The following is a 57,671-nucleotide window of genomic DNA, read 5'->3' as shown; positions in this document are numbered from 1 at the left end:
GGCGCGTCTACCGCAATACTAAATTCCGCAGCCTGCGTTATATTGGCTCTCACCTCAGAGAGTTTCAGCACTTTACAACTATGCTGGTGAGAGCGTGAGATAATTTCATCCGCAATACTGTGAATTTCAAACAAAGCGGACTGCCCTTTCGGCTCAGAAACAAACGAACCTACCCCTTGCAGGCGGAATAGAAAACCTTCTACTGTAAGCTCCCGCAACGCCCTATTAGCAGTCATGCGGCTACAGTGAAATTGCTTGACTAATTCAGCTTCAGAAGGAACCCGATCATGCGGTTTCCATTCCCTTGTATAAATTTTCTCAATAATTGCTTGTTTGACTTTCGCATATAAAGGTATTGGCTTGACAAATTCACCTGATAAATTGGCTGCCACAATTACTTACCTCTCACTTTTATCCATACCACTTTCTATTCCACTTTTATCTATTCCACCAGTGCACCAATTGCCATGCGAGACGCGCCGCCACCTTACCTCCCATTCCTTGAATATCATACAAAGGGTTGAGTTCGACCAAATCCACAGCTTGTAATTTTTTACTCTGGCAGATGAGTTGAACCAATGGCAATAAACGTTCTAGCGGAACGCCCAGTGCCGCTGGTGCAGAAACTGCTGGCATTTGCCAAATTGGCAGCACATCCAAATCGATAGTCATATAAATAATATCAACTTGATTAATTATATCTTGCAATTGCTGTTGTACCTTATCCAGCATCGACTCGACACAATGAGTATCCCAAATAATTGTGACATCAAGATGATTCGCCTCATCCAGTAATGCTTGAGTATTCGATGCCAAACTGGCTCCGACACAAGTGTAATTGAATGGATGCTGGTGCTGCTGACAATAGTGAGCAAGCTGCCTAAATGGCGTGCCTGATGTGGGTTGTAACGAATTTCGTAGATCCAGATGCGCATCAAAATTGATAATACCAACACGCTGAGTCGGAAACGCGCGGTATATCCCCATTCCATGAGCAAATGCCGTTTCATGCCCGCCACCAAAAATCAGCGTTTTCATGTTATAACGCTGACACTCATATACCGCATCACCAAGCGCCTCTTGTGCTTCACTCAATTTTTCAGGATCAGCCCGGATATTTCCCAGATCCACCAGCCGATCATGACCATCATAGCTGGCCAGATTTGCCAATGATTGACGCAAATATTCAGGCCCTGATTTCGCTCCCGGACGTCCTTGATTCAGTTTAACCCCTTCATCACACTCAAATCCCAATAATGCAATATGGTGAGGAAACTCTTCTGGGGAAAAACTGGCTGGCTGTTTTATTGTCTGGAAGACACGCAAAGCATTCTCCGCTTCCGCAAGATCATCACGCCCTTGCCAAATATTCTCCGATGTTGGATGCCATAAGTTCATATTCTATTCCTCGCCACTGTTAATGATTGCAATCGTTATCTAAGTGAGAATGGTTTGTGATTTCACCGCGATAAACGCGGTAAACCAATGGATTGCGTCCCAATTCATATAAGATATCAACCGGATTTTCGGCATCCCAAACCACAAAATCTGCCCTATAACCTGCCGCTAATTGTCCGTGACTAGCCGCTCGCCCTAATGCACGAGCAGCATGGATGGTCACACCCTGCCATGCTTCTTCTGGCGTAAAACCAAACTGCACGCAAGCCATGTTCATAATCAGACGCAAAGAAGCAAATGGGCTGGTACCAGGATTGAAATCTGTCGAAATAGCCATTGGAATACCATATTGGCGCAATAATGCGATGGGGGGACGTTTCGTCTCTCTCAGGAAATAAAATGCTCCCGGCAGTAACACTGCGGCTGTTCCACTGCGGCTGATGGCTTCAATTCCCTTTTCATCTAGGTGTTCAATGTGATCAACTGACCAGCCTTGATATTCAGCCACTAATTCACTGCCGCCTAAATTAGAAAGTTGCTCAACATGACCTTTTATTGGGATATTTAACCGTTTTGCGGTATCAAACACGCGCTTGGTCTGGTCAATATTAAAACCGACTGTTTCACAAAATACATCTACAGCTTCAAATAACTTTTTCTGCCGGAGGGCAGGAAGAATGGTTTCGCAAACTAAATCGATATAAGCATCAGGATTGTGTTTGTATTCGGGTGGAACAGCATGGGCCGAAAGTAATGTTGGGCTAATTTCGATGGGATTTTTCTGTGTCAACGCTCGCACGACATTCAACTGTTTTTCTTCATTATCCAGATCTAATCCATAACCTGATTTTATCTCGACTGTTGTCACACCTTCAGCAATCAAAGCATCAAGCCGCTTTTGAGCAGAGTCTTCCAATTGATGGGCAGGGCTGTTTCTCGTTGCATTGACCGTTGAATTAATCCCCCCACCTTTGGCACTAATCTCTTCATAAGAAACTCCATTCAAGCGCAGTTCCCATTCGGATGCCCGATTACCGCCAAAAACTAAATGGGTGTGGCAATCGATTAAACCGGGAGTAATTAACCGCTGTTCTGCATCAATAATTTTACAATTTTTGCCTGGCACACTGTCTGTCGGTAAGATTGCGAGGATCTTTTCATCCCGGATAATCAGATCATGCTGCTCTAACATTCCATAATTATTTTTGCCATCAACGTTCTTAATTGCAGGGTTCATTGTGGCAAGCCTGGCATTACGCCAAATAACATCGGTATCTTTTAGTTCAATCGACATTACTCTCTTCCTGTTATTTTTTCTTATTAATATCAATTTTCATGTTGTATATACATTTATTTTATAACCAAACATGATTGTCAAATCATTTTGTGTATAACTTGTTCTTTAAAACGATAGCTTCTATACACAATGGATTTCAAGTTGCATCGCGACGGCAAGAGAGCAAATCCCCGGGAGCATAGATAACTATGTGGCCGGGGTGAGCGAGCGCAGCCAACAAAGAGGCAGTTTGAAAGACGAAGTGTATAAGAAAAAACACAAAAATCAGGTACAATTATCAAAAATTGTTAGCTAATTGACGAGTAATGAAGAAGAAGAACCTACTAAACAAAGAAGATGTTGAACTATTCAGAAAATCTGTAACAGGAACCCGCCGAATTGTCCACGATACGGTTTTGCATCCTCCGAAAAGAAAAAAAGTCAGTCATGTTGCCCCTGAACGCCTTATACAAGAACAGGTCGATGCCAGTTACTATTTTTCTGATGAGTTCCAGCCTAATATCGATACAGAAGGAGCAACCCGCTATGTTAAAGAAGGTGCTAATCATTATGAATTGAAAAAATTGCGCCGTGGGGATTATCCCCCTGAACTGCTCCTTGATTTACATGGGTTAACTCAATTACAGGCTAAGCAGGAAATAGGCGCTTTGATCGCAGTCTGTCGTCGTGAGCATGTCTATTGTGCCTGTGTGATGCATGGTCATGGCAAACATATTCTCAAGCAACAAACGCCATTATGGCTTGCCCAACATCCGGATATCATTGCTTTCCACCAGGCCCCCAAAGAATGGGGAGGAAACGCTGCATTACTCATTTTGGTAGAACTGGATGAGCTTACACAGCGTTAGTTTTTCTTCTGTATAACGTTAGGTTTTTTTGGCTAACTGTGCCGGAGAAATTTGCCATAATAAGCGACCTTTCTCCGTTTGCTGCTCCCATTCCACACAAGCGATGCTGGATGTAGCAAACATCGGGGGTGTTTGCCCGGGGCAAAGTTCAGCAACCAAATAACCGACTAACGGTAAATGAGAAACAATTAATACCGCTTTACGCCCTTGCGTTGCCAGAACCTGCAAATAACTGGCTACCAGTGCCACATCGCCCGATGGTATTAATTCAGCCAGCACTTCTTGGTTGTCTGGCAGAACCAATTTTTCGCGAACTACCTTTAGCGTCTGCTCTGCACGGATATAGGGACTGACCAAAACAGAATCAATGCCAGATATTTGTTGTGAAAGCCAGCATGCTACTTCCCGGGATTCTTGATAACCACGTGGAGTTAATTCTCTCGCTATATCACTGATTGCATCTAAAGTAGCATCACCGTGACGCATAATAAAAACATACATAATTCACCGTCTAGTTAATTGCAAGCTGTCTCAAGGCAAAGCACGATTAATTTTCTTGGGACAAGTTATTAGCTATACCCTTCATCTTTCAACTATACCCGTCGTCTTTCAAGTTGCAGCTTTTTAAAAAATATATATTTATGTGTGAAACTTCTTTTTCTGTTCAGCCATCTGGATTAGTCTCTCGCACGGAGTAAATTTTTCTCCATATTTTGATTCCAAACGACGTAAAACTCCCACAACCTTATCACTACCAAGCTGATCGATATAACGGAATGGCCCTCCAAGGAACGGCGGGAATCCAATGCCAAATACAGCACCAATATCGCCATCACGAGGGCTTCGGATAATTCCCTCATCCAGACAGTGAACTGCTTCGTTCAGCATAAGCATCACACAACGCTCAGCAATATCAACAGGTGACATTTTTGCTGCGGGTCTGATTTTTAATAAGGAATAAATAGATGTGTCTACTTCTTTGGACGTTTTACCAAAAGACTTAAAGAAGCCTTTTTTATCCACATATGAATAAAAACCTCGTCCATTCTTCTTACCTTTCCTATTGTTTTTTAAGATCACTTCCAAAATCTCTGGAGCAGCAAATCTATTGCCCAATTGCCCGACTAATATCGGGATAATTTTGGTACCCACATCTATACCAACTTCGTCCAGCAAATTAATTGGGCCAATAGGAAACCCGAAATTAACCAGAGCCTTGTCGATATGATCAACTGGTTCTCCTTCTACCAAACAATAACCTGCTTCATTAATGTAAGGTGTTAAAATTCGGTTTACGTAGAATCCGGCTTTATCACCGACAACAATCGCCGTTTTCCCCTGTTTTTTCGCCAGTGAAACAGCGGTGGCAATTGTTTTTTCACTTGTCCCTGCATGTGGAATAACTTCTACCAAAGGCATTTTGTCAACAGGACTAAAATAGTGAAGGCCGATGACCTGCTCAGGCCGCGTTGAGACTTCAGCAATTTTATGGATTGGTAACGAGGAAGTGTTAGAAGCAAAAATAGTGTCAGGTTTTGTGTTGTCTTCAACTTCAGAAACCATTTTGCGTTTCAGTATCAAATCTTCAAATACAGCTTCAACCACAATATCTGCTTGCTTAAATCCGCTGTAATCTGTGGTTCCAGTCAATAAAGACATTTGTCGGGAGCGCTCACTGGGTTTCAAACGATGCTGTTTTACTCGCTTAGAAAGCAGATCCCACGTATATTCCAGTGCCTGATTGATGCCTTTTTCATTAATGTCTTTAATGCGGGCAGATAGATTGCCCCGGGTTATGGTAACGTTGGCAATCCCGCCACCCATCAGGCCTCCACCCAAAATCCCCACCTGTTTAATTTCCGCAGGCTGCTCTGACGAGCCAGTTTCATTTTTTAACGTCGTCGAAGCGAAAAACAAGCTCCGCAGTGCCGCTGATTCCGGTGACATAGCCAACTCGCCGAATACCCTGGCTTCAGCCTTAAAACCGTGTATCGCTCCTTTTTCCAGCCCTGTGCGGATCACATTGATGATTTTTTCTGGTGCCGGATAATGACCGTGAGTTTTGGCTTGTGTTTTTTGATGCACCATATGAAATAGTAGTGGCCTACCCAGTGCACTCGCCATTATACGTTGTGACCATGCTAATGGTTTGCGTTTGATAATGCCTTTTTTAGCATATTGCACAGCCACATCCAGCAAGATATCCAAAGGAACAGCGTCATCCACAACACCCAACCGTTTCGCCTGCCTAGCCTTAAGCTGACGACCAGTCAATATCATGTCCAAAGCGGCGCTGACACCAACCAGACGAGGCAACCGCTGAGTTCCTCCGGAACCCGGTAATAAGCCAAGCTGAACTTCCGGCAAACCAAGTCGTGTCTTATCATCCAAAGAACAGATACGCGCGTGGCAAGCCAATGCCAGTTCCAGCCCTCCTCCTAAACATGCTCCATGAATCGCAGCCACTATCGGTAAAGGATAATTGGCAATTGTTGCAAATAATTTTTGTCCTTTTTCAGCTAATTCTGTCGCTTCTTCCTGTGTTTGACAGCCAGCAATCATACTGATGTCTGCGCCGGCAATAAACGTATCCGGCTTTCCGGATATAATCACCAGCCCTTTTAAGCCGGAAACTTGTTGTGCTTTTTCAAACGTTGTCTGGAACTGTTCAACAAATTCGGCTTTCAGGGTATTCACTTTCTCACCCGGTACATCAATAGTGATGACACCCACATTGTCGTCCCTGACAGAAAAATTGAATACTGATTGATTTGATTGCGTTGTTGAGATGACGGTTTCTTTTTCAGCCAGAGCCATTATTCGACCTCCAATACCATTGCTGCACCCAATCCACCTGCGGCACAGGCAGTTGTTAGCCCCAAACCACCGCCCCGGCTGCGCAATTCATTCAATGTTTGGGTAACCATTCGAGCACCTGTCGCAGCAAATGGATGACCATAAGCAATTGACCCACCCAGTACATTGAATTTAGCCATATCCACTTCACCCATTGCCTGATCACGTCCTAGCTTTTCACGGGCAAATTTTTCACTGGCAAACATGTTTAAATTCGCCAGCGTTTGAGCCGCAAACGCTTCATGCATATCAATAAGGGTGAGTTCATTCAACGTGATGCCTGCACGATCTAATGCCAACGGTGTCGCATAAGAGGGTCCCAGTAACATATCCTGCCAAACATCAATCGCAGAAAATGCGTAGCTACGTAAATATCCCAATGGGATCATGCCCAGCTCTTTAGCTACCGATTCACGCATTAATATAACTGCTGCCGCACCATCAGTCAGCGGCGTACTATTTGCCGCTGTAACCGTACCATATTTACGGTCAAAAGCTGGACGCAACTTAGCGTAAGAAGACAATACTGAATTTTTCCGAATATTATTATCTTCCAACAAAGTTTCACGGTATGGCGGAAAATGTGCTGGCACAACTTCATCATTCAAAAGCCCCTGTTCCCAGGCTTGAGCTGCCAGTACATGGGAACGGTGTGCCAGAGCATCCTGTTCTTCACGACTGATATGATAGGTTTTTGCCATCTGCTCTGCCGTATCTCCCATTCTCAAGCCAGTTGAATATTCAGCGACTGCCGGAGATACTGGCAATAAATCTCGTAATTTCAACCGACTGAGTAATTTTAGTCGTTGAGACAGGCTCTTGGCTTTGTTCATATCAACCAAAGTGCGGGCCAGTGATTTAGTTACCCCAATGGGTAAAACAGATGAAGAATCGGCACCGCCTGCAATCCCGATGTTCACTGAACCCGCCATAATGCTTTCAGCCACATTTGCAATTGCCTGAAAACTTGTTGCACAAGCACGAGAAACACTATAGGCATCAGTATTCACACTTAAGCCTGTACCTAAAACAATCTCTCGCGCAATATTTGGTGCTTCCGGCATTTGAACAACCTGTCCAAAAACCAATTGGTCGATCTTCTCAGGCGATAAACCACTCCTAATGATCAGTTCACTGACGACGGCTTTTCCTAAATCGACAGCCGGAACACCGTGGTAGAAAGTTGCCTGTTTCGCAAAAGGAATGCGCAACCCGCTGACAATAGCAACACGGTCTTTTTGCTGTGTTACTTTTGTTGAAGAACAACCCATAGCAACTCCTGCAATAATTATTAATTAAATCAATTGATTGATTAAAAAAATTCACTCACCTCATAAGAGGTCAGACCTGATAAGGCATTGTTAACGCAATGTTGGTAAATAGCAAACAGGAATAAATGAAAAATGCGAGCAAGCGCAACTTTAAGGTATTTATAATTTATACAACTTGGATGGAGAATGTGCGACTCATATATAAAAAAGACCATTATTTACCATCGTTGACAACCAATTTTCCCACTGCTCAATATAACAAAACAATGGGAAAATCGTTGTTCAGGAGAGACTAACGCAACCCTGACTGAAATATCAGGGCTTCTGCCTGACAGCCAAAAATAAAATCTACCGATAATTGTATTCCACCCTCACCCCTTCTATATTATGGTGTATAAGATATGGTAACGGTTAATTGCATCAGGCATTTTTATTTCTCCAACAATCAAAACTTACTGATGATTGTACGTTGCCTTAATTGCTAATAACTAGTGTTTAAGCGATTTGAAACCCTCTATCTCACTATTTATTGATTTCAATACAGCAAACAATAACCGCTTACATTTGATTAACATTGATTGTCTGTTTTTTGTTAAGCAAGTCCCATTTTGGTAATCATTTTAGTTATATTTTAAAAACATTCTTGCAACACATTCTATTATCAGGCCTATACTTCGTGTACTGGTCTGATTTGTCATTATGGCAAACCGACCCTACAATCCCGCGCTCTCAGCTACTTGAGTAGCATGTTAAATAATAATTAAACAATGAGGTTTTGGTTATGAGCCAGAAAACCCTATTTACACGTTCAGCACTAGCAGTGGCGGTTGCAATTCTTTCATCCAATGCCAGTGCTGCCGGTTTTCAATTGAATGAATATTCAACAACAGGACTAGGTCGTGCATTTTCTGGTGAAGGTGCCATCGCAGACAACGCGACTGTGGGCAGTCGTAACCCTGCTGCCATGACCTTATTTGATCGTCCTTCGTTTTCCAGCGGCGTAATTTATGTCAACCCGAATGTTGATATTACAGGTGAATCTCCAGTAACTCGCAAGAGCACTAATGCTAAAAATATTGCCCCAAATGCATGGATCCCAAACCTGCATTTTATTGCACCAATTAATGACCAGTGGTTTGTGGGTGCATCCGCAACTTCCAACTTTGGCTTAGCGACTAATTTCAGCAATAACTATAATGCTGGCCTGCTTGGCGGTAAAACTGATCTTAAAACCGTGAACCTAAACCTAAGCGGTGCTTACAAACTTGACGATCATTTCAGCTTTGGCTTAGGTGTCAACGCCGTTTATGCTGATGCCACGATTGTTCGCCATATGGGTGAAATAGGCACAATCATCACTGATAAAGCTCAAAAAGCAGGTTCTTCAATCACTATTCCAGCATCGGCTGAAGCTGCCAGACTAGAAGGTAAATATTGGGGCTATGGCTGGAACGCAGGTTTGTTATATCAATATGACGAAAATAACCGTTATAGCCTGACTTACCGTTCAAAAGTCAAAGTGAAATTCAAGAGCGGTGATTACAGCAATGATTTGCCATATATACCTGGACCAAGACCAATAAGTTTTGAGCAAGGAACTAACGGCGAAATGGTCAAAGGTAAATTAGATCTGAATCTTCCGGATATGTGGGAATTATCCGGTTATAACCGTGTAGCCCCACAATGGGCAATTCATTATAGCTTCTTGTACACAGGCTGGAGTGAATTCAAGGAATTGAAAGCAACAAGAAGCGATACAGGTAAAGTTGCATTTAATAAACACGAAGGTTTCCGTGATGCTTACCGCATCTCGCTGGGTACAACTTACTACTATGACGATAACTGGACATTCCGTACTGGTATCGCTTTTGATGAAAGCCCAGTACCGGCCAAAAACCGCTCTATCTCCATACCTGACCAAGATCGTTTCTGGTTGAGTGTGGGAACCACTTACGCATTCAATAAAGATGCCTCTGTTGATGTCAGTGTTTCCTATATGCGCGGCAAAAAAGTACATGTAAGTGAAACACTGCCAGAAGAGATTCAGGCAAAAGGTTTCAAAGCACCTTATGAATTCGATTCAAAAGGAGCGGCATGGCTGTACGGTATGAACTTTAACTACTCGTTCTAATATTCAATTTAACCGAATGCCATAATCTAAAAAGGATAGCACTTGCTATCCTTTTTAGATTATGAGTTCCAAACTAATCGATGGAATCCAATTCATCCTGAATACTTGCGGCATTAGGATTTTTTTCTGCTTCCAGTTTACCACCACTAGCCATAAAGTCATGACGCTGGAAGTAAGCATCACGCATCATTAAATAGGGATCTGAAGAGTTCTTCAGCAAACCGTCAGAATACAGCAGACGAGCACGCGTTTCTATCCCTTCAACTATCCATTTACCTACCGACATCCAACCAGTGAGATAACTCAGCAGAGGATAAGTCATATCCGCAAAGTCACCCCCTTCATCACGCAATGTGAAACTCCCATAACCAGGCAAAACAATATACGGGCCATAACCCACATTATAATATCCTAATGTGCTACCAAAACGCATTGAGTCTTCTTTTGCCAGTTTAGGATTTGCCATTGAAGCTACATCAATAAACCCGCCCATCCCCAACAGAGTATTCAAAAAGAAACGGCTAAAATGTTTTGCACCTTCATGAACATCACCACGCAAGAAACTGTTTACCATACTGGCTGGCTCTTCAAGATTGCTCGTAAAATTGCCGAGACCATTTCGGGCAGGCACGGGGACATAATTTCGCCAGGCCACAGCAACGGGCCTTAAAACATAAGGGTCGAGAACATCATAATTAAAGTTGAACATAGCACGGTTAAAGCCTTCCAGTGGGTCTGAACGCCCCTGTTGCACCGTATTTGATGAACCGGCACATCCCACTAGTAAGACTGCTGTAAGAGCAACCCCGCCCAGACGATACTTCATATAGTTCTCCACATAATTACTTTTAGACATTGACTCTCACACCGCATACCGATCAATGTACCCAATATGTTAAATATACTGCCAATTTTTCATTAATGGTAATCAAAAAGAGTGGTTATTATATGGCCAAACAGTTTGCCATGCCTTATCTCCAGCAAAAAAAACAGGTATACTAGCTTCCGTTGTCCCCTTAGTTAAATGGATATAACGAGCCCCTCCTAAGGGCTAATTGCAGGTTCGATTCCTGCAGGGGACGCCATTCGATAGTTCACTGCATTCTTACCTGTTCGCAAAATCCTTTCTTGATGAATACATCGAATACTAAACGGTTCAAGGTAAAACGGAAGGGCCTGAGTCCAGTGGAATACCGAAATCAGGCCAAGTTAGTGATTTAATAAAAGTGTCCAACTTTATGGAGCCATTTCACGGAGCACAGCCTTGAATATTATAATTGAATTTAGATTATCTTAATCCAATAAACTCTAATTGCTATTATCAAGACGAATGCCGGGATCCATCATTACATAGCCCAATAGTTTCCCGTCTTTATATATTCCGAAAACAAGGGAATAAGATAGTGTCACACTCGTTCCAAGGAAAGGCATTTTTTGAACTGTAGATTCCCAGTAATAACTTTTTACTTGTTGAGGTATTACTTCTAATGGTTTTGCTGTCTCTACATCCATAATATAATCATAAAAATGCTTCACAGTCATGGGTGATAAATGCTCGTGTATTAAATCCTCATTATGTATATTACGAGGAGGAAATGCCTCAAATTTTACTAATGCTGTCGAATATATGGAGTTCTTAGTTAAAGTAGTATCTCTCCAACGAAGAACATCACCTTTATTTGCACTAACAATTAAATCACCTGACCCTTGATGTAAATAAACATTATTTTTCTCAGTAAACAGATGGAAATATTCATTATAATCATTAATCGGGGTAGGAGAATCCGGATGAATGCTAAGTCTATTACCATATCTTTTAACAAGGTCGTCGGCTTGAATAGTAATCAATATATCTATTATTTTTTGGCTAGAACCTGACATAATAGCACCTTAATTAGTTAATTAAATTGATAATTATCATGCGATAATTTTAATAACAACCAACATAAACTCATAAGCCACTTACAGGATTTAATGTAATAAAAAAATACCAAATACTAAATATTAAAAAAAAACAGTCATGCAAGAATAAGTAAGTTACAATATAAATATTCTGATGTATAAATTGCCTCTATGGTTTTTTGTTTATCTCCATTATTGTTGTGAAGCAAGCCTTGCTATATATACCCGTCGTCTTTCAAGTTGCAGCTTTGTTGGCTGCGCTCACTCACCCCAGTCACATAGTTAGCTATGCTCCTGGGGGTTCATTCCCTTGCCGTCGTGCTGCATCTTGAAATCCATTGGGTATAGCGACTTATTGATGTTGCCGATTTCAAATTGATAGAAAATCAAAACCAGCGTGCTATTTATGAGAAAAGCGCGCTGAAATTAGCGCGAGAGTTGATTGTAAGTAGGGAAAGATACCCTAATTTCTCTCTCATTCGACGCTACATAGCACAGTCTTAAAAGGAAAATATAAAATGAATAAATAACTTCAAGCAAGTGACATTTTCATCTGTCTTATTACCAGGCTCATTTTGAACCCAATGCTGTTATTCATAATTTCCAATGGAATAGAAAAGACAACTGATCAGTTAAATACTTTACTGAAAAAGTTATGCAAAACAGGATGTAGTAACGGAAATAGAATTTCAGACTGGAAGTGTTTAGATGAGGTGGTGGGCGATACCCGATTCGAACTGGTGGGTCGTGCAGGATTCGAACCTGCGACCAATTGATTAAAAGTCAACTGCTCTACCGACTGAGCTAACGACCCATTCTAAATATCAAGTGTGATACTGCGGAACAATCTAATGAAGTGGTGGGCGATACCAGATTCGAACTGATGACCCCCTCCTTGTAAGGGAGATGCTCTACCAACTGAGCTAATCGCCCACTTCAGATGACTATAACGACATCGATACCACTGATTCATGATTGGTGGGCGATACCAGATTCGAACTGATGACCCCCTCCTTGTAAGGGAGATGCTCTACCAACTGAGCTAATCGCCCAATCATAAAATCTTTTTTATCACTACGTTCATAACTAACGTTGCTTATCACTACGAGAGAGATGGTGGGCGATACCAGATTCGAACTGATGACCCCCTCCTTGTAAGGGAGATGCTCTACCAGCTGAGCTAATCGCCCCGTCGTGATGGAGTCGCATTATAGGGATAGTTCGAGGTGAGTCAACGGTTTTTATTATTAAAATAATCGTTCGTCGTAAAATTAAACAGAATGAAACAATTATAATCACGCTGGGGTATCATCTGGTCAATACATTTTGTCTTTTCTCAACAACCTACTGTTAACAGCATTGAGGAATTGAAGTGCGGTGATAAAATGATTCCTACTATTGTTACACCAATCATCCAAAACGTTCTCTAAACAAGAGAAACGTAATTAAGGCAATTCCTGATGAGTAAAATTAAAACCCGTTTTGCGCCAAGTCCAACTGGCTACCTTCACGTTGGTGGTGCGCGTACTGCCCTTTATTCCTGGTTATACAGCCGCCACAATAAAGGTGAATTTGTTCTTCGTATTGAAGACACCGATCTGGAACGTTCCACTCAAGAAGCCATTGATGCAATTATGGACGGGATGAACTGGTTAAGCCTAAATTGGGATAAAGGCCCTTATTATCAGACCAAACGTTTTGACCGTTATAACCAAGTTATTGATGAAATGCTGGAACAGAGTACAGCTTACCGCTGTTATTGTTCCAAAGAACGTTTGGAGCAACTGCGTGAAACACAAATGGCAAATGGTGAAAAACCACGCTATGACGGGCAGTGCCGTGACAGCGAGTGCCAACATAGCCATAATGAACCCCATGTTGTACGTTTCCGCAATCCGCAAGAAGGATCAGTCATTTTTAATGATAGCATCCGTGGCCCGATTGAATTCAGTAATCAGGAACTGGATGATTTGATTATTCGCCGTACCGATGGCTCACCAACTTATAACTTCTGTGTTGTCATTGATGACTGGGATATGGAAATCACCCATGTTATTCGTGGAGAAGACCATATCAACAATACTCCGCGCCAAATCAATATCCTCAAATCCCTCGGTGCTCCGATTCCAGAATATGCCCACGTTTCCATGATCCTTGGAGATGATGGTAAAAAACTATCCAAACGTCATGGTGCAGTCAGTGTGATGCAGTACCGCGATGACGGTTATCTGCCAGAGGCTCTGTTGAACTATCTGGTTCGCCTGGGTTGGTCACATGGCGATCAGGAAATTTTCGATGTTGACGAAATGACTGCATTATTCAGTCTGGATGCTATCAGCAAATCCGCCAGCGCATTTAACACTGAAAAACTGCAATGGTTGAATCATCATTACATTAATACCCTGCCAGCAGAAAAAGTTGCTGTACATTTAGCGTGGCATATTGAACAGCAAGCTATCGATACACACACTGGCCCAGAATTAGTTGATTTGGTCAAGCTGTTGGGCGAACGCTGCAAGACTTTAAAAGAAATGGCAGGTTCTTGCCGCTATTTCTATGAAGAATTTATTGAATTCGATGTGGATGCTGCGAAGAAACATTTACGCCCTGTTGCTCGCCAGCCATTAGAAGTTGTCCGTGCAAAATTGGCAGCTATCACTGAATGGACACCAGAAAACATCCATCATGCAATTCAGGCAACGGCTGATGAACTGGAAGTTGGTATGGGTAAAGTGGGTATGCCACTGCGTGTTGCTGTGACGGGTGCGGGCCAGTCTCCAAGTGTTGATGTCACGATTCATGCCATCAACCAACCCCGCTCTTTGTCTCGTATTGATAAGGCCTTATCTTATATTGCTCAGCGTGAAGCACAATAAATCGCCATTTAATAATTTGATGTAAAAGTAAAAGATGAAGTAGATAAAGGCACTCAATCTATTGCTGTGTCTTTATTTTTACTGTCTGCATTACCTATTGATGGCTTTTTCAACGCTTATACAGAGAATATTAATGAATCCATTGACAGAATTCTCTGGGTTTCATATGATTCGCCCCGTTCCACAGGATTTTGGTTTGGGGCTATAGCTCAGCTGGGAGAGCGCTTGCATGGCATGCAAGAGGTCAGCGGTTCGATCCCGCTTAGCTCCACCAAATACTTATAATTTCCAGTCAGTATTTGGCACTTAAAACCTGAACAACATTTCGTGGGGCTATAGCTCAGCTGGGAGAGCGCTTGCATGGCATGCAAGAGGTCAGCGGTTCGATCCCGCTTAGCTCCACCAAAATTCTACAATCCCCTGAAAACTTTCGTTTTCAGGGGATTTTCTTTTAGACAAATATAATGAAATTAGTCTGTCATTTTCCTACGATCAAAAAATAGTAACACTGTACACATGGCCTAATTCATAGTTATATTTATACATAAAGCGATTTAAAAATATCAAATTATTGTAATACTTTTTATTTTTAAATTAAAAGTTCCATCCGAATAACTTGAGTCTACATCAACTTTATTATAAAGACTGTCATCACAATTTTTTCCATTACCTCCATTACCTCCATTACTGATATTATTTTCAGAATCATCAACAAAGATAACTTCTAATAAACCTCAAGCCCCCGAAACTTTTCGACTCTTCCCCTTGATGGAAAGAACATTCAGCTTATCGGCGAGATAGATGAGTCATAGTATGCTTGGGAACCCCGCCTGAAACTAATATCTATTAACTAAACGCTACAAATTTCTGTTTAGCCAATCCAATCACATTTTCCTACATTTCACTTTTAAGTAAAAAATTATTAACCTAATAAGCGGATCATTTCTTCTTCACCAATAACAGGAATGCCTAATTCATTGGCTTTAGCCAACTTGGAACCCGCTACTTCCCCGGCAATAACCAAATCCGTTTTCCTGGAAACACTCCCCGTCACTTTTGCACCTAAAGCTACCAGTTTATCTTTGGCCTCGTCTCTGGATAAAGAGCTTAATGAACCCGTCAATACGACAATTTTACCGGCAAATGGGCTATCAATTTCATCCAAACTCGGGCTTTCAACAGATTCCCAAAGGATTCCAACATTATTGACCAAATCATCAATCACAGCCTGATTATGTGGTTCGCTAAAGAAATTCACGATATGGCTGGCAACAATGCCTCCCACATCCTGCACTGCAACTAATGCATCCATATCCGCTACACGCAATTTTTCCAATGTACCAAAGTGTGCAACCAGATTAGCGGCAGTCGCTTCCCCAACCTCACGAATTCCCAATGAATAAATAAAACGAGCAAAAGTGGTTTTCTTGGATTTATCCAAAGCATTAATGACATTTTGTGCCGATTTAGGCCCCATTCGATCAAGACCCGTTAATTTTCCAGCGGTCAGACGGAAAAGATCAGCCGGTGTTTTGACATATTCTTTATCAACAAGCTGCTCAATAATTTTTTCGCCCATGCCGTCAACATCCATCGCCCGGCGGGAAACAAAATGTTTCAGCGCCTCTTTGCGTTGCGCTCCACAGAACAACCCCCCCGTACAGCGGGCTACTGCTTCTCCTTCAACACGTTCGATATCTGAACCACAAACCGGACAATGTTCTGGGAAAACTATTTCCTGACTTTCTGTTGGTCTATTCTCATGAATAACACCAACGACTTGCGGGATAACATCTCCAGCACGACGAATAACTACAGTATCACCAATACGCAGTCCCAAACGTTCAATTTCATCGGCATTGTGCAATGTGGCATTACTGACAGTCACACCCGCGACCAATACAGGTTCCAAACGCGCCACTGGCGTAATCGCTCCGGTACGCCCGACTTGAAATTCAACATCACGCACAGTCGTTATCTGTTCTTGAGCAGGAAATTTGAAAGCCGTTGCCCAACGCGGTGCCCTGGCAACAAAACCCAGCGTTTCCTGTAATTCAAGGGAATCGACTTTAACAACAACACCATCAATATCAAAACCTAATGTCGGACGCTGTTGCTCAATGTTATGGTAAAATTCCATTACTTGTTGAGTACCCTGACACAGTTTCACTTTGTCACTGACTGGCAATCCCCACTTTTTGAATTGCATCAAACGTTGATAATGACTAGCAAGCAGTTCTCCGCCCTCCAGAATGCCAACACCATAGCAATAAAAGGTCAATGGACGTTTAGCGGTAATACGTGGATCAAGCTGGCGCAACGATCCGGCTGCTGCATTACGGGGATTGGCGAAGACTTTATTACCTGTGCGGCGGGCTTCTTCGTTGAGTTTTTCAAACCCCGCCTGTTTCATAAACACTTCACCACGGATCTCAACACGGGCCGGAATATTCCCCCCTTTCAAACGCAAGGGAATAGCGTGGATAGTACGAATGTTAGTGGTAATGTTTTCCCCTGTTGTTCCATCTCCGCGCGTTGCTGCCTGCACCAATTCTCCATTTTCATATAACAGGCTGACAGCCAGACCATCGAGTTTCAGTTCACAACAAAATACTAAATCCCGGCTATCTTTCAGACGGTCACGAACACGCTTATCAAATGCCAGATAACTCCCTTCATCAAATACGTTATCTAAAGACAGCATAGGGATCTCATGGCGCACCTGTTCGAAAACTGTCAATGGGGCTGCACCAACACGTTGTGTGGGAGAGTCAGCCGTGATCAGCGTTGGGTGTTGTTCTTCCAGCGCTCTTAATTCCCGCATTAAACGATCATATTCTGCATCAGGGATCTCTGGCGCATCCATAACATGATACAAATATTCATGATGACGCAATGTTGTTCTTAATCCGTTAATTTTTAAGATAATAGTTTTCATGACTTCTCACCAGAGATGAAAAAAACCCCGACTTAGCGGGGCTTAATACTAAAAAAGAGTTATTCATTGACGTTGAGCGTATTGCGGATACGCGCTTTATAAACTTCGATCATCTGCGGAGTAAGCATCTTACGCTCACCATCCAGAACTACGCCACCTACATCAGCTGCAATGCGCTGTGCCGCTTGTAGCATCAGCTTGAAATTCTGATTGGAATCACCGTATGAAGGCACCAGCATAAACATGGATATCCCGGGAGTGGTGAAATCTACCATTAGGTCTGGATCAAATGAACCCGGCTTTACCATATTAGCTAAACTGAACAACACAGCACCACTACCCGATGGATTCAAGTGGCGATGGAAAATATTCATATCACCAAACCGGAAACCAGCCTGCAAAATGCTTTGAAGTAAGACATCACTATTCAGTTCCTGACCATGATGAGCGGCAACATGTAACACCAGTATAGTTTCTTTTTGAGTTTGCTCGGGCTCGGCCTGCGCTTCATTTTCCGCCGCTTTTAGTTGCCCTTCAGCAATATCAGTATCAGTGTTTTCTGCCCTTTTCGGTTCAGCTTGCTCAATGGAATCAAATAACCCGAGCTGAGGCTCTTCCTGAGATTCAGTGACAACTTTCGCTTCTGTAGCTGATATGTCAGTCTGATCTCTTTCAAGTAAAAGGTCCGAACCATTATCAGGCTCGGACACTGATGATTCAGATGTTTGACGTTCAATAACTGGCTCTGCACGATGTTCAGTACGCCGTTTTACCGACTCCTGTACAGGTGCTTTTGACGAATTATCAAACAGTCCATCATTATTATTCTCTAACTCTTCCTGATGCCCCTGTTTATGACGTTTAACTGGGCGATCACGAAAGAGTGATGAACGCTCTTTACGGCTGGTCCACAACCCATGTAATAGCAAAGCTATTATGGCTATCGCACCAACAACGATTAATATCAGACGCAAATCCTGCATCATTGCTATCTCTGTTGTTTAAATTAATTGCCACCACGGCGGAATCTTCTCTAGATAAGAGTATTTGTCAAATAAGACAAGTGCAAGTCTCTACATACTTTTCTTACCATAAAGAGAGATATTCTCTATTTTTTCGGATGTTTTTTACACACAAAATTACTGGTCAGTAGAAAATCCTGCCTATATCATACCGTCTCAATCATCTAAGAGAGAATAAGAAAATATGACGAATTCGACAAAGTTGCCAAAACATTTAGGCGGATTTCATTATATTGTGCGAGGTTGGCAGCTGATCACCCGCCCTGGCATTAAAAGATTCGTTTTATTGCCTTTACTGGCTAATATTTTGTTGCTAGGTGGTTCATTTTGGTGGCTATACCAGAAATTGGATGGCTGGATACAATGGACACTCAATAAAATACCGGATTGGATGGAATGGTTAAGCTACCTGATATGGCCAATTGCGTTCATTTCCATCTTACTAATTTTCACCTATTTCTTCAGCGTATTTGCCAATTTCATTGCCTCACCATTCAATGGGTTATTGGCAGAAAAACTGGAGGCTGACCTGACGGGTATTCCTGCACCAAATACAGGTATTATCGACTTATTCAAAGATACGCCGCGCATTTTAAAACGTGAAATAGTGAAAATTCTTTACTACATTCCCCGTGCTATCGCTCTTTTGTTGCTTTATTTTATTCCCGGGATTGGCCAAACCGTTGCCCCTGTCCTTTGGTTTATTTTCAGTGCCTGGATGCTGGCTATCCAATATTGTGATTATCCATTTGATAACCACAAAGTCAGTTTTGCCACCATGCGCAATACATTGAGACAAAACAAAATTGACAACCTTCAATTTGGTGCAATGGTGAGCGTATTAACCATGATCCCCGTAATAAACCTATTCATTATGCCAGTTGCGGTTTGTGGCGCTACCGCAATGTGGGTTGATCGCTATCGTACTCAACATGCGCTAAATCACACAGCATCAAACTGATTTGATTTTTTAAACCTACAACATAGCTCCCTGACAAGCTATATACCCGTCGTCTTTCAAGATGCAGCTTTGTTGGCTGCGCTCACTCACCCCAGTCACATAGTTAGCTATGTGACTGGGGATTAATGAAAGGCTCCTGCCTTTCACCGGAGGTCAGCCTTTGGCTGGGCAAATTCGTTCCCGACGAATTTGTCATTCCCTTGCCGCCGCGCTGTATCTTGAAATCCATTGGGTAGTAAGTGTATCAGGGGGTTTGTTTGATGATTTGTATCACATTAATCAGAAAATCGACAAGATGACCGAAAATAATACAAATAGTTACTCCAATCATAAATAGCCTAAACAATATAAAATAACCATCTAATATTCTTTTATATAATAACAATAGATTGAAACCTTATTTCCATAAATAAGATGTTAGCGTATGTTTAATCAATTATGTTTAATCAATATTTAACGGTATCTCAAGGACAATCGAACAATGAGCAAAATTTATGAAGACAATTCGTTGACTATTGGTCACACTCCGTTAGTACGCTTAAAAAACTTCGCCAATGGTCGTATCTTAGCGAAGATTGAGTCACGCAATCCCAGCTTCAGTGTAAAATGCCGCATTGGCGCTAATATGATTTGGGATGCAGAAAAACGTGGCATCCTCACTAAAGATAAAGAACTTATTGAACCAACCAGTGGTAATACAGGAATTGCTCTTGCTTATGTTGCTGCTGCCCGTGGTTATAAACTGACATTGACCATGCCTGAAACCATGAGCCTTGAGCGCCGCAAGCTCCTGAAAGCACTGGGAGCTGATTTGGTATTAACTGAAGGCGCAAAAGGCATGAAAGGCGCTATTGAAAAAGCCAACGAAATTCATGATAGCAACCCTGACCGTTATGTACTTCTACAACAATTCAGTAACCCAGCCAACCCAGAAATTCACGAAAAAACAACTGGCCCTGAAATCTGGGAAGATACTGACGGTAATGTCGATGTTTTCGTGGCGGGTGTAGGCACTGGCGGAACTATCACTGGTGTTGCCCGTTACCTGAAAAATACCTGCGGCAAGCAAGTCACTATCGTTGCGGTAGAGCCAGAAGATTCACCTGTTATCAGTCAAAAATTAGCAGGCGAAGAGCTTAAGCCAGGCCCACATAAAATCCAGGGAATTGGGGCGGGTTTCATCCCTGAAAATTTAGATTTAACATTAGTTGACCGTGTATTTAAGATCAGCAACGATGAAGCCATTCGAACAGCACGTGAAGCCACTGAAAAAGAAGGAATTCTTTCTGGTATTTCTTCAGGTGCAGCAATTGCGGCAGCAGTTAAATTATCGCAGGAAGATGGATATAAAGATAAGAATATCGTGGTGATTTTACCTTCTTCTGCTGAGCGCTATCTGAGTACCGCCCTGTTTGCTGATTTGCAGAGTGATTAAAAATTATCCCGCACTATTTTTTACTACATTAACAAAAGAGCACCTTAAGGGCGCTTTTTTGTGCATTAGGTCAAACTTTAAAACTTTCCTAGATGATTTATTCAAGTAGCTTTAGTATTTAACCAGTAATTATTTTGATGCATGAAATTAATCTTCAAGCAGGCATCTTTGAGGGTTAATTCATTCCGCCATTACTCGGATAGTGTGTATTAACACGGATAGTGTGTATTAACACTAAATCAACAATTGAATGCATCAAGTATGTTAATTTTTTGATAATGACTATTATGGCCAATGGATTTTGAGTTGCAGCAGCAACACAGCCTGAAATATGAAGTGTCTACACTTTACTTTCATTATCAATTTAACGGTTGTACAAGTCCGAGTGAATTCAACTACACTAGCTTTAGAATTCTCTTGACTTATTCAACGAATATTTAAGTTATTGAGGAAATACTATGTTCCAGCAAGAAGTTACCATTACTGCACCAAACGGCCTCCATACTCGCCCTGCGGCACAATTCGTCAAAGAAGCAAAAGGCTTCTCTTCTGACATTACCCTGACTTCTGGAGGCAAGTCTGCCAGTGCAAAAAGCCTGTTTAAGCTGCAAACGCTGGGTTTGACTCAAGGTACAGTCGTAACAATTGCTGCTGAAGGCGAAGATGAGCAACAAGCTGTTGAGCATCTAGTTAAGCTGATGGGTGAATTGGAATAACCCCCACCCCGCTAATTAAACCAATCTATTTCATTCGATTATCCCCGGAACCATAAAATTCGGGGATATTTAAAGCCTCCCCTTCTGAAGGCACAATGAAAGGTAATCACCCGCAGTAAGGTCATATAGTATGATTTCAGGCATCTTAGTATCACCAGGTATTGCTTTCGGTAAAGCCCTATTGCTGAAAGAAGACCCCATAATAATTAATCAGAAAAAAATTATCCCTGAACAGGTCGAACAAGAAATCTCCCGCTTTCAGCAAGGCCGCGATAAATCCTCCGCACAGTTAGAAATAATCAGAAAAACAGCCGAAAAAAATCTGGGTGCAGAAAAGGCCGAAATCTTTGAAGGCCATATCATGTTGCTGGAAGATGAAGAACTAGAGCAGGAGATTATTAGCCTGATTAAGAAAAATCTGGCAACAGCAGATTCTGCCGTTTATTCCGTCATTGAAGATCAGGCCAAAGCTCTGGAAGAACTGGATGATGAATATTTGAAAGAACGTGCTGCCGATGTACGGGATATCGGTAAACGTTTACTGAGAAATATTCTGGGTATGCCAATTATTGATTTAGGCTCAATTGACGAAGAAGTTATCCTGGTTGCCAGCGATCTGACTCCATCAGAAACCGCACAACTCAATCTGGATAAAGTACTGGGATTTATTACTGATTTGGGCGGTCGTACTTCCCACACTTCCATTATGGCTCGCTCTCTGGAACTGCCTGCGATTGTTGGTACAACCAATGCAACCAGGCAAATCAAGAACGGCAACTACCTGATTTTGGATGCGGTTAACAATCAGATTTACGTGAATCCATCAGATGCTGAAATCGAGCAATTGAAAGCTACAAAAAGCGAGTATCTGACAGAAAAAACTGAACTGGCGAAATTGAAAGATTTGCCCGCTATTACTCTGGATGGGCACCAAGTTGAAGTTTGTGCCAATATCGGTACGGTTCGTGATGTCATAGGGGCTGAGCGCAATGGAGCGGAAGGAGTCGGTTTATACCGTACAGAGTTCCTGTTTATGGATCGCGATGCCCTGCCAACTGAAGATGAACAGTTCGAAGCCTATAAAGCGGTTGCAGAAGCAGTTGGAAATCAAGCGATTATTATTCGGACGATGGACATCGGCGGTGATAAAAACCTGCCTTATATGAATTTACCAAAAGAAGAGAACCCATTCCTTGGCTGGCGTGCGATTCGTATTTGTCTTGATCGTAAAGAGATCTTACATTCTCAATTGCGTGCTATCCTGAGGGCTTCCGCATTTGGTAAACTTCGTGTCATGTTCCCGATGATCATTTCAGTTGAAGAAATACGGGAATTAAAAACCGAAGTCGCATTGCTCAAAGCGCAGTTACGCAATGAAAACAAGGCATTTGATGAATTAATAGAAGTCGGCATTATGGTGGAAACGCCTGCTGCTGCAACCATTGCTCATCATCTTGCAAAAGAAGTTGACTTTTTTAGTATTGGGACGAACGATCTAACCCAGTATACTCTTGCGGTAGACCGTGGTAATGAGCTGATTTCTCATCTTTACAACCCAATGTCACCCGCCGTGTTGAGTCTAATCAAGCAAGTGATTGACGCCTCACACACAGAAGGTAAATGGACAGGTATGTGTGGAGAACTTGCTGGTGATGAACGTGCTACACTGCTGCTTTTAGGCATGGGATTGGATGAATTCAGTATGAGTGCGATATCAATTCCACGTATTAAGAAAATCATTCGTAATACTAATTACAATGATGCAAAAGCCCTGGCAGAACAAGCTTTAACTCAGCCAACAGCACAGGAATTGATGGATTTGGTTGACACTTTTACCAGAGAAAAAACACTCTGCTAAACACATTAGCCAGAACACGGTCCCATTAAACAATTAGGAGAAGATTCATGGGTCTGCTTGATAAATTAAAATCTCTGGTTTCAGACGATAAAAAAAATAGCGGCAGTATTGAAATTATCGCCCCATTATCAGGTGAGATAGTCAGCATTGAAGATGTACCCGATGTTGTTTTTGCTGAAAAGATTGTGGGGGATGGTATTGCGATTAAACCAACAGGAAACAAAATTGTTGCTCCTGTTAATGGCACCATTGGTAAAATCTTCGACACTAACCATGCTTTCTCTATCGAGTCCGATAGTGGCATAGAGCTATTCGTTCATTTTGGTATTGATACTGTTGAGCTTAAAGGTGAAGGCTTCAAGCGCATCGCCGAAGAAGGTCAACGGGTACAGAGGGGCGATTTGGTTTTAGAGTTTGATTTGGCATTTCTGGAAGAAAGAGCTAAATCAACCCTGACTCCTGTTGTTATTTCTAACATGGATGAAATCAAAGAGTTATCTAAACTAACCGGGTCTGTCATCGTGGGTGAATCAGTCATCATGCGCATTAAAAAATAACAGGACTTTGAATTTGATGGTCTTATCTCCACATAAGAGGGAGATAAGACCATCGATTTCTTCGCAAGACAAATACTTATACACAATGGATTTCAAGATGCAGCGCGACGGCAAGGGAATGACAAATTCGTCGGATAAGGACAATATTATTAATCTGGAAATCATTAAATTTAAATATATTATCAATCCGGGATATCAGAGCAATTAAACAGGAAGAGACCGAACCCAATATATTAAAAGCCGAAACTCTATGATTGATAACCCAAGTTTCGGCTCATACACATTATGATAAAAAGGGATTACTTAAATACCCCTGTCGATAAATACCTGTCACCACGGTCACAAATAATCGCCACAATAACCGCCCCCGGGTTTTCTGCTGCAATGCGCAATGCCCCCGAAACCGCGCCACCAGAGCTGACACCACAGAAAATACCTTCTTTCTGTGCCAATAAACGCATGGTAGTTTCCGCTTCAGTTTGTGTGATATCCAGAACTTGATCCACCAGTTCTTTCTGATAAATGCCGGGCATATAAGCCGGAGACCAGCGGCGAATACCGGGAATGTGGCTATTTTCTGCGGGTTGCAATCCTGTGATGTGTACCTTGTCTGACTGGGATTTCAGATAACGACTCACACCGGTAATCGTCCCTGTTGTTCCCATGCTGGAAACAAAATGCGTAATTCTTCCCTGTGATTGCTGCCAGATTTCCGGGCCGGTGGAATTAAAATGAGCAAGAGAGTTATCTTCATTATTAAACTGGTCAAGAACTTTCCCTTCTCCATTTTTTTCCATTTCTTGTGCCAAATCCCGCGCACCTTCCATTCCCAATTCTTTACTAACCAGAATTAATTCAGCACCATAAGCCCGCATTGATGCCTGTCTCTCGAGGCTCATATTTTCAGGCATAACTAACTTTAAACGATAACCTTTTACTGCCGCAATCATAGCCAGTGCAATGCCGGTATTACCACTCGTTGCTTCTACCAGAATATCACCCGGTGTAATATCTCCACGCAACTCCGCTTGCTGGATCATTGAAAATGCAGCTCTGTCTTTTACGGAGCCAGCAGGATTATTCCCTTCCAGTTTTACCCAAATTTCCGCATTAACACTTTCTGTTAATCGTTGTAATTTTACCAGCGGTGTATTACCTATAAATGTTTCCAAGCTTGCCACAGCATTACCTAATTCATATGAGAATGGATAACCAAATAATCATATTCAGAAAACTGTAGCAAGATTTTAAGAAAAAAATCCTTGCCCACGCTCTCTTTGAAACAGGGGTTTTAATAAAAAATGCAATTAAATCAGGCAGATTCAGCTAATCGCATGACTTTTAATGGTATATTATCAGAATACAAGCGAGCGCCCGCACCACCAATAAAATAGTTATCGCCCCTAACGGGAATTAATGAAGCATCCAGCCAGACAACTGACAAATTACCCTCTCCCCAACCTATAGGCTGAACATAAACCAGAGAAAAATGCCCACGAGGACTAACCTCTACAATTTGAACAGGTAAAGGGCAAAGGGTGGTTTGCTGTAAACTGAGTCTCATATCCCACGGACGGAAAAAAACATCAACATGTCCTTCATGCAAAGGCTTTCCATTTAACGGAAAGATTTTCCCGCCAATCCAGAGATGGGAACCTTTAATCTCACCATTCAACTTATTAATATCCCCCATGAATTCCAGTACAAAGCGGCTCTCCGGCTCACTCCATAGCTGTTGTGGTGTCGCAATCTGTTCAATGCTCCCCTGATTCATGAGCACCACTCTATCAGCAATTTCCATTGCCTCTTCCTGATCATGGGTAACGAATACACTGGTAAATTTCAGCTCTTCATGCAACTGACGCAGCCAGCGACGCAATTCCGTCCGTACCTGTGCATCCAGTGCGCCAAAAGGTTCATCCAATAAGAGGATCTGAGGCTCAACAGCCAATGCCCTTGCCAGCGCCACACGCTGTTTTTGTCCGCCTGAAAGTTGTGATGGGTAGCGCTCAGACAAATGAGACAGTTGCACCATATCAAGCAGTGTCATGACTTTACGGCGCAATACTTCACCATTAGGCCGCTGACGGCGAGGAAGGACAGTCAAGCCAAAAGCTACATTATCAAACACCGTCATATGGCGAAACAAAGCATAGTGCTGAAATACAAACCCGACACGCCGATCTTTGGCATGTACCCGGCTGACATTTTGACCATGAAATTTCAATTCACCTGCACTTTGCTGTTCAAGGCCAGCAATTATTCTTAGCAATGTCGTCTTACCAGAACCCGATGGGCCAAGCAGAGCGATCATTTCACCAGATTCAATATCCAGTGAGATATCATTCAGTATCTGAGTCCGGCCAAAAGATTTACTGATTTTACTGATTTCAATGCTCATATTCTGCTCCTGACCTCTCCTTGCAGGCGACTTAAACGCCATTGCAACGCACTTTTGACAATCAGAGTAATAACCGCCATCACTGCTAACAAAGCTGCCGCTGTAAATGCACCAACCGTGTTGTAATCCTGGTACAGCAACTCAACCTGCAAAGGCAGTGTATAGGTTTCTCCCCTAATCGCCCCCGATACCACAGAGACAGCACCAAATTCGCCAATCGCCCGCGCATTGGTCAAGACAACGCCATATAGTAATGCCCAGCGAATATTCGGCAGTGTCACACGCCAAAACATCTTCCAACCGGAAGCCCCCAATAATATGGCAGCTTCATCTTCTTGGTTGCCTTGGCTCAACATCACAGGTACCAATTCACGTATGACAAATGGGCACGTTACAAAAACTGTCACCAGTACCATCCCCGGCCATGAAAACATCAATTGAATGTCATAAGCGTTCAACCAGCCACCTAACCAACCATTGGCACCGTAAAATAAGAGATAAAGCAGACCCGCAACAACTGGCGAAACCGCAAACGGAATATCAATTAATGTCAGTAATAATTGCCTGCCGGGGAATTGGAAACGTGTCACCAACCATGCTGTCATCACACCAAAAACCAGATTGATGGGTACAGTGATAAGCGCAATCATCACCGTCAACCAAATGGCATGCAGCATATCCGGGTCGAAAAGATTCTGAGCAACAATGTCCAGCCCTTTAGAAAAGGCTGTCAAGAAAATCCATGCTATTGGTAACACCAGCAATAAAACTGAAAAAAATATGCCTGTGCCGATCAGTAACCATTTTCCCCAGTTTATGGGCAAGCTCTGTGCTGCGGTGTATCCGGAAAATTCAGTCATCAGTGCCCCCCTATTCGTTTACCAAAGCGACTTTGTAATATATTGACGCTAAACAGCAGTAATAACGATGTAGCGAGGATAACCGAAGCAATCGCACTGGCTGCCGGATAATCAAACTCTTGCAGGCGGATGAAAATCATTAAAGAAACAACCTCAGTTTGCCACGCAATATTGCCCGCAATAAAAATTACCGCCCCAAATTCCCCTAAACTACGGGTAAAAGAGAGTACCGTTCCCGCCATCAATGCTGGTGATACTTCTGGCAAAATAACCCGCTGGAATGTTTGCCAACGCCCCGCTCCCAATGTCTGGGCCGCTTCCTCATACTCAGAGCCCAATTCTTCAAGAACAGGCTGCACGGTACGGACAACAAAAGGCAGACTGGTAAAAGCCATTGCAACCGCAATACCCAGCCAAGTATTGGTGACTTTGATATCAAAATTGCCAAGCCAGGCACCATACCATCCGGTTGTAGAAAACAGGGTCGCCAGCGTTAAGCCCGCAACGGCCGTTGGCAAAGCGAATGGCAAATCCATCAAACCATCAAGTAAGCGGCGTCCCCAAAATTGATAGCGTGTTAATATCCATGCCATCAACATGCCAAAAACCATATTGAACAAGCTGGCAACGGCTGCTGCCAGTAATGTCACCTTATAAGCAGCAACAACCTGCGGGTTGGCGATCACCTGCCAATATTGCTCCCATGTCATGCTGGAAAGCTGCATCACCAAAGCACTTAATGGCAATAGCAGAATAAGGCAGGTATAAAACAGGCTACTCCCTAAATTAAGCCCGAATCCGGGCAAGACACGTTTGCTAGATCCCCACATTATTTACGCCCTTCCGCCAATATCTGATCAAATATACCGCCTGTGTTGAAATGGGTTTTCATCACTTGAGACCAGTTACCAAATTGTTCTTCGAGCCGAAACAGTCTGGTTGCAGGAAAACGGCCCTGCTGGGATTCCATGACATCTTTATCAAATACACGGTAATTGAAGCTGGCGATCATTTGCTGGGCAGCCGGGCTATACAGGTAATCTAAATATGCTTTAGCCGCAGATTCGGTGCCATTTTTCTGGATATTTTTATCCACCCAGGTCACAGGAAATTCAGCCAGAATATTCATGGGCGGCACAATGACTTGGTAATTATCTTCACCGTACTGTTTGCGAATGTTATTGACCTCAGACTCAAAACTAATCAAAACGTCCCCCAGCCCACGCTCAATAAAAGAAGTCGTTGCTCCACGCCCTCCTGTGTCAAACACCACAACATTCTGCAAAAGACGCAGCATCTGTTGGCCGACTTTCTCTGGCACTTGAGGATATTGCTGCTCAAAAGCCCCCCAAGCCGCCAGATAGGTATAACGCCCATTACCTGAAGTTTTTGGATTCGGAAAAACTAATTTCACGTCATGGCGTGATAAATCATCCCAATTATGAATATGCTTAGGATTATTTTTGCGTACTAAAAAAGCCATAGTGGAATAGTACGGAGAGCTATTATTCGGTAAACGCTGCTGCCAGTTGGCAGGAATAAGGTTGCCACGATCATGCAGGATCTGAACATCGGAAACTTGGTTATAAGTAACAATATCAGCCCGCAAACCCTGCAAAATAGACAGCGCTTGTTTAGATGAACCACCATGAGATTGTTTGACAGTCAATGTGTTCTGTGGATGCTGTGTATTCCACTGTTTCTCAAACTCAAGGTTCAGGTTCGAAAATAATTCGCGCCCGATATCATAAGAGCTATTCAGCAATTCGACAGCCACGGCGTTGGCACTATAAGCATTGATGCCAACCAAAAGTGATAGGGTAGCCAATCCGCCCAATAAGTTATTTTTTATTGCCATTATATTCACCCAACACCTTACCTATCACGCAATTTGACAACAATTTCTTCTACTGTATCCAGAATATTTATAACAGGGTAGTTTACTCTCCCCTGTTTTATATACCGAATTTTCATTAGAAATGATGAAACGCGATAAGATGAAAGAAATCTGATCCGACTAATTTAAATGAAAAATCACAGAAAAATACTAAGATACTGGATGTGGATGTCAGGTACACAGAACACACTTCCTTAGCTACCCTCTTTCACGCTGGTAACTGTACAGGTTTATTTCTACTATACACTTCGTCTTTCAAACTGCCTCTTTGTTGGCTGCGCTCGCTCACCCCGGTCACATAGTTATCTATGCTCCCGGGGATTTGCTCTCTTGCCGTCGCGATGCAACTTGAAATCCATTGTGTATAGAACTCCATAAAATGGATAAAAACTATGGTAATTATTGTAATAACATTACCAACTATTTTTCCAGTTATTATTTTGCGTATTGCTATTGATTTTTTCTTGTTAATTATCATCCCCCGTATATCAGTAGAAAAACATTCCATAAACAAAAACCAAAAAAATATATTAACGACACAACATTGCAAAATTGTTTAAAAAAATACAGTTACAGTTAAGTCATATTTGTCATATTTGTCATATTTGTCATATTTATATTACATTGAAATTTATATTACATTATGTTCAATTCATTGATTGTAATTATATTTATTATCATGCTCTCCCCTCATGGGACAGTAAAAACACCTGACCAAAGAGTGATTGAAAGGGTCATTAAGTCAGTTAATTTTCATGGTCCGCTAATTCGTACTCTACGTAAGAAAAATAAGAGAAAAATAACCCATACCTGCCATGAATATTACACTAAAAGTCAATTACCTTATGATTGGATAGATTGGATAGATTGGATAGTATTAAAGGGAAAATCCGACTTTTCTGCCATTGAACACCATTATATATTTAAAAACATTAATGGAGACATTAAAACAAAAATTGATCATAATAATGAAAATAACCAACACCCCTTGATGCCAAAAGATCTTCTTGTAATAAAAAATAACTATCTAATTAAACTCACTTATTTTATAAAGCATTCAATATACACAATGGATTTCAAGTTGCATCGCGACGGCAAGAGAGCAAATCCCCGGGAGCATAGATAACTATGTGACCGGGGTGAGCGAGCGCAGCCAACAAAGAGGCAGTTTGAAAGACGAAGTGTATAAAAGCATATAGAAAATAGCTGACTGAATAGTAAAAAATCACTCACCCATTTCCTATTATTTATATTCATTCAGTAATCATCATGCTATTCAAATTCCCTTCACAAAACGTCAACACGCCCTAATTTTTTATTCTGTTTTACTGAATATTTTCTGACTAATTATGCATGTGCGCGCGTTTGATGAATGTTAAGTCCTATCAGGTTGTCCTACTTTAAAATCTCTTTTGGTTATAATTTTCTGATAAAATTTAAAATAATTTGTTAAAATTTGCAGGATTTTATGATTTGCCTAAAGGTCTTTATAGACAGCTAGTGAATACTTTGTTACTTTAAGACCTTGTACTCTAAATTGGTATTACCAATTGACTACAGACTACAGCCCCGTTAGTGAGGTTTATTTGGCCGAAATTTGGTCAATAAGATTCAGGTAACTAGGGCATGGTCCAAAGCAACATTTACTCATTGAATGGCTTACAGCAGATATGGCCTATAGCAAGATTCGCCAACCAAAGTTATCAGATGTGATTGAGCAACGTCTTGAGCAGCTCATTCTCGAAGGCTCGCTACGCCCGGGAGAGAAGCTGCTGCCTGAACGTGAGCTCGCGAAGCAGTTTGAAGTATCACGCCCTTCATTACGCGAAGCCATTCAAAAACTGGAAGCCAAAGGCTTTCTGTTCCGTCGTCAGGGGGGAGGAACTTTCGTGCAGAACAACCTGTGGCAAAGTTTCAGTGACCCTCTTGCTCAACTTATTGCAGAAAATCACGAATCCCAATTCGATCTCCTTGAAACGCGACATGCGTTGGAAGGGATTGCGGCCTATTACGCAGCCCTTAGGGGAACCAGTGAAGATTTTAAACGTATTGAAAAAAGCCATCTTGCTATTCAGGAAGCCCAGCAAAGTGGTGATGTAAATGCGGAATCTGATGCTGTCTTGCAATATCAGCTTGTTGTTACGGAAGCTGCTCATAACGTGGTATTGCTGCATTTATTACGCTGTATGATCCCGATTTTAAAACAAAATATCAGACGTAATTTTGAGTTCATTTATACCCGTAAAGAGATGTTGACAGCCGTTAGTGGCCATAGGGCTGAAATTTTTCGCTCTATTATGGCGAGAGAACCGGAAAAAGCCCGCGAGGCTTCCCATCGCCATTTGGCCTTTATCGAAGAAGTTTTATTGGATCTGACTCGTGAGCATACTCGTCGTGAGCGTTCATTGAGGCGGCTCCAGCAAAATCAGGAATAAGAGCCTATCCCTTGGGGCATCGTTGATAAATCAAATTCCCGAACGGATAGGTTCTAAACTTGACTGTACAGATCCTGACTGCTGCGTTTGTACAGTTCGTCAACTCTTTATCCAAGAGTTTTAGCGGCAATATATAGCAGGGCCTATCTTCCGGTCATAACATGCAGTTCGTCAAAGGGTATGACCGGAAGATAGGCTCCAACAACCATTAGAAATAGATAACAGATAAGGAATACACCATGTCAGATATGTTGAAAAATGACGTGGATCCGATCGAAACTCGCGATTGGTTACAGGCGATCGAATCGGTCATCCGTGAAGAAGGTGTTGAGCGTGCTCAGTTCCTGATTGATCAGGTTTTAAATGAAGCTCGTAAAGGTGGCATTAACGTTGCCGCAGGTGCTGCAAGCCGTGATTACATCAACACTATTCCTGTTGAGGATGAGCCTGCTTACCCTGGCAACCTGGATTTGGAACGCCGTATCCGTTCCGCTATTCGCTGGAACGCAGTGATGACTGTTCTGCGTGCATCCAAAAAAGATCTGGAACTGGGTGGTCACATGGCTTCATTTCAGTCTTCCGCGACTGTTTATGAAGTTTGTTTTAACCACTTCTTCCGCGCTCGTAACGAAAATGATGGCGGTGACTTGGTTTACTTCCAGGGTCACATTTCTCCGGGTGTTTACGCTCGCGCATTCCTTGAAGGTCGTCTGACTGAAGAGCAGATGAACAACTTCCGTCAGGAAATTGGTGGTAATGGCCTGTCTTCTTACCCGCATCCAAAACTGATGCCTGACTTCTGGCAGTTCCCAACTGTTTCTATGGGTCTGGGGCCAATCTCTGCTATTTATCAGGCTAAATTTCTGAAATATCTTGAAAATCGTGGCCTGAAAGATACTTCTAAACAAACCGTTTATGCTTTCTTGGGCGACGGTGAAATGGATGAGCCAGAATCCAAGGGTGCGATCACTATCGCAACTCGTGAAAAACTGGATAATTTGGTATTCATCATCAACTGTAACTTACAGCGTCTGGATGGCCCGGTAACTGGTAACGGCAAAATCGTTAACGAACTGGAAGGTATCTTCGACGGTGCTGGCTGGCAGGTACTGAAAGTTCTGTGGGGTGAGCGTTGGGATGCGTTGCTGCGTAAAGATACCAGCGGTAAACTGGTTCAGTTGATGAACGAAACGCTGGACGGCGACTATCAGACATTCAAGTCTAAAGATGGCGCTTATGTTCGTAAGCATTTCTTCGGTCGCTACCCTGAAACTGCGGCATTGGTCAAAGACATGACTGATGAGGAAATCTGGGCGCTTAACCGTGGTGGTCACGATCCTAAGAAAGTATTTGCTGCACTGCAAAAAGCACAGAATACCACGGGTAAACCAACTGTGATCTTGGCTCAGACCATTAAAGGTTATGGTATGGGTGACACCGCTGAAGGTAAAAACATTGCCCATCAGGTTAAGAAAATGAACATGGAAGGCGTTCGCCAGTTCCGTGATCGTTTCAATGTGCCTGTAGCTGATGAGCAGATCGAAAAACTGCCATATGTTACTTTCGACAAAGATTCTGAAGAGTCTAAATATCTGCATGAGCGTCGTAATGCTCTGAATGGTTACCTGCCAAGCCGTCGTGTTAACTTCGACGAAAAACTGGAAATCCCTGCACTGGAAGATTTCAGTTCTCTGCTGGAAGAGCAATCCAAAGAAATTTCTACTACTATCGCTTTTGTTCGTGCATTGAACATTATGCTGAAGAACAAGTCGATCAAAGATCGTCTGGTTCCAATCATTGCTGACGAAGCACGTACTTTCGGTATGGAAGGTCTGTTCCGTCAAATCGGTATCTACAGCCCGAATGGTCAACAGTATACTCCGCAAGACCGTGAGCAGGTTGCATACTATAAAGAAGACGCCAAAGGTCAGATCCTGCAAGAAGGTATCAATGAACTGGGTGCTGCTTCATCTTGGCTGGCGGCTGCAACTTCTTACAGCACGAACAACCTGCCAATGATTCCGTTTTACATCTACTACTCTATGTTCGGATTCCAGCGTATCGGTGATCTGTGCTGGGCGGCAGGTGACCAGCAAGCCCGTGGCTTCCTGGTAGGTGGTACTTCTGGTCGTACGACTCTGAACGGTGAAGGTTTGCAGCATGAAGATGGTCACAGCCACATTCAGTCTCTGACAATTCCTAACTGTGTCTCTTATGACCCAGCGTTCGCTTATGAAGTTGCTGTCATCATGCATGATGGTTTGGAGCGTATGTATGGTGAGAAACAAGAGAACATCTACTACTACATTACTACCCTGAACGAAAACTATCATATGCCGTCAATGCCTGCGGGTGCTGAAGAAGGTATCCGTAAAGGTATCTACAAGCTGGAAAGCCTGGAAGGCACGAAAGGTAAAATTCAATTGCTGGGCTCCGGTTCTATCCTGCGTCATGTTCGTGAAGCAGCGAAGATCCTGTCTGACGAATACGGTATCGGTTCTGACGTATACAGCGTAACTTCCTTCACTGAACTGGCTCGTGATGGTCAGGATTGTGAGCGTTGGAACATGCTGCATCCATCAGAAAAACCTCGCGTTCCTTACATTGCTCAGATCATGAACGAAGCACCAGCGGTTGCTTCTACTGATTACATGAAACTGTTCGCAGAACAAGTACGTAACTTTGTACCTGCAAGCGATTATCGTGTACTGGGTACTGACGGTTTCGGTCGTTCTGACAGCCGTGAGAATCTGCGTCACCACTTCGAAGTTGATGCTTCTTATGTGGTTGTTGCCGCTCTGGGTGAATTGGCTAAACGTGGCGAAGTTGATGTGAAATTGGTTGAAGAAGCCATTAAGAAATACAACATCAACCCAGAAAAAGCTAACCCACGTCTGGCATAAGAGGTAAAGAGTAATGTCTATTGAAATTAACGTACCTGATATTGGTGCAGATGAAGTTGAAGTTACCGAAATCATGGTAAAAGTGGGTGACACTGTAGAAGCAGAACAGTCACTGATCACGGTTGAAGGTGATAAAGCTTCTATGGAAGTTCCATCTCCACAGGCGGGAGTGGTTAAAGAGATCAAAATTGCGGTTGGCGATAAAGTTGAAACCGGCAAACTGATCATGGTCTTTGAATCCGCAGACGGTGCAGCAGAAGTTGCACCCGCTCAGCAGGCAGCAGCTCCGGTAGCAGCACCAGCACCAGCTGAAAGCAAAGAAGTTAATGTACCGGATATCGGTGGTGACGAAGTTGAAGTTACCGAAATCATGGTAAAAGTGGGTGACACTATCGCTGAAGAACAGTCTCTGATCACCGTTGAAGGTGACAAGGCGTCTATGGAAGTCCCTGCACCGTTCGCGGGTACTGTGAAAGAGATCAAAATTGCTGCTGGCGACAAAGTTAAAACTGGTTCTCTGATCATGGTATTCGAAGTTGCAGGTGCAGCACCGGCGGCAGCGCCAGCAGCGGCTCCGGCTCCTGTGGCTGAACCTGCTAAAACAGCATCTGCTCCGGCAGAAAACAAGCCAGCAGAAAGCAAAAATGAATTCGCAGAAAATGATGCTTATATTCATGCAACTCCGGTGATCCGTCGTCTGGCGCGTGAATTTGGCGTAAATCTGGCTAAAGTGAAAGGCACTGGTCGTAAAGGTCGCATCCTGCGTGAAGATGTTCAGGCTTACGTGAAAGATGCGGTTAAACGTGCAGAAGCAGCACCTGCTGCGGGCGGCGGCTTGCCGGGTATGCTGCCTTGGCCGAAAATTGATTTCAGCAAGTTCGGTGAAATCGAAGAAGTTGAAATGAGCCGTATCCAGAAAATCTCCGGTGCTAACCTGAGCCGCAACTGGGTCATGATCCCTCACGTTAACCTGTTCGATGAAGCGGATATCACTGAAGTTGAAGAGTTCCGCAAACAACAGAACAAAGAAGCTGAGAAGCAACAGCTGGGCGTGAAGATCACTCCGCTGGTATTCGTGATGAAAGCGGCTGCGAAAGCACTGGAAGCAATGCCTCGCTTCAACAGCTCCATTTCTGAAGATGGCCAGAAGCTGATCCTGAAAAAATATGTCAACATCGGCATTGCAGTTGATACACCTAATGGTCTGGTTGTTCCTGTATTCAAGGATGTCAACAAGAAAGGCATCATGGAACTGTCCAGAGAACTGGCTGAAGTTTCCAGGAAAGCGCGTGCTGGTAAGCTGACTGCTTCTGACATGCAGGGTGGTTGTTTCACCATTTCCAGCCTGGGTGGTATTGGTACTACCGGTTTTGCACCAATTGTGAATGCGCCAGAAGTGGCAATCATGGGTCTGTCTCGTTCTTCTATGAAGCCCGTCTGGAATGGCAAGGAATTCGTTCCTCGTCTGATTCTGCCTATGTCTCTGTCCTTTGACCACCGAGTTATTGATGGGGCAGATGGTGCGCGCTTCATCACTTATATTAATCAATTGATGAGCGACATCCGCCGTTTGGTGATGTAATGTAAAGGCCGATAAATATACCGGTCTAATGATTACTGCCGTGACAGATATTTTCTCCTTGCATCTGGCAGGTTGGGATTTCTGTCACGTTAACGCGCTTTTCAGGTTATTTACAATTCTGTAAACTGCTCGCGGTGTGTACGTCCCGGTGGAATATGTTTTTTTCGTCTGACCCGCCGGACAAACAATTAAGAGGTCATGATGAGTACTGAAATTAAAGCCCAGGTAGTGGTGCTTGGAGCAGGCCCTGCTGGGTATTCTGCTGCTTTCCGTTGTGCAGACTTAGGTTTGGATACCGTTTTGGTTGAGCGTTACTCTACTTTGGGTGGTGTTTGCCTTAACGTTGGTTGTATTCCATCCAAGGCGCTGCTTCATGTTGCAAAAGTCATTGAAGAAGCAAAAGCACTGGCACAACACGGTATCGTATTTGGTGAACCGCAAACTGATATCGACAAAATCCGTCTCTGGAAAGAAAAAGTCATTTCCCAGCTGACTGGTGGTTTGGGCGGCATGGCTAAGGGCCGTAAAGTTAACGTTGTTAACGGTATCGGTAAATTTACAGGTGCTAACACTCTGGTAGTAGAAGGCGAAAACGGCGCAACAACGATTAATTTTGATAATGCCATTATCGCAGCGGGTTCACGCCCTATTCAGCTACCATTCATTCCACATGAAGATCCTCGCGTATGGGATTCTACCGATGCACTGGAATTGAAAACGGTTCCGGGACGCCTGCTGGTAATGGGCGGCGGTATCATTGGTCTGGAAATGGGTACGGTTTACCACGCTCTGGGTTCTCAGATTGACGTGGTTGAAATGTTCGATCAGGTTATTCCTGCTGCGGACAAAGACATTGTTAAAGTGTTCACTAAGCGCGTCAGCAAGAAATTCAACCTGATGCTGGAAACTAAAGTGACAGCGGTAGAAGCTAAAGAAGATGGCATCTACGTAACAATGGAAGGTAAGAAAGCCCCAGCGGAACCACAGCGTTATGACGCAGTTCTGGTTGCTATCGGTCGTGTACCAAACGGTAAATCGCTGGATGCGGGTAAAGCGGGTGTTGAAGTTGATGAGCGTGGCTTTATCCATGTTGATAAGCAAATGCGTACTAATGTGCCTCACATCTTTGCTATCGGCGATATCGTTGGTCAGCCAATGCTGGCACACAAAGGTGTTCACGAAGGCCATGTTGCTGCTGAAGTTATCTCTGGCAAGAAACATTATTTCGATCCAAAAGTGATCCCATCCATTGCTTACACTGAACCAGAAGTAGCATGGGTTGGCCTGACTGAGAAAGAAGCGAAAGAGAAAGGCATCAGCTACGAGACTGCGACTTTCCCGTGGGCGGCATCTGGTCGTGCAATTGCGTCCGACTGTTCAGATGGTATGACTAAGCTGATTTTCGATAAAGAAACTAACCGAGTTATCGGTGGTGCTGTTGTTGGTACTAACGCCGGCGAACTGCTGGGTGAGATCGGCCTGGCTATCGAAATGGGCTGTGATGCAGAAGATATTGCTCTGACTATCCACGCTCACCCAACTCTGTATGAATCAATCGGTATGGCTGCGGAAATTTACGAAGGCAGCATTACTGACTTGCCAAACCCTAAGGCAAAGAAAAAGAAATAATTCTTTAGATTTTGCAATAGTGATGAAAAGCGGCTTTTATTATATACACAATGGATTTCAAGTTGCATCGCGACGGCAAGAGAGCAAATCCCCGGGAGCATAGATAACTATGTGACCGGGGTGAGCGAGCGCAGCCAACAAAGAGGCAGTTTGAAAGACGAAGTATATAGAGGCCGCTTTTACATCCAGCCCCTTATTCTAAACATATCATTTTTTACACAGCTAAAGTTATGGCATATATTTTCTCAGTCGATAAGTATTGCCAACAACTACCCACTCATTACTCTCAGATGGATATAATTTCATTTGGGTAGTTTCAAAGTGACCGAAACCATAAGGTTCGAACTCTAATCTTTCATAGAAAAGAATTGAGTAAGGTTTTGCTTCTGCCATTAATTCTCCACCACTAATCACATGTTTTTGGAGAAAACAAACTTATTTATCCCGAATTTTATCGCGGTTCAATGTTGATTTTATGTGAATGAATTAACATAGTATTCAAATTTTGGTATGCTAAGTACCCGAAGCTGAGCATAATTCTGATGTTATGTGAGCAAAATCCTCTGACCTGGCACCCTTGATGATTGTTTTAGAAGATTGTTTTTCGATAATCGTTACCGGGTGCAGACAGCCGGGTATATAAAATGACAATGAGAGTGAGGAGAAAGTCGTGCTAGAAGAATACCGCAAGCACGTAGCCGAGCGTGCAGCTCAAGGCATCGTTCCTAAGCCGTTAGACGCAGCTCAAGTAGCAGCGCTGGTAGAATTACTGAAGAACCCACCTAAAGGTGAAGAAGATTTCTTATTAGATCTACTGACCAATCGTATTCCTCCTGGTGTAGATGAAGCCGCTTATGTTAAAGCGGGTTTTCTTGCTGCCATAACCAAAGGAGAAGCAGCTTCTCCTTTGGTCACACAGGAAAAAGCCATTGAATTATTGGGAACTATGCAGGGTGGGTATAATATCCACGCTTTAATTGATGCTCTTGATGATGAAAAACTGGCTCCGATTGCGGCTAAAGCGCTTTCTCATACTTTGCTGATGTTTGATAGTTTCTATGATGTAGAAGGAAAAGCAAAGGCAGGCAATGCTCATGCCAAACAGATCATTCAGTCATGGGCCGATGGGCAATGGTTCCTTGAACGCCCTGAATTAGCCGAAAAAATTACTGTTACCGTTTTTAAGGTCACAGGTGAAACCAACACCGATGATCTCTCTCCTGCACCTGATGCGTGGTCACGTCCTGATATTCCTTTACATGCTCTGGCAATGCTCAAAAATGCCCGTGAAGGTATCGAACCTGATCAAGCGGGTGCCGTTGGCCCAATTAAGCAAATAGAAGCATTAAATAAAAAAGGCTATCCGTTGGCCTATGTTGGTGATGTTGTCGGTACAGGCTCTTCCCGTAAATCAGCAACTAACTCTGTATTGTGGTTTATGGGTGAAGATATTCCGTTTGTACCTAATAAACGTGGTGCGGGCGTGGTACTGGGCGGAAAAATCGCACCAATCTTCTTTAATACCATGCAAGATGCGGGTGCGTTACCAATCGAAGTGGATGTTTCTAAACTCAATATGGGTGATGTGATTGATATCTATCCCTATAAAGGTGAAGTTCGTCATCATGAAACGAATGAATTATTCTCTAATTTTGAATTGAAAACTGACGTATTGATCGACGAAGTTCGTGCTGGTGGTCGTATTCCATTGATTATCGGTCGTGGTCTGACCGGGAAAGCCCGTGAATCATTAGGGTTGCCACACAGCGATGTTTTCCGTCAGGCAAAAGCTGTTGAGAAAAGTGATCGTGGTTTCTCATTGGCACAGAAAATGGTAGGTCGCGCCTGTGGAACTGGTGGTATCCGCCCGGGAGAATATTGTGAACCTAAGATGACTTCAGTGGGTTCTCAGGATACCACTGGGCCAATGACGCGTGATGAGTTGAAAGATTTGGCATGTCTTGGCTTCTCTGCGGATTTGGTTATGCAGTCATTCTGTCATACAGCGGCTTATCCAAAACCTGTCGATGTGACGACGCATCATACATTGCCTGATTTCATCATGAACCGCGGCGGGGTATCGCTACGTCCGGGAGATGGCATTATCCACTCATGGCTGAACCGTATGTTACTGCCGGATACGGTAGGTACAGGCGGTGATTCCCATACCCGTTTCCCGATTGGGATCTCTTTCCCTGCGGGTTCAGGTTTGGTGGCATTTGCTGCCGCTACAGGCGTCATGCCGCTGGATATGCCTGAATCAGTATTGGTGCGTTTTAAAGGAAAAATGCAACCTGGCATTACCCTGCGTGATTTGGTTCATGCCATTCCTTACTATGCGATTCAGCAAGGTTTGCTGACTGTTGAGAAGAAAGGCAAGAAAAATATTTTCTCTGGCCGCATTCTTGAGATTGAAGGTTTGCCTGAACTCAAAGTTGAGCAAGCATTCGAATTAGCCGATGCTTCTGCGGAACGTTCTGCGGCAGGCTGTACTATTAAATTGGATGAAGCGCCGATCATTGAGTATTTGCAATCGAATATCATACTGTTGAAGTGGATGATTGCAGAAGGTTATGGTGATCGCCGAACGCTTGAGCGCCGTATTATTGGCATGGAGAACTGGTTGAAAGATCCTCAATTGCTGGAAGCAGATGCAGATGCTGAATACGCAGCGGTGATTGAAATTGATCTGGCGGAAATTAAACAGCCTATTTTGTGTGCGCCTAACGATCCAGATGATGCACGTTTATTATCGGAAGTCGCAAACAGCAAGATTGACGAAGTGTTTATCGGCTCTTGTATGACCAACATTGGTCATTTCCGTGCTGCGGGCAAGTTATTGGATCAGCATAAAGGCCAATTACCAACCCGTTTATGGGTTGCGCCTCCAACTAAGATGGACGCAGCTCAATTAACAGAAGAAGGCTATTACAGCGTCTTCGGTAAGAGTGGGGCGCGTATTGAGATCCCCGGTTGTTCATTGTGTATGGGAAATCAGGCGCGTGTGGCAGATGGTGCAACTGTAGTATCCACTTCTACCCGTAACTTCCCGAACCGTCTCGGTACAGGTGCAAATGTTTATCTGGCTTCTGCTGAGCTGGCAGCTGTGGCTTCACTGTTGGGACGCTTACCAACTCCAGAAGAGTATTTGCAATTCATGGGTAAAGTCGATGAAACCGCAGCAGATACTTATCGTTACCTCAATTTTGATCAATTGAGCCAGTATACAGAAAAAGCGGATGGTGTGATTTTCCAATCCGCTGTATAAAAAAGTATATTGCATAAAAAGGGGATGATGTCTTAGTTGTTTTTTTATTCATCATGAGCATGAAGTTAACTACAATGAGTAATGTGAATAAAAGCAGAGCGTGAGACTTCCTCCTTATATATGTGCACTGTTTGCACTGCCTATGTTGATTGAGGATAAACCTGACTGTGTTAAATGAAAAAAACGATGGGATTTATTTATAAGCGGGATAAAACACTATTCTGGCAACAAGATATGGGTTCTTTGTTGTTGCATATCGATTGACATATTTTGTTGAATCACTTATAAATCGCTCTTAAGAAGAGGGGAACTCTACTTGTGTAAACACCCGTCCCTGCTCATAGTGGTGGTCGGAGTGTGAATAAGATTTCTCAAAAAAGGCTCCTAAAGGAGCCTTTTTTGATCCGGATTTGTAATTACTCTGGAACACACATTGGGATAAAAACATTCAATGAAATTGATATTTGGGAAAGCGAGAAAAATAGTACCGCTTCTATTATGCGTGACGGGTTTGGCGGGATGTGCTAATACGCTGGCTAACAAAGCTCAGGTAAAAAACCCTGCGACACCAGAGTCGATACTGGACACACATTTTGAAAGAAATCTGATAGTTCCGGTTACCATAAACCATAAGACGTGGCACTTTCTGGTTGATACAGGCGCGAGCGTAACTGTTATTGATAAAAATATTGCAGCTGAGATTACACAGCCTTGGCTATTATCTGAGCTTCCTGCAAATTATCGTCAGGAATTCTCTCATGTCAAAACCGTCTCAGGGAGTTTGGAAAACCAGAATTTCACTATTCTGAAACCGATGCCTTTCTCCATTGGCTCACAAGAAATTCGGGATAATGATATTTGGTTGTCGATGGATTTATCACTGTTTGTTCAGTCACTGGGTGTGGATATCAACGGTATTATCGGTATCGATACTTTTAGAAAAATAAACTGGCAGGTCGATAATGAAAAGAAACGCCTGGTTCTTTTAAAAGACGGGCCTTCCGCTCTCGCGTATCAGCAATGTACAGGTTATGATGACAGTTATAACCGAATGCCACAGCTTTGGTTTAATTATGGTGACAATCATGTACCTTTCCGTATTGATACTGGTGCGGGCGAAAGTTACGTTGCCAGCGATTTCATCCATTTTGTAAAAGAGCATAAGGGTTCAGTGACACTGGATTCCGTGAATTCGCCTGGCGTTGATGCAAGCGGTATGATCAACACCCCAGTTTATATCCTGAAAGGGTTAGCTTTCAACAACATGCCACTTGGTGAAATCACAGTCAGTGAAAGTCAAAACCAGCAGTTCGCTGTGGGCATGGGGTTCCTGTCACGTTTTAAACGCTATGCCTTTATCCCCTCACGGATGATGTTCTGCTATGATACGCAGTCCATCGAGCGGCATGGTCTGGCTTCGAAACGTTCCATCAGCGTACATTATGCCCATCAGCATATTAAGGTGTTTTATAACAATGATGCAGCTCTTCGGAATACTGGGCTGCGTAATGGTGATATCTTACTAAAGGTAAACGGTGTCGCCTATTCTCCGGCACAGATTGATGAAGTGAGAAAATGGCTTAGGCTGACACCGGAGGGAAAACTTAAGCTGACCGTTCAGCGTGACACGCAACAGATGGAAATTAACCTCTAGCTGTGTCCCTCAATATACGTTGATAGTATGATCATCTGATGAATTTCAATACTAGAAAAGATGATGGTACGCTACTACATTATTCCCGACGAGGCATCAATAGTCCTACACCCAGTGATTGGCGATAGCTGTCGGGATATGTTTTCCTCTTATCGGGATATGTTTTCCTCTTATATGGCGCTTGGCTATTTGTACGGTTTGCACGGTCACCATCTGACCTGAACATTGCTGATGGCATCGGCAAAAAGCTGGCCCATATAGCCAGAGTCCGTGAAGATACTTTGAATGTCGGGTGTAGCGAGGAGTAGAAAATGATCTGCAATTTTGGAACGCTATTTAATTTTATCCTGTTCCCACTTTAATCTCCGCCATAATGTCGTGCGGCTAATTCCCAGATATTCCGCCGCTGCACGACGATTACCTGAAAATCGTGCCATAACCTCATGCGCTGAAGGAATACTTTCAATAAATAAAGGTGATTCAATAAACTTGGCTGCTTTTATACAATTATCGGCATCATTAATATCAATCTGACGCTCAGGTGAGAGCGATAATATCAATTCAGGAGTCAGGGACTGTTCAGAATTGGCACTTAAATAAAGCGCTATCCGTTCCATCAAGTTACGCAATTCACGTACATTTCCCGGCCAGTGATAGGATTGCAGGACTTCATGGCAAGCAACAAATTCTTTTCTTTTCGATGCTGAAACAGATAAATTTTGCGCTGAAAATGCCCGTTGCAGGTATTCCATTGCCAATAAACCCATATCATTTTCCCTTTCCCGCAAAGCCGGTATATTGATCCGCAATACACATAAACGATAGAACAAATCTGCACGAAAACGCCCTTCTCGCACCCATGTATCCAAATCACAATGAGTTGCACAGATGATACGGACATCAACAATAATCGGGCGATATCCTCCGACCCTGACAACAGATTTTTCCTCCAATACCCGCAATAACCGTGTTTGCAGAGGTAGCGGCATTTCACCGATTTCATCCAGAAACAATGTTCCTCTGTGAGCAATCGCACCACAATTAACGGCTACAAAGGGTCGTGGATGTTTGCCCACCCGCTGTCCGTAACGCAATTGCCCGTAACGCAATGTATATTCGTAATGAATGGCTTGTGCCACCAGCTCTTTCCCTGTACCGCTTTCGCCCTGAATCAAGACCGTAGCCACCGAACGGGAATACAGAATAATAGTATTGCGAACATGTTCCATTGCAGCAGAATTTCCCTTAATGTCGCTGATCGTATGGCGAATGCGTAATTTATCCTCCATTGGGAAAGGAGAAATTATTGACTGATTGAGTTTGGTCATTTTGGCCATATCCAGCGCATCCTGAAATGCCTGCCGGATAGAATCAGCGGAATAGATAAAAACACCCACCAGATCCGCTTCATAAGCAAGATCGGTAATTAACCCTGCGCCGACAATCACTTTGATGCCCATCGATTTTAAAGCATTGACTTGTGTTCTGGCATCTTCTTCCGTCACATAGCTACGCTGTTCAATTCGTAGGTTGAAGCTCTGCTGAAACTCTTCCAATACAGGAAAAGTATTCTGGTAATTAATGACACCAATTCGGGAACTGATTTGCCGGGCACGAGCCAATGCTTGCATGACATCAAATCCACTGGCCCTGGCAATAATCACCGGCACGGATAAGCGGCTTTTCAAATAAGCGCCATTAGAACCGGCACAAATTACGGCATCACAATGCTCTGTTTCCAGACGCTTACGAATATGTTGAATTGCATATTCGAAACCCAACTGGATAGAGGTGATTTCTGCCTGATGATCAAATTCTGGCGTAATTTTTGCTATTATTTTTAATTTTTGGCATATACTTTGCTTACATAACAACACAGTACAAGTAGGTTTCATTTTAGTAACAATGAGGTTATATATGGCATTTTATTCCGCGGGTTTGGCTTTTCGTCAAGCAATAGAGGCCGAATCTCCGTTACAGGTAGTCGGAACCATCAACGCAAATCATGCGTTACTGGCAAAACGAGCAGGCTACAAGGCTATTTATCTTTCAGGTGGTGGCGTATCTGCTGGTTCGCTCGGCTTGCCGGATTTAGGCATTTCGACCCTGGATGATGTATTGACTGATATTCGCCGTATTACAGATGTATGCGATTTACCGCTTCTCGTCGATGCTGATATTGGTTTTGGTTCCTCTGCATTTAATGTTGCCCGCACTGTTCGTTCTATTATCAAAGCAGGCGCTGCGGGCATCCATATTGAAGATCAGGTCGGTGCCAAACGTTGTGGGCATCGTCCAAATAAAGAAATTGTCTCCAAAGGAGAAATGGTAGATCGCATCAAGGCTGCCGTTGATGCCCGCACCGATGCAAATTTTGTCATTATGGCACGTACTGATGCATTGGCTGTGGAAGGGTTGGGTGCCGCTCTGGACAGAGCCGCTGCCTACATTGAAGCTGGCGCGGATATGCTGTTCCCTGAAGCTATTACAGAACTGCATATGTATAAGGAATTCGCATCCAGAATACAAGTTCCCATTTTGGCGAATATTACTGAGTTTGGCGCTACCCCGCTCTTTACTATTGAAGAATTAAGGAGCGTGGATGTCGCTATCGCCCTTTACCCGCTATCGGCGTTTCGAGCGATGAATAAAGCCGCCGAACAAGTCTATACCGCTTTGCGTCACGACGGCACACAGAAAAATGTCATTGATATGATGCAAACCCGCAATGAACTGTATGAAAGCATCAACTACTACGCTTTTGAGCGAAAACTGGATGCCCTGTTTTCGCAGAAAAACAGCAGAGGGGATATTCATGAATAAACAGAATACGACAACGGGATCTTCTGAATCAATTCAATTCAAACCCAAAAAATCCGTTGCCTTGTCCGGCATTATTGCGGGCAATACGGCACTCTGTACTGTGGGAAAAAACGGTAGTGAATTACATTACCGTGGTTATGATATTCTCGATTTAGCCGCCCATTGTGAATTTGAAGAAATAGCTTATCTACTTATTCACGATAAGCTTCCTTCCCGCGCAGAACTCATTTCCTATAAAGCCAAATTGAAAGCCTTCCGCGGTCTGCCCGGTAGCGTTAAATCGGCATTGGAAGCCCTGCCAGCAGTGGCGCATCCAATGGATGTCATGCGCACGGGTGTTTCTGTTCTGGGCTGTACCCTGCCGGAAAAAGAAGATCATAACCTTGCTGGCGCACGTGATATCGCCGATCGTCTGTTGGCTTCCCTTGGTTCGATGTTGCTTTATTGGTATCACTACAGCCATAACGGGCGACGCATTGAAGTTGAAACTGATGATGATTCTATCGGCGGGCATTTCCTCCATCTCCTGCATGGCCAGAAGCCACCTGAATCTTGGGAAAAAGCAATGCATATCTCCCTTATCCTGTATGCCGAGCATGAATTCAATGCCTCGACTTTTACCAGCCGCGTGATTGCAGGTACAGGATCAGATACTTATTCTGCCATTATCGGCGGTATTGGTGCTCTGAGAGGGCCGAAACATGGTGGGGCCAATGAAGTTTCGTTCGAAATCCAGCAGCGCTATGACTCATCTGATCAAGCTGAGGCCGATATTCTTGCCCGTTTGGAGCGAAAAGAAGTCATCATCGGCTTTGGTCATCCGGTTTATACCGTTTCCGATCCACGCCATAAAGTGATTAAAGAAATCGCCCTGCAACTATCTCAAGAAGCAGGTACAACCCAAATGTATGATATTGCGAATCGAATTGAATCTGTGATGTGGGATAACAAGAAAATGTTTCCAAACCTCGATTGGTTCTCTGCGGTGTCTTATCACATGATGGGCATTCCTACTGCTATGTTTACGCCACTGTTTGTCATTGCCCGTACTTCAGGCTGGGCGGCACATATTATGGAACAACGTATTGATAATAAAATTATCCGTCCTTCAGCTAACTATACCGGCCCTGAAAATTTACAATTTATACCCATTGATAAACGTAAATAGTGCAATTTATATACCCATTGGATTTCAAGATGCAGCGCGACGGCAAGGGAATGACAAATTCGTCGGGAACGAATTTGCCCAGCCAAAGGCTGGCCTCCGGTGAAAGGCAGGAGCCTTTCATTAATCCCCTGGAGCATAGATAACTATGTGACTGGGGTGAGTGAGCGCAGCCAACAAAGCTGCAACTTGAAAGACGACAGGTATAAATAACAATTTAAGGATTGATTATGTCTGCCTCTGCTGTGAGTAACCGCCCTGACTATGATCACGTGATTGTGGATATTGTGGATTATGTCATGGATTACATTGTCGTATCCCCAATTGCTTACGCGACTGCCCATCATTGCCTTATTGATACACTGGGCTGTGGTTTAGAAGCATTAGAATACCCCGCCTGCACAAAACTATTGGGACCTATTGTTCCGGGGACAATTGTGCCTAACGGAGCGCGCGTACCGGGAACGCAATTTGAACTTGACCCCGTTCAGGCTGCATTCAATATTGGTACAATGATCCGCTGGCTAGATTTTAACGACACTTGGTTGGCGGCTGAATGGGGACATCCGTCTGATAATCTTGGGGGAATACTTGCCACTGCTGATTGGATATCAAGAAATGCCGTGGCTCGGGGGAAAACACCTCTAACCATGTGGGATGTACTGACAGCCATGATTAAAGCCCATGAAATTCAAGGCTGTCTGGCGTTGGAAAATGCTTTCAATAAAGTCGGATTGGATCATGTGGTCTTAGTCAAAGTGGCTTCCACAGCAGTTGTTGCCCATATGCTGGGCTTGTCGCGTGAGGAAATGTTAAGTGCAGTTTCACTGGCCTGGGTCGATGGACAATCCTTAAGAACCTATCGCCATGCGCCCAATACCGGTTCCCGCAAATCCTGGGCGGCAGGAGATGCAACTTCCCGCGCAGTACGCCTTGCTCTGATTGCGCAAAAAGGCGAAATGGGATACCCCTCCGTATTAACAGAAAAAACGTGGGGGTTTTATGATGTTTTATTCAATGGTCAGCCATTCAAATTCCAGCGTCCCTATGGCTCTTATGTGATGGAGAATGTGTTGTTCAAAATCTCTTTCCCGGCAGAGTTCCATTCACAAACTGCCGTAGAAGCAGCCATGATCCTGCATCAGCAACTGAAAGAACGGGGTAAACAAGTTGAAGATATCGCCCGGATTACTATCCGAACCCATGAGGCCTGTATCAGGATTATCGATAAACAAGGCCCACTGAATAATCCGGCAGACAGAGATCACTGCATTCAATATATGGTTGCCATACCGCTGATTTTTGGTCGCCTGACTGCTGCGGATTATGAGGACAATATCGCCATCGATCCCCGTATTGATGCTTTACGGAAAAAAATAAGCTGCGTCGAAGATCCCGATTTCACTCATGATTATCACGATCCAGAAAAACGCTCCATTGCCAATGCACTGACTCTGGAATTTACCGATGGCTCTCAACTGGATGAAGTGAAGGTTGAATTCCCAATTGGGCATGCCCGCCGCCGCAAAGATGGTATTCCTTTGTTAGAGGAAAAATTCAAAATCAATCTGTCGCGCCGTTTTTCAGAAGAGCAACAACAAAAAATTCAGGCTGTCTCCCTCAACCTCATCTCATTGAGAGACATCCCTGTAAACGAATATCTCGATTTGTACGTTTATAACCTGTAACCAATAGATTTCAAACTATGGCTTAAAAAAGATGAAAGATGGCGGTTCTGGCTTCTGGAGCCGCTTCTCATCTGTGCAGTACCAGGATAAGTTATGTCATTCCAAGACTTCTATCAGCATTCGATTGATGATCCTAATGCTTTTTGGGCAGAGCAAGCCAAGCGAATATATTGGCAGCAGCCTTTCGATCAGGTATTGATGGTGAATCGTGGACTGGCTGATATCAATTGGGTCAAAGGCAGAGATGTGGATTTCACCACATTGAGGCAAGAATATTTTGATGCTGAAGCACCTGTCACATGGCTTGAATATATTTATAATAAAAAATTATTTACAAAAACCTCCTGAAATAAAAAATCAGATTCAATTTATAAAAACAAACGGTCACAAGGCAATTAATTGGCAATAAGTAAATGACCTAAAAAATATTAGATTTACCCTAATTATCTCTAAAACGACATGTTTTTATTTTATTGTTGATAAATTTTGACATTCTTAGACAGATAATTTTTTTAAGATTCACTAAAATAATATTTTTATCTACTATAATACCTTAAATTTTTCATTGAATTTCACAATGCATTTTTGGGTGTTATGCCCAGTCAGTTTCAAGTTGCGCAGATAAAAAAGTAGCAAATTGGAGAACGACGGGTATATACCCAATGGATTTCAAGATGCGGCGCGACGGCAAGGGAATGACCCCCCGGGAGCATAGCTAACTATGTGACTGCTAACTATGTGACTGGGGTGAGTGAGCGCAGCCAACAAAGCTGCAACTTGAAAGAGGACGGGTATAGATGATCAAAAATAAGGAAACAATATGCTATTAAAAAATACTTCCACACACTTTGGTCATATTTCTGTGTTAATCCATTGGCTGGTCGCCCTTGCCGTTTACGGGATGTTTGCTCTTGGATTATGGATGGTGACATTAAGCTACTACGATACTTGGTATCATCGCGCACCGGAACTGCATAAAAGTATCGGAATATGCTTGTTTATTGTCATGGTTATTCGTGTCATATGGCTATTTATCTCGCCACCACCAAAAGCTCTGGCAAGCTACAGCCCCCTCACTCGAATTGGTTCAAAATTGATGCATCACACTCTCTATATTGTTCTGTTTGGCATTTTAGCCAGCGGATACCTGATTTCTACCGCAGAGGGTGATCCCATCAGTATTTTTGGATGGTTTGAAGTTCCCGCAACTCTAACAGCACAAGGCATACAGGCTGATACTGCTGGTGTTATTCACCTTTACCTCGCTTGGATTGTTGTAGTGCTTTCGTTATTGCACGGGCTTGCGGCATTCAAACATCACTTTATTGACCACGATCTTACCCTGAAACGTATGTTTGGTTTTAATTCTGATGAAAAGTAATTCTGGAGAATCTTATATGTTTAAAAAAACAATGCTTAAAAAAACATTAATCAGCCTGACAGCAGGTGTTTTATTAATGGGAACCAACTCTGCAATGGCTGCTGACTATAAAATTGATACAGCTGGTCAACATGCTTTTATTGAATTCCGTATCCAACATTTAGGTATCAGCTGGCTTTACGGTAATTTCAGGAAATTCGACGGCAGGTTTACGTTCGATGCGCAAAATCCCGCTACAGATAAGGTTGATGTCATTATTAAAACAAATAGTGTTGATACCAATCATGCTGAACGTGATAAGCACCTTCGCAGTGCCGATTTTTTAAATGTTGCAAAATATCCAGAAGCCAAATTCACATCAACCGAAGTGAAAAAAACGGGTGAGAATTACACTATCGTCGGTGATCTGACACTAAATGGCGTCACAAAGCCGGTGACATTAAGTGCCAAACTGGTGGGAGAAGGTAATGACCCCTGGGGGGGATACCGTGCAGGCTTTGAAGCCAATGGGAAAATCAAATTGAAAGATTTTAATATCAAAAGTGATCTGGGGCCAAAATCTCAGGAAGTTGAGTTGATCATTTCTGTTGAAGGTGTAAAAGAAAAAGTCTGATTACATTTACCCATAAAAGAACTATCCATAAAAGAACTGCCCATAAAAGAACGCGGTATGAAAAACCTACCGCGTTCTATTTTATGGTTTATTTATCGTGCGATCAGTTCATTAACATGACGCGTTATTGATGCCAAGGCATCATGGGAATCATAATCTGCCTTAATAATCTGTGCCTGCTGGTACCATATCGGGGAAGATAATATTCTGGTCACCGCCTGATATAATTGCTGTTCACTTGGAGTATCAGTATGCAGGCTGATGCCACAACGTGACCAGATAACACGGGCAACAGCTTCCAGTTTACCATCTCCTGTTCCCGCTACCACCAAAGGAACACCGTGACGAATGGCTGAATTCAGTGAACCATAACCACCATTGTTAATAAAAATTGATGTTTTTGGCAACCAGTGTTCAAAATTAATATATTCTACGACTTTGGCATTTTCTGGAATATCTTCACCCAGGACATCGACAGACCGCCCGCCTGTAATCGCCAATATCCGAACAGGTAAAGCGGACAATGCACGCAATGTAGGTAATATCAATTGGTTAAAATCAATATTAGCCAGTGTTCCCTGAGTTACTAAAATCAACGGCAGGTTTTCATTCGGCCAACTGATTTGCGTTTTATCATCTTCCACTTTCACCGGCAACGCGCCGATAAAATCCACCGTCGCAGGTAAATCATTACGGGTAAATTCAAATGATTGAGTTGCCAGTTGCAAGTAACGATCAACTCCGCTCATCAAAATATCATTATAATCCTTTGTCAGTGGGAGGCAATCAACGGCAACAAGCGACTGATTAAAGGCTTCCCTGACCTGTTCAATTAATTGGTGCGTTTCCCTATCCACTAATTGATCGCGTGTTAAATCAGCAGGTAATAATTCAGGTGGTATCCTGGCCCCCCAGAATACGGCATCCTTTGATGACCACGGCAACGGAGTCACACCAATAGCAATGACAGGAATACGTTTGTCAGACGGTTGTTGCAATAATGGCAACGCGGCATAAAAGGTGTTGTCGATAATCAACAAATCAGCGTGTCCCGCTGCAATCAGTTGCATTAATTGCTTCGACAACACAGGAATAGGTGTGGCAAAAAATCTCCTTAACGATAGCGCCATCTGAACATTCCCCGGAGGGTGCTGGGCCCGTTCGGGGAAATATTTTTCCAGATAGCGGTAATCAACATCCACCTGCCCATCAAAGGGGACAAAAGTGGCTCCTAATGCTTCCGTTTGCTGTTGAAACAGAGTTCCACTGAATATTGTGACATCATGTCCCTGTCCGATTAAATGTTCCGCAATAGTGAGCATTGGAAAAACGTGACCAGGCGTTGCAATAGTTGCTAAAACAATACGAGACATTAATCAAACCTCCTTCAAGGAAACATTGACTCAATCAGCATTGGAAACAGAAATAGTGCGGAAACTGTGATTGTTACACACGGGTGTACCGTGAATATGTACCCGCTGAATATGGCGGGGAGAACGGGAAATAAAAGCTTCACGTCCATGTAATAAATTGAAATTATCACAAATCGCGATGTCACCAGACTGCCATTGATGAGCATAGAAATAACGCGGATCATACAATCGGTTATACAGCATTTCCTCAAGGATTTTTTGCTCTTCCGGTGACACTCCATCTATTTTCAAAGAATGATGATCAGCATACTTAGCATCATCTTTACCCATCGGCTCATTGTAACGCATTACCCATTTTTTACCGCCGGGATGAAGACATACTAACGGGGAAACAACTTCGCCGCCATAATGGGTCACTCGGCTTGTGCGATAGGTGATGGTGGTATTCTTCCATGTATTACGCTCCTCATCACTGGCATCAATAATCAATTGCTCAGTGTTAACAAATGTAGTACGCCCTCCTTGCGCCGCTTCCGGGGCAGAAACACAATGAAATATCTGAAATTCTGGGAGCGTTTCTCTATACATCCCATCCCAATGCAACGGCACACTACCACTGTCCAGAACATGATCTGATGGTTCAGGCCGTTCCATCACATCCAATATCACCCCAAAAGACCATGTCATTAACTCCCCCCAGCGGCTGGTATATTCCGTCAGCTTATTGTTGTCCGTGAAGCCGGACTGAAAGCCGCGCAATACTACCAAAAGATGAGTTCGTGCCAACTCGCGCAAAGCATCAATCGGTAACGTAGTAATATCCTGATCAGGATAATTAGGTGTAATAAACAGTCCGAAAGGTTTCACTAACTCAATATGACAATCAAGTTCATATGTATTCATGATTTGCTCTTAAATAATCCGTTATATTAATTGGTTAATCTGCATGCACAGCCGCAATTTCGGGTTTTGTTTCCTGATACCTTTCCGGTTCTGTTTCAATCACGTAATGGCTTGGCACTCCCCGAATTTCGATCAGTTTTCCTTTCATCTTTTTCACTTCATCACTTTTCATCAGCACAAACTGGCCGTTGATATTGGCAGCGACACCATGCCACGGTGTCAGCCAATCATCCCTAGTCGGCATCATATGAATACCTAATTTGAGACTATCCACAGGCTGTGGATGTATTGAAAGGCGAAGCGCTAACGGGAACTGTTCCGCTAATAAATTTCCCCATGCCCAACTACGCTGAATAACCCCAACAGAGCGCTGACGTGCATCTTTTTGCAGTGCATTTTTTGAACCGGTATATTCTGGTAATAAACTATCTTCATAAAGAAAACGAGTGATTGCCCGATACAACAGCAAACCTTCTTCGTTTTCTTTGAGTGTCTCTTTAATTTCCTCGATTGAAGAGGCATAACGACCTACCAGCAACTTACGCAGATGATCATAATCATGCGTATGTTGCGTGAGTGACTCCACGTTACTGAGATTGAAGACCGAAAGATGAGTTGCGCCTAACTCATGCAACAGTTTTTCAATTTCCAATTGGTAATAGGTAATCGTGCTATCATCAACACGGATAAGATCACTGAATACATGTCCATCGGAGCAAATAATAATTTTTGCCCCAGGTGGATAATAAAGCTGAATACGCTGGCAAAGAGAGTTTAAGAAAATTAGTGATAATTTTTCTGCCATATCAGGCATCTTACCTAATACTTTGCGAGGATTTGGGGATTTTGTTGGAAACGCAGGTAAAATACATTTTACGGTTTTTCCTTGCTCAACAAAGGCACGAATACGCGGGAGCTGAACCTCAAAGATTCTTTCTTCTTCATATTGAATTGTATGTTCAGATTCTGGAAAACGGCGTCGATATTGCAATAATTCATATAAAATTTTGCTCGATACCTTTTCTATGTCAAAACGTTCCATAATTTATTCCTAATTCATTGCCTTTACATTACTGACAATTCATTTATATAGTCATAACGTAAAAGTTATTACATATAAGTTATTGATTATTATTCTGTTAGATATACCCATCGCCTTTCAAATGGCAGCTTTGTTGACTGTATTCACTCAACCCAGTCACCGTTTTTATAAACATATGGTTATCTATACTCCCGGATTAACGCCATTGCTGACGTTCTGTATCTCGAAATCCCTTAGGTATATAACATGATAAAAATTTTTAATTAAAACAGAACAAAAAGAAATAAGTTATAACAAATATAAATAAAATACGTTTGTTTATCTCATTTCTCCAGACAAACCCAAAAGACGTAACTAGTTAATTTTAAATAAATAACAACTTATTTTACCCACACATATTAATATTACATAAGGACAATTTATGACTCAGATGCTTTTTTTATTAAGCTATTCATATACTGACGAAAATGATGAGAATCAATATATATTATTTCAATGCATTCAAACAATTAAAAAATTTAATTAAATGATTCAACTTTTTTGATTTTGTAAAAAAATAAAAAAATTAGCGTAAGTATTTTTATAAAGCTATACTAAAATGATCGTATGCCGCCTGCAGAATCCGGGATCCTCGGCACCTATTTGTACTTGTACGTGAATGATCTGACCATTACCGTATCATTAGGGTATTTATTGTTTAATAACCGTTTCGGATTAACGTCGTTGAAGCCAAAGAAATAAGCTTAAAAAAGAAGCTGGTGTGATGACTATCGCGCCAGTGTTTTCTTTGGCTGAATATCGATCAAATTATGCTCGCGCCCTGATACTGGCAGTAGTCAATTTGCCGCCAAGACGTGTAGCGGGATTTAAATCAGAAGTATTAGTTCTGGCTGCCGTCTGTGACAATCAAGGAACTATCCTGGTATAGCCAGAAAGAAGCGTGAACTTAGGCACTCGGATGCTGTAATTCTTTAAATCAGTAGGAATACCATGAGAACATATGCACCATCACACATATTAATCTTATCTAATCACTGAAAGTATTATTTCTTAAAAGTATATAAATATTAAAACAAATAACTATTTTTTAGTTTTCACATAATCTCCAAAACCAGATTAGAATACCTACTAAAATAGTGCTTAGATAAGACACTTTCAATATAAATAAGTCTATGTTTTAATGATAGGCAAAAGATAAAACACAGCAAAAAGCACCTTATACACTAATAAATAGATAATATATTTTATTCAACATTAAATTTAACAGGAGAATTCCTTATGATTACAATAAATATAAGTGGTAGTAGTATAAAGATTAGTAACAACATAGGATCAGAAACTGATATCAAAAATACCCCTTTTTCAGAACCTTTTTCAATTAGTAATTATAAGGATATGACAATAGAGCCACATTCGTCTATCCAAGCAACAAGAACTGATACACCAATTATTCCTGAAACACGACCAAATTACTATATAGCTAATTCCGGCCCTGCCGCATCAGTGAGAGCTGTTTTTTATTGGTCTCATTCTTTTACATCAGAATGGTTCGAACATTCATCTATCATTGTAAAAGCAGGAGAAGATGGAATATTGAACTCACCTAGCAATTCTGTATATTACAGTAAGGTTGTCATTTATAACGATACAGATAAACGGGCCTTTGTCACAGGCTATGAAAAATAATGAGATAAAATATCATTTATCTACCCTATGAATATCAAGCTGCAGCCAACAAATCTGCAACTTGAAAGACAACATATATAATAAATAAATTTCAAATTATATTTTTAAGGTAAGAAATAAAATCATGAATAACGAACTTATGAACACAAATGAATCACAACCTTCAGAGATATTATCTTTAATTAATGAATCTGTGTTAACAGCACCTTATGCAGTTTCAACCCCTAATTATGAATGGGATATGTCATCAATAATAAAAGATGCCATTATTGGGGGAATAGGCTTTATTCCCGGGCCGGGTTCAGCAATATCGTTTTTGCTAGGGCTATTTTGGCCGCAACAAACAGACAATACCTGGGAGCAAATTCTCCAAAAAGTAGAGCAGATGATAGAGGAAGCGAATTTAAAAACTATTCAAGGAATACTGAATGGAGATATACAAGAAATAAAAGGAAAGATGGAACATGTGGAATATATGCTAGAAACCTCACCAGGCACTCAAGAAAGCCATGACGCATATATGTTCTTAGCGAGGTATCTGGTAAGTATAGATGAAAAATTCAAATCTTTTGATAATAAAACAAACTATCAAATTCTTCCAATGTACACCAATACGCTTATGTTACAGGCACCTTACTGGAAAATGGGTATAGAGAAGAAAAATGATATTTTGCTAACAGATATAGAAGTTAATGAATTAAATCAGCTTATCGAAAATCTATATGCCAAGGCCAATAGCTATATTCATGAAATGTATACCCGTGAATACGATAATGCGGTAAATACCTCAACAGCAACAACTATTACCAATAATTTATTGTCTATAAGAGGGTATTGTTTATTACATGGATTAGAGTGCCTTGAAGTCATTGAGCATATACAAAATAACAGTCTTGAGCAGAGCTTCTATCCGAAAACTATCAGTTATTCCACTGTATTTGATCGCTCAACAAACAAAACAAGACTCCAGGCTCTTACCGAAGATGAGCAAATGGAAGAACCATTCAAACCCTCTTTTATTAATGGGGAATATAATAAAATAAAATCACTGATTGGATATGTACAGAGAATTGGAAATGCTCCTAGAGTTGGAGGTATAAACATTACATTTACTAACGGATCATCTTATACTCTGGGTACAGTGACCTCAGAAACAAACTCAATTGAACTAAATGATAGTGTTATAACCAGCGTGGAAGTATGGGGAAATGGTGCTGTTGATGAGGCATTCTTTACATTAAGTGATGGTCGTCAATTTAGGCTTGGTCAACGCTATGCCAGTAACTACAGAAAATATGCTGTTGATGGCCACTATATTTCAGGGTTGTACTTAGCCAGTGACGAGCCTTCACTTGCTGGACAAGCCGCAGGTATTGCAGTTTCATATCATATATTAGTTGATAAGAAATAATATATGATAATTAGCAAGCTTCTAATTTCAGACTAAGTAAGGAAATGGATCTTCAGTCATATAGCACGCTATATGACTGAAGAGTTATCTTCTCCTCGTTTTTAACTAAATTCATTACATCCTCCATTAATTTATCCAACGATAAAAAATACACGATGAAAACCAAACATTTGTTTGCTGCTTCCCTAAAAAAATGCAACCATTTGTTTAATAAAATTTTATAGCAGGACTAAATATAGTTAGTTTAATATACGTATACGATATTCTTATTTTATCTATTTCTTTAGTATAAAATTCAAGATTAAAGACATATTTTTATGTAAAATGTTCATTTTATATAACTTACGATCGTATTCTCATAATTGGAATAAAATATCAAAATAATCTTTACTGTTTATCAGACATGCCATACAACATAAGTATAAAAAATAAGTACAAAAAAATAGCTAAGAGCATGATATGTCGAAAAGGGGAAATCAGATATTGCAATTATTGAAGGCCGATCCTTTCATACAACAGCAAGAATTTGCTGATATCCTCGGGATTAGCCGCTCGTGTGTTGCAGGACATATTATGAACCTAAGTAAAAAAGGCTATATTAAAGGCAAAGGATATATTTTATCTAATAATATCTATACTGTTACAATTGGTGCTGCCAATATCGATGTAACAAGTTATACCTCTGCCAAATTAATTTATGAAGATTCTAACCCAGGGAAAATAATTTTAACGTCAGAGGGAGTAGGTAGAAACATTGCACAAAATATTGCTTAATTTATAAAATAAAAAAATCAGCTTGGATTCACATATTAAGCGCAACACCGTAATGGACGAAGTAAATGAGTGGGTATTCCTTTAAATAACTCATTCGGTGTTTTGTAATCTCGTGTT

46 protein-coding genes, 7 tRNA genes and 1 pseudogene (1 of these 54 running past the window's edge) are annotated in these 57,671 nt (G+C 42.4%); 29 read left to right on the top strand and 25 right to left on the bottom strand.

The genetic code is table 11. From position 1 onward, the window contains the following. The 3 genes in view from hutC to hutI are tightly spaced (at most 46 nt apart) and all read right to left on the bottom strand, a layout consistent with a single transcriptional unit that may run on beyond the window. On the bottom strand, positions 1 to 392 hold the 5' portion of the coding sequence (gene hutC / locus BM329_RS05140; RefSeq protein WP_177216191.1) for a histidine utilization transcriptional repressor HutC. 340 nt of this gene lie to the left of the window's left edge; only the first 392 of its 732 coding nucleotides appear in the window; its start codon is at positions 390 to 392; the stop codon falls past the left edge of the window. A 46-nt stretch (positions 393 to 438) separates the two neighbouring features. Then, positions 439 to 1,398, bottom strand: a complete 960-nt coding sequence (gene hutG, locus BM329_RS05135) for a formimidoylglutamase (RefSeq protein ID WP_092549859.1) — start codon at positions 1,396 to 1,398, stop codon at positions 439 to 441. Positions 1,399 to 1,417: 19 nt separating this feature from the next. After that, entirely contained in the window at positions 1,418 to 2,692 is a 1,275-nt protein-coding gene (gene hutI / locus BM329_RS05130) for an imidazolonepropionase (protein WP_092549856.1), read from the bottom strand. Between the two features lie 308 nt (positions 2,693 to 3,000). Here hutI and smrB point away from each other — a divergent pair, with 308 nt between their 5' ends. Next, positions 3,001 to 3,543 (top strand): endonuclease SmrB, encoded by a 543-nt coding sequence (gene smrB, locus BM329_RS05125; RefSeq protein ID WP_092549853.1) that lies wholly within the window; start codon positions 3,001 to 3,003, stop codon positions 3,541 to 3,543. Positions 3,544 to 3,561: 18 nt separating this feature from the next. Here smrB and sixA read toward each other — a convergent pair whose 3' ends face one another. The 4 genes from sixA to BM329_RS15000 all read right to left on the bottom strand — a co-directional run bounded on the left by sixA (position 3,562) and on the right by BM329_RS15000 (position 8,013). Continuing rightward, complete coding sequence (gene sixA, locus BM329_RS05120) at positions 3,562 to 4,044, bottom strand: phosphohistidine phosphatase SixA (protein ID WP_092549850.1); 483 nt, start codon at positions 4,042 to 4,044, stop codon at positions 3,562 to 3,564. A 138-nt stretch (positions 4,045 to 4,182) separates the two neighbouring features. Then, positions 4,183 to 6,360 carry a fatty acid oxidation complex subunit alpha FadJ gene (gene fadJ / locus BM329_RS05115; protein ID WP_092549847.1) on the bottom strand — a complete coding sequence of 726 codons (2,178 nt, stop codon included), beginning with the start codon at positions 6,358 to 6,360 and terminating at the stop codon, positions 4,183 to 4,185. Then, the gene (fadI, locus tag BM329_RS05110; protein ID WP_092549844.1) at positions 6,360 to 7,670 is read right to left on the bottom strand and encodes an acetyl-CoA C-acyltransferase FadI; all 1,311 of its coding nucleotides are present in this window, start codon (positions 7,668 to 7,670) and stop codon (positions 6,360 to 6,362) included. The genes fadJ and fadI overlap by 1 nt, the downstream gene beginning before the upstream one ends. Positions 7,671 to 7,962: 292 nt before the next feature. Continuing rightward, the gene (locus tag BM329_RS15000) at positions 7,963 to 8,013 is read right to left on the bottom strand and encodes a YfcZ/YiiS family protein (protein WP_245759012.1); all 51 of its coding nucleotides are present in this window, start codon (positions 8,011 to 8,013) and stop codon (positions 7,963 to 7,965) included. A 438-nt stretch (positions 8,014 to 8,451) separates the two neighbouring features. Between BM329_RS15000 and fadL the strand changes: the two genes are divergently transcribed. After that, the gene (fadL, locus tag BM329_RS05105; RefSeq protein WP_092549841.1) at positions 8,452 to 9,801 is read left to right on the top strand and encodes a long-chain fatty acid transporter FadL; all 1,350 of its coding nucleotides are present in this window, start codon (positions 8,452 to 8,454) and stop codon (positions 9,799 to 9,801) included. A gap of 73 nt (positions 9,802 to 9,874) precedes the next feature. Here fadL and mlaA read toward each other — a convergent pair whose 3' ends face one another. Continuing rightward, complete coding sequence (gene mlaA, locus BM329_RS05100; protein ID WP_092549838.1) at positions 9,875 to 10,627, bottom strand: phospholipid-binding lipoprotein MlaA; 753 nt, start codon at positions 10,625 to 10,627, stop codon at positions 9,875 to 9,877. Positions 10,628 to 10,811: 184 nt separating this feature from the next. On the opposite strand from mlaA, the gene BM329_RS05095 reads away from it, so the two are divergent. Continuing rightward, a tRNA-Arg gene (locus tag BM329_RS05095) sits at positions 10,812 to 10,886 on the top strand. Positions 10,887 to 11,109: 223 nt separating this feature from the next. Here the strand turns inward: BM329_RS05095 and BM329_RS05090 are convergent. From BM329_RS05090 to BM329_RS05070, 5 genes are all read right to left on the bottom strand, one after another. Then, positions 11,110 to 11,682, bottom strand: a complete 573-nt coding sequence (locus BM329_RS05090; RefSeq protein ID WP_092549835.1) for an AidA/PixA family protein — start codon at positions 11,680 to 11,682, stop codon at positions 11,110 to 11,112. A 759-nt stretch (positions 11,683 to 12,441) separates the two neighbouring features. Continuing rightward, a tRNA-Lys gene (locus BM329_RS05085) sits at positions 12,442 to 12,517 on the bottom strand. Between the two features lie 43 nt (positions 12,518 to 12,560). Further along, positions 12,561 to 12,636 (bottom strand) — tRNA-Val (locus tag BM329_RS05080). Positions 12,637 to 12,679: 43 nt separating this feature from the next. After that, a tRNA-Val gene (locus BM329_RS05075) sits at positions 12,680 to 12,755 on the bottom strand. A gap of 62 nt (positions 12,756 to 12,817) precedes the next feature. Next, positions 12,818 to 12,893: transfer RNA gene (locus BM329_RS05070), tRNA-Val, on the bottom strand. Between the two features lie 270 nt (positions 12,894 to 13,163). Between BM329_RS05070 and gltX the strand changes: the two genes are divergently transcribed. The 3 genes from gltX to BM329_RS05055 all read left to right on the top strand — a co-directional run bounded on the left by gltX (position 13,164) and on the right by BM329_RS05055 (position 14,984). Beyond that, positions 13,164 to 14,579, top strand: coding sequence for a glutamate--tRNA ligase (gltX, locus tag BM329_RS05065; RefSeq protein ID WP_092549832.1), 1,416 nt, complete (start codon positions 13,164 to 13,166; stop codon positions 14,577 to 14,579). A 198-nt stretch (positions 14,580 to 14,777) separates the two neighbouring features. Continuing rightward, a tRNA-Ala gene (locus BM329_RS05060) sits at positions 14,778 to 14,853 on the top strand. 55 nt (positions 14,854 to 14,908) lie between these two features. Continuing rightward, positions 14,909 to 14,984 (top strand) — tRNA-Ala (locus BM329_RS05055). Between the two features lie 517 nt (positions 14,985 to 15,501). Here BM329_RS05055 and ligA read toward each other — a convergent pair. Next, complete coding sequence (gene ligA, locus BM329_RS05050) at positions 15,502 to 17,517, bottom strand: NAD-dependent DNA ligase LigA (RefSeq protein WP_092549829.1); 2,016 nt, start codon at positions 17,515 to 17,517, stop codon at positions 15,502 to 15,504. A 59-nt stretch (positions 17,518 to 17,576) separates the two neighbouring features. Further along, positions 17,577 to 18,503, bottom strand: a complete 927-nt coding sequence (gene zipA / locus BM329_RS05045; protein ID WP_092549826.1) for a cell division protein ZipA — start codon at positions 18,501 to 18,503, stop codon at positions 17,577 to 17,579. Positions 18,504 to 18,723: 220 nt separating this feature from the next. On the opposite strand from zipA, the gene cysZ reads away from it, so the two are divergent. The 5 genes from cysZ to crr all read left to right on the top strand — a co-directional run bounded on the left by cysZ (position 18,724) and on the right by crr (position 24,066). Then, a complete protein-coding gene (gene cysZ, locus BM329_RS05040; RefSeq protein ID WP_092549823.1) occupies positions 18,724 to 19,500 on the top strand; it encodes a sulfate transporter CysZ in 777 nt (258 codons plus the stop codon). 481 nt (positions 19,501 to 19,981) lie between these two features. Further along, positions 19,982 to 20,935 (top strand): cysteine synthase A, encoded by a 954-nt coding sequence (gene cysK, locus BM329_RS05035; protein ID WP_092549820.1) that lies wholly within the window; start codon positions 19,982 to 19,984, stop codon positions 20,933 to 20,935. 458 nt (positions 20,936 to 21,393) lie between these two features. Further along, positions 21,394 to 21,651 carry a phosphocarrier protein Hpr gene (gene ptsH, locus BM329_RS05030; protein WP_092549817.1) on the top strand — a complete coding sequence of 86 codons (258 nt, stop codon included), beginning with the start codon at positions 21,394 to 21,396 and terminating at the stop codon, positions 21,649 to 21,651. A gap of 130 nt (positions 21,652 to 21,781) precedes the next feature. Next, positions 21,782 to 23,509, top strand: coding sequence for a phosphoenolpyruvate-protein phosphotransferase PtsI (ptsI, locus tag BM329_RS05025; protein ID WP_092549814.1), 1,728 nt, complete (start codon positions 21,782 to 21,784; stop codon positions 23,507 to 23,509). Between the two features lie 47 nt (positions 23,510 to 23,556). Further along, positions 23,557 to 24,066, top strand: coding sequence for a PTS glucose transporter subunit IIA (gene crr, locus BM329_RS05020; protein ID WP_092549811.1), 510 nt, complete (start codon positions 23,557 to 23,559; stop codon positions 24,064 to 24,066). A 299-nt stretch (positions 24,067 to 24,365) separates the two neighbouring features. On the opposite strand, the gene cysM is transcribed toward crr, so the two are convergent. The 5 genes from cysM to cysP all read right to left on the bottom strand — a co-directional run bounded on the left by cysM (position 24,366) and on the right by cysP (position 29,185). Further along, a complete protein-coding gene (gene cysM / locus BM329_RS05010; protein WP_092549805.1) occupies positions 24,366 to 25,247 on the bottom strand; it encodes a cysteine synthase CysM in 882 nt (293 codons plus the stop codon). A gap of 131 nt (positions 25,248 to 25,378) precedes the next feature. Then, a complete protein-coding gene (cysA, locus tag BM329_RS05005) occupies positions 25,379 to 26,467 on the bottom strand; it encodes a sulfate/thiosulfate ABC transporter ATP-binding protein CysA (protein WP_092549802.1) in 1,089 nt (362 codons plus the stop codon). Continuing rightward, positions 26,464 to 27,327 carry a sulfate/thiosulfate ABC transporter permease CysW gene (gene cysW, locus BM329_RS05000; RefSeq protein ID WP_092549799.1) on the bottom strand — a complete coding sequence of 288 codons (864 nt, stop codon included), beginning with the start codon at positions 27,325 to 27,327 and terminating at the stop codon, positions 26,464 to 26,466. The genes cysA and cysW overlap by 4 nt, the downstream gene beginning before the upstream one ends. After that, entirely contained in the window at positions 27,327 to 28,157 is an 831-nt protein-coding gene (gene cysT, locus BM329_RS04995; protein ID WP_422643816.1) for a sulfate/thiosulfate ABC transporter permease CysT, read from the bottom strand. Before cysT ends, cysW begins: the two co-directional genes overlap by 1 nt. Further along, positions 28,157 to 29,185, bottom strand: a complete 1,029-nt coding sequence (cysP, locus tag BM329_RS04990) for a thiosulfate ABC transporter substrate-binding protein CysP (RefSeq protein WP_177216190.1) — start codon at positions 29,183 to 29,185, stop codon at positions 28,157 to 28,159. Before cysP ends, cysT begins: the two co-directional genes overlap by 1 nt. A gap of 682 nt (positions 29,186 to 29,867) precedes the next feature. On the opposite strand from cysP, the gene BM329_RS14375 reads away from it, so the two are divergent. The 5 genes from BM329_RS14375 (at position 29,868) to lpdA (ending at position 37,773) form a co-directional block, all read left to right on the top strand. Beyond that, positions 29,868 to 30,350 carry a hypothetical protein gene (locus BM329_RS14375; RefSeq protein WP_143101211.1) on the top strand — a complete coding sequence of 161 codons (483 nt, stop codon included), beginning with the start codon at positions 29,868 to 29,870 and terminating at the stop codon, positions 30,348 to 30,350. A 544-nt stretch (positions 30,351 to 30,894) separates the two neighbouring features. Then, a complete protein-coding gene (pdhR, locus tag BM329_RS04985; protein ID WP_092549790.1) occupies positions 30,895 to 31,659 on the top strand; it encodes a pyruvate dehydrogenase complex transcriptional repressor PdhR in 765 nt (254 codons plus the stop codon). A 239-nt stretch (positions 31,660 to 31,898) separates the two neighbouring features. Continuing rightward, complete coding sequence (gene aceE, locus BM329_RS04980; RefSeq protein WP_092549787.1) at positions 31,899 to 34,562, top strand: pyruvate dehydrogenase (acetyl-transferring), homodimeric type; 2,664 nt, start codon at positions 31,899 to 31,901, stop codon at positions 34,560 to 34,562. 13 nt (positions 34,563 to 34,575) lie between these two features. Then, positions 34,576 to 36,144 (top strand): pyruvate dehydrogenase complex dihydrolipoyllysine-residue acetyltransferase, encoded by a 1,569-nt coding sequence (gene aceF, locus BM329_RS04975; protein ID WP_092549784.1) that lies wholly within the window; start codon positions 34,576 to 34,578, stop codon positions 36,142 to 36,144. A 201-nt stretch (positions 36,145 to 36,345) separates the two neighbouring features. Next, positions 36,346 to 37,773 (top strand): dihydrolipoyl dehydrogenase, encoded by a 1,428-nt coding sequence (lpdA, locus tag BM329_RS04970; protein WP_092549781.1) that lies wholly within the window; start codon positions 36,346 to 36,348, stop codon positions 37,771 to 37,773. 228 nt (positions 37,774 to 38,001) lie between these two features. Here lpdA and BM329_RS14670 read toward each other — a convergent pair whose 3' ends face one another. Beyond that, the gene (locus BM329_RS14670; RefSeq protein WP_177216189.1) at positions 38,002 to 38,166 is read right to left on the bottom strand and encodes a hypothetical protein; all 165 of its coding nucleotides are present in this window, start codon (positions 38,164 to 38,166) and stop codon (positions 38,002 to 38,004) included. Positions 38,167 to 38,443: 277 nt separating this feature from the next. Between BM329_RS14670 and acnB the strand changes: the two genes are divergently transcribed. From acnB to BM329_RS14665, 3 genes are all read left to right on the top strand, one after another. Next, positions 38,444 to 41,041, top strand: a complete 2,598-nt coding sequence (gene acnB / locus BM329_RS04965; protein ID WP_092549778.1) for a bifunctional aconitate hydratase 2/2-methylisocitrate dehydratase — start codon at positions 38,444 to 38,446, stop codon at positions 41,039 to 41,041. Between the two features lie 451 nt (positions 41,042 to 41,492). Beyond that, complete coding sequence (locus BM329_RS04960) at positions 41,493 to 42,695, top strand: retroviral-like aspartic protease family protein (protein ID WP_092549775.1); 1,203 nt, start codon at positions 41,493 to 41,495, stop codon at positions 42,693 to 42,695. Positions 42,696 to 42,755: 60 nt separating this feature from the next. Continuing rightward, a complete protein-coding gene (locus BM329_RS14665; RefSeq protein ID WP_177216188.1) occupies positions 42,756 to 42,917 on the top strand; it encodes a hypothetical protein in 162 nt (53 codons plus the stop codon). Between the two features lie 110 nt (positions 42,918 to 43,027). On the opposite strand, the gene BM329_RS04955 is transcribed toward BM329_RS14665, so the two are convergent. Continuing rightward, a complete protein-coding gene (locus BM329_RS04955; RefSeq protein WP_092549772.1) occupies positions 43,028 to 44,590 on the bottom strand; it encodes a sigma-54-dependent Fis family transcriptional regulator in 1,563 nt (520 codons plus the stop codon). Positions 44,591 to 44,612: 22 nt separating this feature from the next. Between BM329_RS04955 and prpB the strand changes: the two genes are divergently transcribed. From prpB to BM329_RS04925, 6 genes are all read left to right on the top strand, one after another. Further along, positions 44,613 to 45,518 (top strand): methylisocitrate lyase, encoded by a 906-nt coding sequence (prpB, locus tag BM329_RS04950; protein ID WP_092549769.1) that lies wholly within the window; start codon positions 44,613 to 44,615, stop codon positions 45,516 to 45,518. Further along, on the top strand, positions 45,511 to 46,686 hold the full coding sequence (prpC, locus tag BM329_RS04945; protein WP_092549766.1) for a bifunctional 2-methylcitrate synthase/citrate synthase: 1,176 nt from the start codon (positions 45,511 to 45,513) through the stop codon (positions 46,684 to 46,686). Before prpB ends, prpC begins: the two co-directional genes overlap by 8 nt. Before the next feature lie 227 nt (positions 46,687 to 46,913). Continuing rightward, positions 46,914 to 48,371, top strand: a complete 1,458-nt coding sequence (locus BM329_RS04940; protein WP_092549763.1) for a bifunctional 2-methylcitrate dehydratase/aconitate hydratase — start codon at positions 46,914 to 46,916, stop codon at positions 48,369 to 48,371. A 93-nt stretch (positions 48,372 to 48,464) separates the two neighbouring features. Next, a complete protein-coding gene (locus tag BM329_RS15185) occupies positions 48,465 to 48,719 on the top strand; it encodes an acetyl-coenzyme A synthetase N-terminal domain-containing protein (protein WP_092549760.1) in 255 nt (84 codons plus the stop codon). Between the two features lie 472 nt (positions 48,720 to 49,191). Next, positions 49,192 to 49,752, top strand: coding sequence for a cytochrome b (locus tag BM329_RS04930; RefSeq protein WP_092549757.1), 561 nt, complete (start codon positions 49,192 to 49,194; stop codon positions 49,750 to 49,752). Positions 49,753 to 49,783: 31 nt separating this feature from the next. Beyond that, on the top strand, positions 49,784 to 50,365 hold the full coding sequence (locus tag BM329_RS04925) for a YceI family protein (protein WP_092549937.1): 582 nt from the start codon (positions 49,784 to 49,786) through the stop codon (positions 50,363 to 50,365). A gap of 92 nt (positions 50,366 to 50,457) precedes the next feature. Here BM329_RS04925 and BM329_RS04920 read toward each other — a convergent pair whose 3' ends face one another. The 3 genes from BM329_RS04920 to pvcA are packed head-to-tail and all read right to left on the bottom strand — an operon-like array spanning position 50,458 to position 53,683. After that, entirely contained in the window at positions 50,458 to 51,738 is a 1,281-nt protein-coding gene (locus tag BM329_RS04920; RefSeq protein ID WP_092549754.1) for a glycosyltransferase, read from the bottom strand. A 30-nt stretch (positions 51,739 to 51,768) separates the two neighbouring features. After that, entirely contained in the window at positions 51,769 to 52,641 is an 873-nt protein-coding gene (pvcB, locus tag BM329_RS04915; protein WP_092549751.1) for a tyrosine isonitrile desaturase/decarboxylase, read from the bottom strand. Between the two features lie 34 nt (positions 52,642 to 52,675). Then, positions 52,676 to 53,683, bottom strand: coding sequence for an L-tyrosine isonitrile synthase (gene pvcA, locus BM329_RS04910; protein ID WP_092549748.1), 1,008 nt, complete (start codon positions 53,681 to 53,683; stop codon positions 52,676 to 52,678). Between the two features lie 763 nt (positions 53,684 to 54,446). Here pvcA and BM329_RS14790 point away from each other — a divergent pair. From BM329_RS14790 to BM329_RS04890, 4 genes and pseudogenes are all read left to right on the top strand, one after another. After that, positions 54,447 to 54,611 (top strand): hypothetical protein, encoded by a 165-nt coding sequence (locus tag BM329_RS14790; protein WP_218153254.1) that lies wholly within the window; start codon positions 54,447 to 54,449, stop codon positions 54,609 to 54,611. A gap of 350 nt (positions 54,612 to 54,961) precedes the next feature. Then, entirely contained in the window at positions 54,962 to 55,369 is a 408-nt protein-coding gene (locus BM329_RS04900; protein ID WP_092549745.1) for a JHE-like toxin PirA, read from the top strand. Between the two features lie 124 nt (positions 55,370 to 55,493). Next, positions 55,494 to 56,780 (top strand): jacalin family lectin, encoded by a 1,287-nt coding sequence (locus tag BM329_RS04895; RefSeq protein WP_092549743.1) that lies wholly within the window; start codon positions 55,494 to 55,496, stop codon positions 56,778 to 56,780. A gap of 459 nt (positions 56,781 to 57,239) precedes the next feature. Beyond that, positions 57,240 to 57,551: pseudogene (locus BM329_RS04890) on the top strand (HTH domain-containing protein); the annotation flags it as partial. Positions 57,552 to 57,671 lie beyond the last annotated feature (120 nt).

The sequence above is a fragment of the Xenorhabdus koppenhoeferi genome, from assembly GCF_900116635.1.
GTDB classification, from domain to species: Bacteria; Pseudomonadota; Gammaproteobacteria; order Enterobacterales; family Enterobacteriaceae; genus Xenorhabdus; species Xenorhabdus koppenhoeferi.
Note: the sequence above shows the minus strand (reverse complement) of the source record. Positions and strands in the feature narration are given on the sequence as shown.

Bases quoted from the DNA above. Each gene is read 5' to 3' on its own strand.
- BM329_RS04955 (WP_092549772.1), bottom strand. From the start codon at position 44,590: ATGAAACCTACTTGTACTGTGTTGTTATGTAAGCAAAGTATATGCCAA.
- BM329_RS14375 (WP_143101211.1), top strand. From the start codon at position 29,868: ATGTTCAATTCATTGATTGTAATTATATTTATTATCATGCTCTCCCCT.
- lpdA (WP_092549781.1), top strand. From the start codon at position 36,346: ATGAGTACTGAAATTAAAGCCCAGGTAGTGGTGCTTGGAGCAGGCCCT.
- fadL (WP_092549841.1), top strand. From the start codon at position 8,452: ATGAGCCAGAAAACCCTATTTACACGTTCAGCACTAGCAGTGGCGGTT.
- sixA (WP_092549850.1), bottom strand. From the start codon at position 4,044: ATGTATGTTTTTATTATGCGTCACGGTGATGCTACTTTAGATGCAATC.
- BM329_RS04960 (WP_092549775.1), top strand. From the start codon at position 41,493: ATGAAATTGATATTTGGGAAAGCGAGAAAAATAGTACCGCTTCTATTA.
- cysK (WP_092549820.1), top strand. From the start codon at position 19,982: ATGAGCAAAATTTATGAAGACAATTCGTTGACTATTGGTCACACTCCG.
- BM329_RS14790 (WP_218153254.1), top strand. From the start codon at position 54,447: ATGACTATCGCGCCAGTGTTTTCTTTGGCTGAATATCGATCAAATTAT.
- smrB (WP_092549853.1), top strand. From the start codon at position 3,001: ATGAAGAAGAAGAACCTACTAAACAAAGAAGATGTTGAACTATTCAGA.
- BM329_RS04900 (WP_092549745.1), top strand. From the start codon at position 54,962: ATGATTACAATAAATATAAGTGGTAGTAGTATAAAGATTAGTAACAAC.
- BM329_RS04930 (WP_092549757.1), top strand. From the start codon at position 49,192: ATGCTATTAAAAAATACTTCCACACACTTTGGTCATATTTCTGTGTTA.
- BM329_RS04925 (WP_092549937.1), top strand. From the start codon at position 49,784: ATGCTTAAAAAAACATTAATCAGCCTGACAGCAGGTGTTTTATTAATG.
- pvcA (WP_092549748.1), bottom strand. From the start codon at position 53,683: ATGGAACGTTTTGACATAGAAAAGGTATCGAGCAAAATTTTATATGAA.
- gltX (WP_092549832.1), top strand. From the start codon at position 13,164: ATGAGTAAAATTAAAACCCGTTTTGCGCCAAGTCCAACTGGCTACCTT.
- aceE (WP_092549787.1), top strand. From the start codon at position 31,899: ATGTCAGATATGTTGAAAAATGACGTGGATCCGATCGAAACTCGCGAT.
- pdhR (WP_092549790.1), top strand. From the start codon at position 30,895: ATGGCCTATAGCAAGATTCGCCAACCAAAGTTATCAGATGTGATTGAG.
- BM329_RS04895 (WP_092549743.1), top strand. From the start codon at position 55,494: ATGAATAACGAACTTATGAACACAAATGAATCACAACCTTCAGAGATA.
- fadI (WP_092549844.1), bottom strand. From the start codon at position 7,670: ATGGGTTGTTCTTCAACAAAAGTAACACAGCAAAAAGACCGTGTTGCT.
- crr (WP_092549811.1), top strand. From the start codon at position 23,557: ATGGGTCTGCTTGATAAATTAAAATCTCTGGTTTCAGACGATAAAAAA.
- fadJ (WP_092549847.1), bottom strand. From the start codon at position 6,360: ATGGCTCTGGCTGAAAAAGAAACCGTCATCTCAACAACGCAATCAAAT.
- cysZ (WP_092549823.1), top strand. From the start codon at position 18,724: ATGACGAATTCGACAAAGTTGCCAAAACATTTAGGCGGATTTCATTAT.
- BM329_RS05090 (WP_092549835.1), bottom strand. From the start codon at position 11,682: ATGTCAGGTTCTAGCCAAAAAATAATAGATATATTGATTACTATTCAA.
- ptsI (WP_092549814.1), top strand. From the start codon at position 21,782: ATGATTTCAGGCATCTTAGTATCACCAGGTATTGCTTTCGGTAAAGCC.
- cysP (WP_177216190.1), bottom strand. From the start codon at position 29,185: ATGGCAATAAAAAATAACTTATTGGGCGGATTGGCTACCCTATCACTT.
- ptsH (WP_092549817.1), top strand. From the start codon at position 21,394: ATGTTCCAGCAAGAAGTTACCATTACTGCACCAAACGGCCTCCATACT.
- BM329_RS14665 (WP_177216188.1), top strand. From the start codon at position 42,756: ATGATGGTACGCTACTACATTATTCCCGACGAGGCATCAATAGTCCTA.
- cysT (WP_422643816.1), bottom strand. From the start codon at position 28,157: ATGTGGGGATCTAGCAAACGTGTCTTGCCCGGATTCGGGCTTAATTTA.
- BM329_RS14670 (WP_177216189.1), bottom strand. From the start codon at position 38,166: ATGGCAGAAGCAAAACCTTACTCAATTCTTTTCTATGAAAGATTAGAG.
- cysW (WP_092549799.1), bottom strand. From the start codon at position 27,327: ATGACTGAATTTTCCGGATACACCGCAGCACAGAGCTTGCCCATAAAC.
- prpB (WP_092549769.1), top strand. From the start codon at position 44,613: ATGGCATTTTATTCCGCGGGTTTGGCTTTTCGTCAAGCAATAGAGGCC.
- hutI (WP_092549856.1), bottom strand. From the start codon at position 2,692: ATGTCGATTGAACTAAAAGATACCGATGTTATTTGGCGTAATGCCAGG.
- ligA (WP_092549829.1), bottom strand. From the start codon at position 17,517: ATGAAAACTATTATCTTAAAAATTAACGGATTAAGAACAACATTGCGT.
- cysA (WP_092549802.1), bottom strand. From the start codon at position 26,467: ATGAGCATTGAAATCAGTAAAATCAGTAAATCTTTTGGCCGGACTCAG.
- pvcB (WP_092549751.1), bottom strand. From the start codon at position 52,641: ATGAATACATATGAACTTGATTGTCATATTGAGTTAGTGAAACCTTTC.
- BM329_RS04940 (WP_092549763.1), top strand. From the start codon at position 46,914: ATGTCTGCCTCTGCTGTGAGTAACCGCCCTGACTATGATCACGTGATT.
- zipA (WP_092549826.1), bottom strand. From the start codon at position 18,503: ATGATGCAGGATTTGCGTCTGATATTAATCGTTGTTGGTGCGATAGCC.
- mlaA (WP_092549838.1), bottom strand. From the start codon at position 10,627: ATGAAGTATCGTCTGGGCGGGGTTGCTCTTACAGCAGTCTTACTAGTG.
- aceF (WP_092549784.1), top strand. From the start codon at position 34,576: ATGTCTATTGAAATTAACGTACCTGATATTGGTGCAGATGAAGTTGAA.
- hutG (WP_092549859.1), bottom strand. From the start codon at position 1,398: ATGAACTTATGGCATCCAACATCGGAGAATATTTGGCAAGGGCGTGAT.
- BM329_RS04920 (WP_092549754.1), bottom strand. From the start codon at position 51,738: ATGTCTCGTATTGTTTTAGCAACTATTGCAACGCCTGGTCACGTTTTT.
- prpC (WP_092549766.1), top strand. From the start codon at position 45,511: ATGAATAAACAGAATACGACAACGGGATCTTCTGAATCAATTCAATTC.
- BM329_RS15185 (WP_092549760.1), top strand. From the start codon at position 48,465: ATGTCATTCCAAGACTTCTATCAGCATTCGATTGATGATCCTAATGCT.